General features: G+C 60.6%; 53 protein-coding genes and 1 riboswitch (1 of these 54 running past the window's edge). Of the genes, 24 read left to right on the top strand and 29 right to left on the bottom strand.

What is annotated here, in order from left to right; all coding sequences use genetic code 11:
- Positions 1-104: 104 nt before the first annotated feature.
- The 3 genes from ATY78_RS11525 to ATY78_RS11515 form a co-directional block, all read right to left on the bottom strand.
- The gene (locus ATY78_RS11525) at positions 105-1250 is read right to left on the bottom strand and encodes an FAD-dependent monooxygenase (protein ID WP_245313548.1); all 1146 of its coding nucleotides are present in this window, start codon (positions 1248-1250) and stop codon (positions 105-107) included.
- A 109-nt stretch (positions 1251-1359) separates the two neighbouring features.
- The gene (locus tag ATY78_RS11520) at positions 1360-4770 is read right to left on the bottom strand and encodes a molybdopterin cofactor-binding domain-containing protein (RefSeq protein WP_088682461.1); all 3411 of its coding nucleotides are present in this window, start codon (positions 4768-4770) and stop codon (positions 1360-1362) included.
- Complete coding sequence (locus ATY78_RS11515) at positions 4763-5251, bottom strand: (2Fe-2S)-binding protein (protein WP_088682460.1); 489 nt, start codon at positions 5249-5251, stop codon at positions 4763-4765. Before ATY78_RS11515 ends, ATY78_RS11520 begins: the two co-directional genes overlap by 8 nt.
- A gap of 268 nt (positions 5252-5519) precedes the next feature.
- Here ATY78_RS11515 and ATY78_RS11510 point away from each other — a divergent pair, with 268 nt between their 5' ends.
- From ATY78_RS11510 to ATY78_RS11475, 8 genes are all read left to right on the top strand, one after another.
- Positions 5520-5948: a MarR family winged helix-turn-helix transcriptional regulator gene (locus tag ATY78_RS11510; RefSeq protein WP_088682459.1), complete on the top strand. Its 429-nt coding sequence runs from the start codon at positions 5520-5522 to the stop codon at positions 5946-5948.
- Positions 5949-6104: 156 nt separating this feature from the next.
- Positions 6105-6713, top strand: a complete 609-nt coding sequence (locus tag ATY78_RS11505) for a TetR/AcrR family transcriptional regulator (protein WP_280950439.1) — start codon at positions 6105-6107, stop codon at positions 6711-6713.
- A 161-nt stretch (positions 6714-6874) separates the two neighbouring features.
- Entirely contained in the window at positions 6875-7576 is a 702-nt protein-coding gene (ndpH, locus tag ATY78_RS11500) for a maleate isomerase (RefSeq protein WP_141105639.1), read from the top strand.
- A 13-nt stretch (positions 7577-7589) separates the two neighbouring features.
- Positions 7590-8387 carry an alpha/beta hydrolase gene (locus tag ATY78_RS11495; RefSeq protein ID WP_088682457.1) on the top strand — a complete coding sequence of 266 codons (798 nt, stop codon included), beginning with the start codon at positions 7590-7592 and terminating at the stop codon, positions 8385-8387.
- Positions 8388-8400: 13 nt separating this feature from the next.
- Positions 8401-9432: a leucyl aminopeptidase gene (locus ATY78_RS11490; protein WP_088682456.1), complete on the top strand. Its 1032-nt coding sequence runs from the start codon at positions 8401-8403 to the stop codon at positions 9430-9432.
- Between the two features lie 31 nt (positions 9433-9463).
- A complete protein-coding gene (locus ATY78_RS11485; protein ID WP_088682455.1) occupies positions 9464-10084 on the top strand; it encodes an isochorismatase family protein in 621 nt (206 codons plus the stop codon).
- Positions 10085-10441: 357 nt separating this feature from the next.
- The gene (locus ATY78_RS11480; protein WP_088682454.1) at positions 10442-11371 is read left to right on the top strand and encodes an XdhC family protein; all 930 of its coding nucleotides are present in this window, start codon (positions 10442-10444) and stop codon (positions 11369-11371) included.
- Complete coding sequence (locus ATY78_RS11475; protein ID WP_088682453.1) at positions 11364-11978, top strand: nucleotidyltransferase family protein; 615 nt, start codon at positions 11364-11366, stop codon at positions 11976-11978. The genes ATY78_RS11480 and ATY78_RS11475 overlap by 8 nt, the downstream gene beginning before the upstream one ends.
- Before the next feature lie 330 nt (positions 11979-12308).
- On the opposite strand, the gene ATY78_RS11465 is transcribed toward ATY78_RS11475, so the two are convergent.
- The 3 genes from ATY78_RS11465 to ATY78_RS11455 all read right to left on the bottom strand — a co-directional run bounded on the left by ATY78_RS11465 (position 12309) and on the right by ATY78_RS11455 (position 13597).
- Positions 12309-12665, bottom strand: coding sequence for a type II toxin-antitoxin system HicB family antitoxin (locus ATY78_RS11465; RefSeq protein ID WP_088682451.1), 357 nt, complete (start codon positions 12663-12665; stop codon positions 12309-12311).
- Positions 12662-12916 (bottom strand): type II toxin-antitoxin system HicA family toxin, encoded by a 255-nt coding sequence (locus ATY78_RS11460; protein WP_003572077.1) that lies wholly within the window; start codon positions 12914-12916, stop codon positions 12662-12664. Before ATY78_RS11460 ends, ATY78_RS11465 begins: the two co-directional genes overlap by 4 nt.
- A 219-nt stretch (positions 12917-13135) precedes the next feature.
- Positions 13136-13597, bottom strand: a complete 462-nt coding sequence (locus ATY78_RS11455; protein WP_088682450.1) for a cupin domain-containing protein — start codon at positions 13595-13597, stop codon at positions 13136-13138.
- 108 nt (positions 13598-13705) lie between these two features.
- On the opposite strand from ATY78_RS11455, the gene ATY78_RS11450 reads away from it, so the two are divergent.
- Positions 13706-15265, top strand: coding sequence for a winged helix-turn-helix domain-containing protein (locus tag ATY78_RS11450; protein ID WP_088682449.1), 1560 nt, complete (start codon positions 13706-13708; stop codon positions 15263-15265).
- 44 nt (positions 15266-15309) lie between these two features.
- On the opposite strand, the gene ATY78_RS11445 is transcribed toward ATY78_RS11450, so the two are convergent.
- The gene (locus tag ATY78_RS11445) at positions 15310-15759 is read right to left on the bottom strand and encodes a cupin domain-containing protein (RefSeq protein WP_088682448.1); all 450 of its coding nucleotides are present in this window, start codon (positions 15757-15759) and stop codon (positions 15310-15312) included.
- 108 nt (positions 15760-15867) lie between these two features.
- Between ATY78_RS11445 and ATY78_RS11440 the strand changes: the two genes are divergently transcribed.
- Positions 15868-16827: a LysR family transcriptional regulator gene (locus ATY78_RS11440; RefSeq protein ID WP_088682447.1), complete on the top strand. Its 960-nt coding sequence runs from the start codon at positions 15868-15870 to the stop codon at positions 16825-16827.
- A gap of 417 nt (positions 16828-17244) precedes the next feature.
- A complete protein-coding gene (locus ATY78_RS11435; protein WP_088682704.1) occupies positions 17245-17850 on the top strand; it encodes a LysE family translocator in 606 nt (201 codons plus the stop codon).
- Positions 17851-17874: 24 nt separating this feature from the next.
- Here ATY78_RS11435 and ATY78_RS11430 read toward each other — a convergent pair whose 3' ends face one another.
- The 7 genes from ATY78_RS11430 to ATY78_RS11400 all read right to left on the bottom strand — a co-directional run bounded on the left by ATY78_RS11430 (position 17875) and on the right by ATY78_RS11400 (position 24412).
- Positions 17875-18225, bottom strand: coding sequence for a cupin domain-containing protein (locus ATY78_RS11430; protein WP_088682446.1), 351 nt, complete (start codon positions 18223-18225; stop codon positions 17875-17877).
- Complete coding sequence (locus ATY78_RS11425) at positions 18218-18886, bottom strand: cysteine hydrolase (RefSeq protein WP_088682445.1); 669 nt, start codon at positions 18884-18886, stop codon at positions 18218-18220. Before ATY78_RS11425 ends, ATY78_RS11430 begins: the two co-directional genes overlap by 8 nt.
- Positions 18886-20436 (bottom strand): ABC transporter ATP-binding protein, encoded by a 1551-nt coding sequence (locus tag ATY78_RS11420; protein ID WP_088682444.1) that lies wholly within the window; start codon positions 20434-20436, stop codon positions 18886-18888. Before ATY78_RS11420 ends, ATY78_RS11425 begins: the two co-directional genes overlap by 1 nt.
- Positions 20433-21134, bottom strand: a complete 702-nt coding sequence (locus tag ATY78_RS11415; protein WP_088682443.1) for an isochorismatase family cysteine hydrolase — start codon at positions 21132-21134, stop codon at positions 20433-20435. The genes ATY78_RS11420 and ATY78_RS11415 overlap by 4 nt, the downstream gene beginning before the upstream one ends.
- Positions 21135-21206: 72 nt before the next feature.
- The gene (locus ATY78_RS11410; protein WP_088682442.1) at positions 21207-22133 is read right to left on the bottom strand and encodes an ABC transporter permease; all 927 of its coding nucleotides are present in this window, start codon (positions 22131-22133) and stop codon (positions 21207-21209) included.
- The gene (locus tag ATY78_RS11405) at positions 22133-23263 is read right to left on the bottom strand and encodes an ABC transporter permease (protein ID WP_088682441.1); all 1131 of its coding nucleotides are present in this window, start codon (positions 23261-23263) and stop codon (positions 22133-22135) included. The genes ATY78_RS11410 and ATY78_RS11405 overlap by 1 nt, the downstream gene beginning before the upstream one ends.
- 21 nt (positions 23264-23284) lie before the next feature.
- Entirely contained in the window at positions 23285-24412 is a 1128-nt protein-coding gene (locus tag ATY78_RS11400) for a BMP family ABC transporter substrate-binding protein (RefSeq protein ID WP_088682440.1), read from the bottom strand.
- Between the two features lie 337 nt (positions 24413-24749).
- Between ATY78_RS11400 and ATY78_RS11395 the strand changes: the two genes are divergently transcribed.
- Positions 24750-25442, top strand: a complete 693-nt coding sequence (locus ATY78_RS11395) for a GntR family transcriptional regulator (protein WP_088682439.1) — start codon at positions 24750-24752, stop codon at positions 25440-25442.
- An 80-nt stretch (positions 25443-25522) separates the two neighbouring features.
- A complete protein-coding gene (locus ATY78_RS11390; RefSeq protein WP_088682438.1) occupies positions 25523-25912 on the top strand; it encodes a RidA family protein in 390 nt (129 codons plus the stop codon).
- A 21-nt stretch (positions 25913-25933) separates the two neighbouring features.
- Here ATY78_RS11390 and ATY78_RS11385 read toward each other — a convergent pair whose 3' ends face one another.
- The 6 genes from ATY78_RS11385 to ATY78_RS11360 all read right to left on the bottom strand — a co-directional run bounded on the left by ATY78_RS11385 (position 25934) and on the right by ATY78_RS11360 (position 31993).
- Positions 25934-26515 (bottom strand): NAD(P)H-dependent oxidoreductase, encoded by a 582-nt coding sequence (locus ATY78_RS11385; protein ID WP_088682437.1) that lies wholly within the window; start codon positions 26513-26515, stop codon positions 25934-25936.
- Positions 26512-27921, bottom strand: coding sequence for an FAD-binding oxidoreductase (locus ATY78_RS11380; RefSeq protein ID WP_088682436.1), 1410 nt, complete (start codon positions 27919-27921; stop codon positions 26512-26514). The genes ATY78_RS11385 and ATY78_RS11380 overlap by 4 nt, the downstream gene beginning before the upstream one ends.
- Before the next feature lies 1 nt (position 27922).
- On the bottom strand, positions 27923-29236 hold the full coding sequence (locus ATY78_RS11375; protein ID WP_088682435.1) for a cytosine deaminase: 1314 nt from the start codon (positions 29234-29236) through the stop codon (positions 27923-27925).
- Entirely contained in the window at positions 29236-30078 is an 843-nt protein-coding gene (locus ATY78_RS11370) for an ABC transporter permease (RefSeq protein WP_088682434.1), read from the bottom strand. Before ATY78_RS11370 ends, ATY78_RS11375 begins: the two co-directional genes overlap by 1 nt.
- Complete coding sequence (locus tag ATY78_RS11365) at positions 30075-30902, bottom strand: ABC transporter ATP-binding protein (protein WP_088682433.1); 828 nt, start codon at positions 30900-30902, stop codon at positions 30075-30077. The genes ATY78_RS11370 and ATY78_RS11365 overlap by 4 nt, the downstream gene beginning before the upstream one ends.
- A gap of 74 nt (positions 30903-30976) precedes the next feature.
- Entirely contained in the window at positions 30977-31993 is a 1017-nt protein-coding gene (locus ATY78_RS11360; RefSeq protein WP_088682432.1) for an ABC transporter substrate-binding protein, read from the bottom strand.
- A 182-nt stretch (positions 31994-32175) separates the two neighbouring features.
- On the opposite strand from ATY78_RS11360, the gene ATY78_RS11355 reads away from it, so the two are divergent.
- Positions 32176-33126 carry a LysR substrate-binding domain-containing protein gene (locus ATY78_RS11355; protein WP_025418548.1) on the top strand — a complete coding sequence of 317 codons (951 nt, stop codon included), beginning with the start codon at positions 32176-32178 and terminating at the stop codon, positions 33124-33126.
- 18 nt (positions 33127-33144) lie between these two features.
- On the opposite strand, the gene ATY78_RS11350 is transcribed toward ATY78_RS11355, so the two are convergent.
- From ATY78_RS11350 to ATY78_RS11315, 8 genes are all read right to left on the bottom strand, one after another.
- Positions 33145-33942, bottom strand: coding sequence for a creatininase family protein (locus tag ATY78_RS11350; protein ID WP_088682431.1), 798 nt, complete (start codon positions 33940-33942; stop codon positions 33145-33147).
- A 261-nt stretch (positions 33943-34203) separates the two neighbouring features.
- Entirely contained in the window at positions 34204-36015 is a 1812-nt protein-coding gene (gene atzF, locus ATY78_RS11345) for an allophanate hydrolase (RefSeq protein ID WP_088682430.1), read from the bottom strand.
- A gap of 3 nt (positions 36016-36018) precedes the next feature.
- On the bottom strand, positions 36019-39558 hold the full coding sequence (gene uca, locus ATY78_RS11340; RefSeq protein WP_088682429.1) for an urea carboxylase: 3540 nt from the start codon (positions 39556-39558) through the stop codon (positions 36019-36021).
- A gap of 2 nt (positions 39559-39560) precedes the next feature.
- Complete coding sequence (locus tag ATY78_RS11335) at positions 39561-40211, bottom strand: urea amidolyase associated protein UAAP2 (protein ID WP_088682428.1); 651 nt, start codon at positions 40209-40211, stop codon at positions 39561-39563.
- A gap of 10 nt (positions 40212-40221) precedes the next feature.
- Positions 40222-41043 carry an urea amidolyase associated protein UAAP1 gene (locus tag ATY78_RS11330; protein WP_088682427.1) on the bottom strand — a complete coding sequence of 274 codons (822 nt, stop codon included), beginning with the start codon at positions 41041-41043 and terminating at the stop codon, positions 40222-40224.
- Complete coding sequence (locus tag ATY78_RS11325; protein ID WP_088682426.1) at positions 41040-41864, bottom strand: ABC transporter ATP-binding protein; 825 nt, start codon at positions 41862-41864, stop codon at positions 41040-41042. Before ATY78_RS11325 ends, ATY78_RS11330 begins: the two co-directional genes overlap by 4 nt.
- Complete coding sequence (locus ATY78_RS11320) at positions 41861-42679, bottom strand: ABC transporter permease (RefSeq protein ID WP_088682425.1); 819 nt, start codon at positions 42677-42679, stop codon at positions 41861-41863. Before ATY78_RS11320 ends, ATY78_RS11325 begins: the two co-directional genes overlap by 4 nt.
- Before the next feature lie 57 nt (positions 42680-42736).
- Entirely contained in the window at positions 42737-43810 is a 1074-nt protein-coding gene (locus tag ATY78_RS11315; protein ID WP_088682424.1) for a putative urea ABC transporter substrate-binding protein, read from the bottom strand.
- 74 nt (positions 43811-43884) lie between these two features.
- Positions 43885-43996: riboswitch (guanidine-I (ykkC/yxkD leader) on the bottom strand.
- A 732-nt stretch (positions 43997-44728) separates the two neighbouring features.
- Between ATY78_RS11315 and ATY78_RS11310 the strand changes: the two genes are divergently transcribed.
- From ATY78_RS11310 to ATY78_RS11300, 3 genes are all read left to right on the top strand, one after another.
- A complete protein-coding gene (locus ATY78_RS11310; RefSeq protein ID WP_088682423.1) occupies positions 44729-45952 on the top strand; it encodes an ATP-binding protein in 1224 nt (407 codons plus the stop codon).
- 459 nt (positions 45953-46411) lie between these two features.
- Positions 46412-47185: a fumarylacetoacetate hydrolase family protein gene (locus ATY78_RS11305; protein WP_088682422.1), complete on the top strand. Its 774-nt coding sequence runs from the start codon at positions 46412-46414 to the stop codon at positions 47183-47185.
- A 164-nt stretch (positions 47186-47349) separates the two neighbouring features.
- On the top strand, positions 47350-47883 hold the full coding sequence (locus ATY78_RS11300; protein ID WP_088682421.1) for a carboxymuconolactone decarboxylase family protein: 534 nt from the start codon (positions 47350-47352) through the stop codon (positions 47881-47883).
- A gap of 203 nt (positions 47884-48086) precedes the next feature.
- On the opposite strand, the gene ATY78_RS11295 is transcribed toward ATY78_RS11300, so the two are convergent.
- Positions 48087-49310 (bottom strand): LacI family DNA-binding transcriptional regulator, encoded by a 1224-nt coding sequence (locus ATY78_RS11295; RefSeq protein ID WP_245313544.1) that lies wholly within the window; start codon positions 49308-49310, stop codon positions 48087-48089.
- 148 nt (positions 49311-49458) lie between these two features.
- Here ATY78_RS11295 and ATY78_RS11290 point away from each other — a divergent pair, with 148 nt between their 5' ends.
- The 7 genes from ATY78_RS11290 to ATY78_RS11260 form a co-directional block, all read left to right on the top strand.
- On the top strand, positions 49459-50304 hold the full coding sequence (locus ATY78_RS11290; RefSeq protein WP_190237440.1) for a branched-chain amino acid ABC transporter permease: 846 nt from the start codon (positions 49459-49461) through the stop codon (positions 50302-50304).
- 2 nt (positions 50305-50306) lie between these two features.
- The gene (locus ATY78_RS11285) at positions 50307-52049 is read left to right on the top strand and encodes a branched-chain amino acid ABC transporter ATP-binding protein/permease (RefSeq protein ID WP_088682419.1); all 1743 of its coding nucleotides are present in this window, start codon (positions 50307-50309) and stop codon (positions 52047-52049) included.
- Complete coding sequence (locus ATY78_RS11280) at positions 52039-52746, top strand: ABC transporter ATP-binding protein (protein WP_088682418.1); 708 nt, start codon at positions 52039-52041, stop codon at positions 52744-52746. Before ATY78_RS11285 ends, ATY78_RS11280 begins: the two co-directional genes overlap by 11 nt.
- A complete protein-coding gene (locus tag ATY78_RS11275; RefSeq protein ID WP_088682417.1) occupies positions 52736-53314 on the top strand; it encodes a cupin domain-containing protein in 579 nt (192 codons plus the stop codon). The genes ATY78_RS11280 and ATY78_RS11275 overlap by 11 nt, the downstream gene beginning before the upstream one ends.
- 60 nt (positions 53315-53374) lie before the next feature.
- A complete protein-coding gene (gene eno / locus ATY78_RS11270) occupies positions 53375-54691 on the top strand; it encodes a phosphopyruvate hydratase (protein WP_088682416.1) in 1317 nt (438 codons plus the stop codon).
- Between the two features lie 65 nt (positions 54692-54756).
- Entirely contained in the window at positions 54757-55791 is a 1035-nt protein-coding gene (locus ATY78_RS11265) for a VOC family protein (RefSeq protein WP_348626690.1), read from the top strand.
- 59 nt (positions 55792-55850) lie between these two features.
- Positions 55851-56767, top strand: partial view of an amino acid ABC transporter substrate-binding protein gene (locus ATY78_RS11260; RefSeq protein WP_190237439.1) — the 5' portion only. It continues 298 nt past the right edge of the window; 917 of the gene's 1215 nt are visible here — the first part of the coding sequence; its start codon is at positions 55851-55853; the stop codon falls past the right edge of the window.

Raw genomic sequence — 56767 nt, 5'->3', positions numbered from 1 at the left:
TCGTGCCATCGCTGCGAATAACAACACAGCCGCGCGGCCCGCCGGGTTATTTCCGGCAGGCCGATGCTGAGCCCTTTTCTGCTGAACTTCGATCGGACAATGGTTCAGCCGAGGGCAGCGGTCAGCGGGTCGTAGGCATAGACCCAAGCGGGATCTTCCGGTTGCTTCAGCCACGTGTTGGCGTTGGATATGGTCTGGACCGTGGTGGCCCGTTCACGCCGTGTAGCCTCATAAAGCGAGAAGGCGTCCCTATAGTCAGCCATGCCGCTTTCTTCGAGGCATCGCACCAAGATCGCTGCGTCCTCGATGGCCATACAGGCGCCCTGCGCCATATGTGGACGCATGGGGTGGCATGCGTCGCCCAGCATGACAAGACGACCACGGCTCCAAAGGTTTAAGGGGTCGCGGTTCCAGAAAGGCCATTTTGTGACGGTTTCGGTGGCGTCGACCAGTGCCTGCACCATCGGATGGGAACCTCCGAATATCGCTTCCATCTCCTCTCGGGAACTGTCGACGAAACTGGTTTCATGCTCCCAGCTGTCCACCGGCACACCGGTGACATAATAATATTCGCTGCCATTGCCTTTGGTGGCATAGGCCATCATGTGGCGGGAGGCTTCCCACCACCACTTGACGCAGGCTTCGAACTCGAGACCGGAACCACGCAGCTTATCCATGTTGACGAGAGCGCGATGGCCAATCCAGCCGGAGAAGCGGGGTTTTTCCGGCCCGAGCAGCATGTCGCGGATCATAGAATTGATACCGTCGGCACCGACGACAAGACCGGCGGCAACTTGCCGGCCATTCTCGAATGTGAGCAGCACGTCGGTCTCCCGCTCTTCGATGCCTGTCAGGCGGTGGCCGAAATGGACCCGGTCCTGCGGCAGCGCGTCTATCTGTACGGCATGCATGTCGCCGCGGTGGATGGTGATGTAGGAGGCGCCGTATTCCTTGCGGCCATAATCGCCGAGAGGAATGCGCGAGAGATAGTCGCCAGTTACGCCATCCCGAGAGAACCAGAAATCCGGATGTGAGCCGATCTCCTCCAGCTTCTTTTCAATGCCGATGCGGCGGAAGATTTTCATCACGTTCGGGCCAATGTGAATGCCGGCGCCGAGACGCGTGAAGGCCGGGGCCTGTTCGAAGCTATGCACGGAGAACCCGGCGCCGGCGAGCAGAGCTGCTGCCGCAGCGCCGCCAAGGCCCGCTCCAATAACTGCGATCTCGACCTTCTCAATGTTCATGCTCATGGGTTGATCCTTCTTCTCTCAGGCATATTGTTGGTCAACAATCAAGTGAATGCGAACCGGTCGTTGTCGTCGCCGGAAGTAGACCCTGCGTAATCACGGGCCTCCGGCATTACCAGGGTGGCAAGTCGGGGGCGAAGCGCTGCCGCAGATAGCGAGCGAGGGCTTGCCGTTCCACGTCTGTGAATTCACCGTGGAAGGACGGCATGTCACGCAGATCCAGCCCGTCCGGCGCCTTCAGGCCTTCGTCCAGAACAGAGAAGAGGGCATCGGGCACGGGCGCGCGCAGTGCAGCCGACCGGCTAATCGGCGCAAGAGCCGCCGTGACTGTCCCGGCAAGCGCGGGCTCATGGCAGACGCCGCAGGCGCTTTCGTAGATCCGGCTGGCTCGTGAGGGTGCAAGTTTGGCTTCAGGAGCGGACACGGCGGTCGCGATATCAACGCCAGTCAATGAGGCCAGATACGTGGCCATTGCGCGGATATCACTATCGGGCAGGGCGGTAAGGCTGGCGGCGACTTCCGCCATCGGGCCTGATGCAGTCGCTGCCTCGGAATGCCCGCGGCGTAGATAGGAAAAGAACGTCTCCTCGTTCCAGCCGCGGGTGGCGACTTGCGGACCGGCAAGGGCAGGGGCGTACCAGCCTTTGATCATGGCTCCGGTCAGCTCGGGCAATTCCGCCCCGGCAATATTACGGGGGGCATGGCAGGCGGAACAGTGGCCCGCCGCCTCGACCAGATACTTGCCACGGTTCCATATCTCGCTGCGGTCCGGATCGGGTGTGAAGGGCGCGGCGTCATGATAGAGCCAGTTCCAGGCGGCGAGGGCCGGGCGCAGGTTAGTCGGCGCGATCATCCGTGACGGTGGTGGTTCCTGGTGTACGGGCGTCAGCGTCTGGATGTAGGCGTAAAGCGAGAGCATGTCCTCGCTGCCGATCTTGGCAAAGGAGGTATAGGGAAAGGCCGGGTAGAGGTTATGGCCATCGCGGCTGATCCCATGTCGCATCGCACGCTCGAATGCCTCGAAACTCCAGCGGCCAAGACCTGTTTCCGGCTCGGGGGTAATATTGGTGGAATAGATCGTGCCGAAGGGGGTGACCATTGGATGTCCACCCGCATTGGGCAACCCACCGTCAGCGGTGTGACATGTGGCGCAGTTACCAAGGGCAAACACCTGCCGGCCACGTTCGAGTGTCTCCTTCGAGAACATGCCGGACGCAGGCGCAGCCGAAGGGGCAACGGACCGATTGAGCGGTAGGGCAATAGTACCCATCGTAAGCATGCCGCCGATGACGGCGCCAAGCCCGAGCAGTTTCTTGCGCAGTGGGCTACGGCTTTTGGGCGAGCGAGCCTCCGCGGCGGCGAGGGCGGGCATGGTCCCCGTAGCTGTCAGCGCCGCGCGAATTTTCTCCGGCGTGAACGGCACTTCCCGCATGCGCACGCCCGTCGCGTCAAAAATAGCATTGGCGATGGCCGCCGCACTTGGCACCGCCGCGCTTTCGCCAACGCCGAGCGGAGGATCGTCCGGCCGCTCGATCAGCATGGTCTCGATCTCGGGCACGGCAGGAAAAGTCTGAATCGGATAGGCCGCCCAGCTTCGCGGTGTGGGAGAAATTTCGTTGAAGGTGACTTCCTCGATCAGCACCCGGCTTGCCGTCTGAATGGCGTTGCCATGGATCTGCTGGCGCACGCCGTCCGGATTGATGACGAGGCCCTGATCCTGGCCGATGAAGATACGAGTGAGCGTGACGTCACCGGTTTCCGTATCCACGGCGACATCCACCACCCAGGCGGCTGAGGCCGCCGCCGTGCCGGGGAAGGTGCCATGGACATAGGTGGCGAAGGCAAAGCCCTGACCGAAGGCCATACGGCCCTCGCGACGCAGGCGCGGACCGACACGCTCCGCCCATCCGGCCTGTTCTGCCGTGCGGCAGACAAGATCAGCCTGCCGCGGGTCGTCGAGATGACGGAGCCGGAAGGCAACCGGATCCTCGCCCGCCTCGTACGCCATCTCGTCCATGAAGCTTTCATGGGCAAAGGTGTTGGGCAGGGCGGAAACACCGCGCATCCATGCAGCCCGCACGATCGGCGCCATGTCATGCACCGTGATGCGCCTATGAGGCACCCGATAAGGCGGTATAATAGTTCGGTCGCCCATGTCGGAAGGCCGCGCCTCCGAACTGATCCGGCCCGTCAGCAGCAGCGACAGGTTCGGCCCACGGTTGGATGGATACCAGGTGTCGATGGCATAGGCGTGCAGCGCGCCGGCCTTAAGTCCGCCGTGCACCTCCATGAGTTGCGCGGCTCCTTTGGGCTCCCAAAGATGCTCCTGCGCGCGGGTGAGCTGGACCCTCACTGGCCGCCCCGTGGCACGCGACAGAAGCAACGCGTCGCCGCAAACATCGTCGGCGCAATTACGGCCATAGCAGCCAGCGGCCTGATAGCGGCGAATCTCGATCTGCTCAGGCTGCACTCCGACAAGAACCGCCAGATCACCGCGCAGCATATGCGGGTTCTGAGTGCCCGACCAAACGAGAGGCGTGCCGCCGTTCCAGTCGGCGATGGCGCAGGACGGGCCGATGGAGCCGTGTTCGTGATAGGGCCAGACATAGGTGCGCTGCCGGGCCACGTCGGATTCCGCAATAGCCCGGGCAAAATTACCGGCACGATCAAGGCTGCGCGGCGTGGAGGGATGGTCCTTCAGCGTCTGGCGCAGATCGGCCATGTCAGGAATTTCGGGCGGCAGATGCCAATTCACCGGCAAAGCCTCGGCGATTGCCTGGGCCTGATCGGCACGTTGCGCCACGACGCCAAGGAAATCACCGTGGCGAACGACCGCGATAAAACCGGGAAGGTTTTGCACGGTGGCCTCGTCATAACCCATAAGGCTATGGCCGACGAAGGCTCCACTGTCGCGTCCGGCATAAGGCGGCCGGATGACATGGCCGTGCACCATACCAGCAATGTCCACATCATGAATGTAGGGATGTATCCCGCGCAGCTTGTCCGAAAGATCACGGCGTCCGGTCTTGCGGCCAACGATGCGATAGTTCGCCGGAGGCTTGACCGGAGTTGTCCGGTCGAGCTTAAGTGCGACATCCTGCCCCGCAATCAGGTCACCATAACCACAAGACTTGCCTTGCCAGCTGAGGCGGCCTGCCTCGATCACGATGCCGTCTATTGGGGCATTGAAGCGACGGGCAGCCTCCGCCACCAGGAAGAGGCGGGCCTGTGCGGCTGCCAGGCGCAACGGAATGGCGGCGATCTGGATCGTTTCGGAGGCGATCGTCGGCCCCTGGTCGGGGGTTGAAGCCGTATCGCCAAGCACCATACGCACCGCACTCAACGGTAGGTCCAGTTCCTCCGCGACGATCTGGGAGAGCGCAGTGTCGATGCCGGTGCCGAGATCCACGTGGCCGTTGTAACCGGTGGCAACACCACGCTCGTCCATTCTCAGGAAGACGGCCGGCCCGGAAGAGAAATCGTCATAGATGGACAGGCTGCCGGGGAGAAGGCTTTCAGTCATTCTGGGCTCCACGCATCAGTTCGGCGGCGCGTTCGACGGAAGCGATGATCTCCAGATGTGTTCCGCATCGACAAAGATTGTGGCGTAGAGCCACGCGAATATCGTCGCGCGTCGGCGAGGGGTTATTTCGCAGGAGAGCGACGGCGGTCATAACCATTCCGTTCAGGCAGTAGCCGCATTGCGCGCCTTCGCATTCCAGAAAGGCCTTCTGGACCGGACAAAGCGCTCCGGTCACAGGATCGGCTAGGCCTTCGAGCGTGGTAATGACGCGGCCAAAGGCACGTTTTGCCCGCAGCACGCAAGCCCGTGCCGGCGAGCCGTCGATGAGCACGGTGCAGGCGCCGCATTGCGCCTTACCGCAGCCATACTTTGCCCCCTTCAGGCCGAACTCATCCCTCAAGATCTCGAGAAGTGTTCGTTCCCCGGGGTGTTGAAGCAGGTGCGCGGTCCCGTTCACCGTCAGTTCGAAGGTATTCGTCATCGGTTCCCTCGGGCTCTATTTTTGACCCTTACCTGGAATTCAGCAGAAATATCGTTTGTATGCAAATGAATTTCTGCTACCTGCGGGCTTTTTTTGCCCAACCAGCAGGCAGTAAGAGCTTCTGACCGATATTTAAGCAGCTCCGAACGCGTCTGCTGTCGCCAATCGAGGCGCCGCATCATCAAGGCGGATGCAGAATTCCGGCTTGACGCCAGGCATTGGGATGTTGCAGTTCGACCAACTTCCTTCAGAAGGCTGGAAATCGCCGATGACCGACCCAAACGAAAGTTACGTCCTTGACGAGCAGGTCGGCTTCTTGCTGCGTCTTGCCTATCAGAGGCATATGGCCTTGTTCATGGAGCGCATGACGGGCGGATTGACGCCGACGCAATTCTCTACGCTTTACCGGCTGCGTGAGGCCTCGGAGCCGCTTTCGCAAAACGCCCTCGGTCGTCTTGTCGGGATGGACGCCGCAACCACAAAGGGCGTCGTCTCGCGCCTGCTGGCCAGAGATCTGATCCACGTGGAGAAGGACGGCGAAGATCGCAGACGCTACACACTCTTCATTACTGACACAGGCTGCCGCCTTCTCGATGCGGTACTGCCGGACGTGATAGGCAGCAGCGAGGCCACGCTTGCTCGATTGACATCGACGGAAAGGGACCAACTTCTGCAACTGCTGAAACGGCTGATTTAAAATTATACACGTGGATAATAAAAAACCTGAACATACCCAGTGAAATGGGCGCAAGCCCCTGACGAGGACGATCGCGTGGTCGAGCAAAAGCTCAAAACAAAAAACCGCAGTCCGGGGCGCCCTTCGAGAACCGGCGCCTTCGGCAACGTCTCGGATCTGCGCGACAGCATTTTGGATCATGCCGAATTGGCGTTCGCGGAAGCAGGCTTCGAAGGTGCCAACCTGCGGGAAATCGCTTCTCTTGCGGGCGTCAACCAGGCGCTGATCCGGTATTATTTCGGCTCGAAGGCCGACCTCTTCGATGAATGCTTCAGGCGGCGCGGCGGACTTCTGGCAGGACATAGACACGTCAACCTCGATCGGCTTTTGGAGATCAGCGAAAACCCATCCGTCGAGGATCTTGTTTATGCCTACCTCAAACCACAATGGGACATGAAGTATTCGAGCCCCAATGGCGCCGCCTTCGTCGCGATGCAGGCACGACTGCATGCTGAGCCCGAGGAGCATGCGCTGCGCCTTCGAAGGGAAATCTACGACGCTTCGGTCAAACGCTATATATCAGCACTTTCACAGGTTCTGCCGCAGGTGCCGAAAGACATCATCAGCGTGCGCATGGCGTTTCTTGTCGGAGCATATCTTTTCATGCTCAACGACTTGGGGCGCATCGGCGATCTAACCGAAGGCCATCTGACGTCCTTCGGCAAGGACGAAATGCTCGATCAACTTGTCCGCTTCCTTGCCGCAGGGCTGCGGGCGCCTGCCTAGATGACATAGGAATATGCCAGTCTCTGCTCAATTTCTGAGCCGGCCGAAAATTTGTGCTTGTTATTATTCAAATGAATAATTAACATCCCTCCATCAGATCGAGGGAGCCGCGCATGAGAACCTATCGGATCGGACAGATCGTCCCGAGCTCGAACGTTACGATGGAGACGGAAATACCGGCGCTGCTGCGCGCACGCGAGATGGTCGCTCCCGAACGCTTCACCTTTCATTCCTCCCGCATGCGGATGAAGCACGTGACGAAGGAAGAGCTGGCCGCCATGGATGCGGACAGCGACCGCTGCGCGCTGGAACTTTCCGATGCCCGGGTCGAGGTGATGGGTTATGCCTGTCTGGTCGCAATCATGGCGATGGGGCTCGGATATCATCGCCAAAGCCAAGCACGCCTGCATGACATCACGGTCTCCAACGGCAATCCGGCGCCTGTGGTGACGTCTGCCGGAGCGCTCGTAGACGGTCTAAAGGCGATCGGCGCCAAGCGCATCGCGCTGGTCGCACCCTACATGAAACCACTCACGGAATTGGTCGTTTCCTACATTCGCAATGAAGGAATCGAAGTCTCGGACTGGCGCGCGCTGGAAATTCCGGACAATCTGGCTGTGGCCGCCCACGACCCGATGAACCTGCCGGAGATCGTAAAGGGCATGAAGACTGACGACGTGGATGTCGTGGTACTTTCGGCCTGTGTCCAGATGCCATCACTGCCGGCCGTTTCCATGGCCGAAGCGATCACGGGCAAGCCGGTCCTGACGGCGGCCATCGCCACCACCTGGCAGATGCTGCGAGCTCTCGATCTCAATACGCGGGTACCGGGCGGCGGCACACTGCTGTCCGGCGCCTATTGAAGAGGGCGCGCACATGGCAAAGGGATATCATGTTCGGGCAAATGGAATCCGCCAGCATCTCCTCCATTTCCCGGGGCAGGGGCCGACCATGTTGCTGGTTCCAGGCATTACGTCGCCCGCCATCACCTGGGGTTTTGTGGCCGAGAGATTGGCGGCGGTCTTCGATGTGCATGTCCTTGACGTGCGCGGTCGCGGACTGAGTGAGGCGGGCAATCTTGATTATTCGCTGGATGCCATGGCAGCAGACGTCGTGGCATTGGCGACGACGGCAGGGATCGGCAGCCCGATCGTCCTTGGTCATTCCATGGGCGCGCGCACGGCCATCCGCGCGGCCCGACAGGCTCCAGATGCATTTTCGGGGCTGATACTCGTCGATCCTCCGGTCTCGGGCCCGGGGCGGCGTGCCTATCCCTCAGCCTGGAGCTGGTATGAGGATTCCATCCTGATGGCGCAGAAAGGCTGTTCGGGACAAGACATGCGCAGTTTTTGCCCGAGCTGGACGGATGAGCAGAATGCTCTGCGTGCCGAATGGCTGCATACTTGTCAGGTCGATGCGATCCGCACCGCCTATGATGGCTTCCACACCGACAACATTCATGCCGACCTTCCCGAGATCACCGCACCGGCCCGGCTGGTCGTTGCCGGTGGCGCCACCGTGATCGGCGCGGCCGACATCGACGAAATCCGGCAACTAAAGCCCGGCATCGACGTGCGCATCGTCGAAAAGGCCGGTCATATGATCCCCTGGGACGACCTCGAGGGGTTTCTCTCCGCCGTTCTCGACTTCCAGCCCAGCCGCACGATGAATTGAAAAGGACCCAGCCATGGACCATGCGAGCTTCACCGAAATCTGCCTGCACCAGTTGAAGATGTCTGGTGTTCGCGAGGGCGAAAAACTGATCGTGCTCACCCAGGGCAGTGATCGCCTGGACTATGCCGACGCCTTCATGGCGGCGGGCCAGCGCCTCGGCGCAAGCATGTATCACATGCGTCTGCCCGCCCCCCTGCCGGTCGGCGGCTGGAATGTCGGCGTCACCGGCCTTGCCGCCATGCCCGATGCGGTCGAGGCGCTGAAGGCCTGCGATATGCTTATCGACTGCATCTTCCTGTTGTTTTCGCCGGAGCAGATGGCAATTCAGGCGGCCGGAACGCGCATCCTGACCGCCGTGGAGCCACCGGAACTGCTGGCTCGCATGTTGCCGACGAAAGAGATCCGCGAGAAGGTTGAAATCGCCGGTGAAATGCTCGCCAAGGCCAAGGTCATGCGCATCACCTCGCCGCACGGAACCGACGTCAGCTACAAGCTCAACACCTATCCGACGGTAACCGAATATGCCTACACCGACGAGCCGGGACGCTGGGACCACTGGCCGTCCGGCTTCGTCTTCACTGGAGGCGACGACGATGGCGTCGACGGTCAGATCGTGGTGGCAACCGGTGACATCCTGCTGCCCCAAAACATATATGTGCGCGAACCGATCATCTATACCATCGAAAAGGGCTGGGTGACCGACATCCGCGGCGGGCTCGATGCGGAACTGGTGAAATCTTACATGGCGGCGTTCAACGATCCGCGCGGCATGGGCATGAGCCATGTCGGCTGGGGTATGAACCCGCATGCGAAATGGCACAACCTGGTGCCGGGCGCGTTCCCGGGCGGCATGGGTATGGAACCGCGCAGCTTTTATGGCAACGTCATGTTCTCCACCGGCCCCAACAACGAACTCGGCGGCCCCAACGATACGGCCTGCCACCTCGATATTCCCATGCGCGGGTGCTCGCTGTTTCTCGACGACGAACCAGTCGTCATCGATGGCGACATTGTCGTGAAGGAAATTCAGATGGAGCGCGCCTGATAGCACTCTTTCCAGCGTGAGGGGACGGCGCATGTCGCAGCAGGAAATCTACAAGACCGCCGGGTTCGGGCAGCCCGTCCCGCGGGGCATTCGCCCAGGAATCGTCGTCGTTGATTTCACCTACGGGTTCACCGACACGATCTACCCTACAGCGGCAGACATGAAGGCCGAGATCGCCGCAACGCGGCGTCTCACCGATCTTGCCAGGGCGAAAGACATTCTGGTGGTATACACCACCATAGCCTATCATCGAGGCGAGGTGACGATGTTGCCATGGCTTCGTAAGGCAACCGGCATGGCGGCCCTGATCGAGGGGAGCCGGCTTGTGGAGATCGATGCGGCCACCGGTATTCAGCCCGGTGACCCTGTGATCACCAAGAAGGGCGCATCCGCATTCCATGGGACGCCTTTAGCCGCGCTTCTCACCGGTGCCGGCGTCGATACGCTGGTGGTCGCCGGCGCGACGACTTCCGGATGCGTGCGAGCAACCGTCGTCGATGCGGTCCAGTCAGGCTTCAATGTTCTGGTGCCAGCCGACTGCTGCGCGGACCGCGCCCGGGCGCCGCATGAAGCCAATCTTTACGATATGCATCAGAAGTATGCAGACGTCACGGACGCTGACGATATAGAGCGTTGGTTGGTCTCCCTCTGATCACTGATGCTGCCCGTCACTGTGACCTATAAGCGGGTCCGCAGGTCAAGCTGCCCTTAAACCGGACAGTCCGGCGGCGCCTTTGGTGCCAGCAACCGTTTCGCTCCGATTATCTTGATCGACATGAGGGCATCCAATCTCGCGTCGCTTAGCCGCTGCGGCCGCTTCGAGCGAGACTTACGCGGACGTTGGAAGCGACAGGATTGGGATGGAGGCTAAGAAGGCGATTGCGGTGATCTAAGCTTGTTGCTCTGGAAAGGCAGCGAAGGGGCGGCATTGCGCTTCCGTTGAACTAAAACACCTTGTATTACGGGCAGTCTTAAAGCCGGACCGCCGTTGCTTTCCCAAGGATGTCTCATGGATCAGACACTCGCGACCATCGCGGCGCCAATTCCCTTCAGAGTGTCAGCCACCGACGACCCTGCGGAACTGCTTCGTTTCGCGCTAGACGCCCACGGTCGCGGAGCGGCGGCGCTCGCCACCCTCGTCGACATCCGCGGCGGGGCGGCTCGCACGCTCGGCTCCCACGTGGTTGTCGCTGCCGATGGACGTTTCTGCGGTTATGTCTCCGGTGGATGCGTCGAAGCTGCCGTCGCTTCCGAAGCGCTTCTGGCGATAACGGAAGGACGCGACCGCATGGTGAAGTTCGGCGACGGCTCTCCCTTCTTTGACATCGTCCTTCCCTGTGGCGGCGGAATCACCGTCGCAATCCATGTACTGAAAGATGCCGGAGCTATTCAGGATGTTCTGGATTGTCTCGGACAGAGGCAGGAAGCCGGCTTGGCCTATTCACCAGAGCGGCAGACGCTGGAACCGTCAGACCCGCCGCCACGGGCCAGTTGGCTGGAGCGAGATTTCGTCAGCGTCTACCGTCCCCGCACCCGCGTCGTCATTTCCGGACAGACGATCGAAGTGCAGGCCGTCGCACGACTGGCCGAGGTTTCCGGCTACGACGTGGTCATCCGCGGGCAGGGCGAGGAGGGCAGGGCAGCGGCCGGTGCCATCGATCCCTTCACGGCCGTTGTGCTCCTGCATCATGATCTCGAAGCCGAGGCCGCCATTCTCGAGACCGCGCTTGCCTCGCCAGGGTTTTATATCGGCGCGCTCGGCAGCACCCGGACGCATCGCCGACGTGTCGAGCGGTTGGCAGCCATGGGTTTCAGACGCGACGAGATCGATCGTATTAAGGCGCCCATCGGGATTTTCGGTCCGACCCGGGATTCAACCTCGCTCGCCCTGTCGGTTCTGGCGGAGGTCGCTGCGGCAAGACCGATGGCTTATGCTTAAAGCGTCAGTCGCGATCGTCATTCTCGCTGCCGGCAAGGCAAGCCGGATGGGTGAGGGCGGCAGGCACAAGCTGCTGGCCGAGTTCGATGGCGTGCCGCTGGTGCGGCGCTGTGCACTGACCGCGCTGGGGTCGGATGCAGCCTGCGTTATTGTGGTTACAGGCCATCGCAGGCCTGAGATCGAGGCCGCACTCGCTGGGCTTCCACTCACTCTCGTCGACAATCCCGACTACGCAGACGGCATGGCGAGTTCGCTGATAGCAGGACTGTCATCAAAGCGCGCCGACGACGCCGACGGCATTCTCGTCATGCTGGCCGATATGCCCGGCATTTCCATCGCGCATCTGAATGCCCTGATTTCCGCATTTCGCAACTCGGGCGGCAAAGCCATCGTCCGCGCCGTCTCATGGGGCAAACCCGGCAACCCCGTCATCCTGCCACGCTCTCTCAATCACGTGATCCTCAGGCTTGAAGGCGATGTCGGCGCGCGCGATATCATCACGACGTCGGGCCTGCCGGTGCTCGGCGTTGATGTTGGCGATGCAGCTAGCCTCGACGTCGATACGACCGAGGATATATCGGCCGCCGGCGGCGAGATGAAGAATTAGGCAGATCCTGTGATCGAGGAATCAATCTTGATGTGACCAGGCGAAGGTCGATGTTTGTGGGATGCGGTAGGCCTCGCCGCCTCACGCCAGCCCAATGCGCAAGCGACTTCAAAGCTGCAGGATATGACTTGAAAAGTGAAGTTCCATAAATACCTTTTACGCCGCCGACACTGAAATAGTGGGGCAACGGTTCTGGCACGGCGAGAGCTTTCCTGGCCAGCGTCCAGCTTGTTGCCGTTGTGTTCACGTTCTGGGCGAAGAAGATCGCATAATGTACCGAAGGGAACACCAATTCATCGGACACGCCGATGGCCGGTATGGTGAAGGGAACTACGCCGGCAAGCGCGCCTCGGCATAATGGTCGGCGGCCTCTTCCAGCACCTCTTCTGCCCACTGGTTCAGACTCTTTCCCGAAAGCTCAGCAGCAAGAGCTGCTCGGCGATGGACTTCGGGAGCGACACGAAACATCATCTTCCCAGAATAGGGTCGCTGAGGCTCTTTGCCGATTTTCCTACACGTCTCCAGGTAGTCATCGACTGCCTCATGGAAGGCTTTCTTGAGTCCAGCAACACTGTCACCGTGAAAGCCGATTACATCCGAGATACCTGCAATCCTGCCGAAAAACACATCGTCCTCAGCGTCGAATTCGATGCGAGCGTGATATCCGTTGTAGGTCATGATGTTCATGGCGTTACTCCAATCTGCATCAGGAACTCGCGAGCATCGCGCACCTGATAACGCTTTGCTTCCTTGTCCGGATGTGGTCTATGGAAGCTCGCAATGATCCCGTCTTTTTCAAACTTAACGCGGGAACCGTTCCCCTCAATGAGGTCGGCTCCGGCAGCCACAAGCAGATTCTCTATAGCGGCCCATTCAATGGTTCCCGAGACCGGGTCTTTGAAGACCGCCGCGAGAGTCTTTCTCTGCTTGCTGTTCATGCTAGCAAATATAGAGACGCTTGCTGATTATGCAAGCATAAACTCAACAGCCTCTTGAATTCATCCCAAAGGTCGAACGGGAGGCGTGGTGGGGCAATAGTCACGGGTCGGCAGTTCGATCCTTTCAACTGCTATTCCATCGCTAATGTGCTCGGGGCCCTAACCTGGTCATTGGGGAGCTTCACACCCCACCTATGTCATTACGACTAACACTTAAGCTCACGTGCGTGTGGTTAAGGTCGAGAGCTGATCGGTGTCGTAGCGGTTTCGCAGATCGGCGAGGACTTCTGAGTCGGGCACGCCCTGCGCGGCAAGCTTTGCGAGCTCTTCGAAATAGTGCTCATGGCCGGGCGGTGAGACTGTCATCAACACGCGGGCTGGTTTCTCACTGACATTGGTAATGTTGTGCGGCACGCCGGGCGGGATGAACAGGTAAGTTCCCGGCGTCGCGAGGACAACTCTGTCGCCCACATGCCACTCACATTCGCCCTCGAGCAAGTAGAAGGTTTCCTCTTGCACCCGATGAACGTGGCGCCCAGTAGCGAATCCTGGGGGAATCGTCCAGTCGAACATGCTCGTGTGCCTAGTGTTTTCGCCGGTGACGAGAAAGTGCATCGGATGACCGCGCAGTATTACTCCGTTCTTCTCGTCGGGCATGCGGATGATGGGTTCGGCGCTCATTTTGACCTCCATTGACAAGGTGTTTGCATTGCAAACATCGATCCCAAGATCGGCGCCCAGCGCCGGAAAGTCGTGAATCCGTTCCTAAAAATCTGCTAAAAGTGCGGAATGATGAGTGGGAACGATATCTACCAGTTTGGCCCGTTCCGCCTCGATCCGGCGGCAGGTATTTTGTATCGAGGCAACGAGCCCACTATGCTTGGGCGTCGCGCCGTCGTGCTGATGCGCAGGCTGCTCGATAATGCCGGGACGCCGGTGTCGAAAGACGCGCTGGTCGAAGCCGGTTGGGGCGAATTGGCGGTCGCTGACAACAACTTAACGGTCCAAATCGCAGCCTTGCGCAGGGTGCTGGCGAAAGAGGATGCCGAGAAGTGGGTTGAGACGATACCGCGGCATGGCTATCGATATGTCGGACCGGCGGTTGTTGCGAACGTTCGGAATGCGTCAATTGCCGACCGCGCCGCACCAGCACTGGCACTTCCCGAGAAGCCCTCGATTGCTGTTCTGCCTTTTTCGAACCTGAGCGGGGATCCGGAGCAGGAGTATTTCGCTGATGGGATGGTCGACGACATTATCACGGGCCTTGCACGCATTAAGTGGCTGTTCGTCATCGCGCGAAATTCTAGCTTCGCCTACAAGGGGCGAATTGCGGACGTAAAGCAGATCGGCCGGGAGCTTGGGGTGCGTTATGTGCTGGAAGGCAGCGTGCGCAGATCTGGCGGCAGCGTGCGGGTGATCGGCCAGATGATCGATGCGTCGACCGGATCCCATGTATGGGCCGAACGCTATGACCGCAATTCCGCAGATATTTTTGCGCTTCAGGACGAGATTGCGCTTTCCGTGGTGGGTGCGATCGCGCCCAGCGTACGAAAAGCAGAGATTGAACGTGTGAGGCGGAAACGGCCCGAAAGCCTTGATGCCTACGATCTCGTGCTCCAGGCCCAGCCTGACGTTGATTCAGGGATGCCGGAGCAAGTGACAAGAGCGCTGACGCTTCTTGAGCGCGCCATCGCACTTGAGCCTGCGTACGCATTGGCGCACGGCAATGCCGCGATGTGTCATCATTGTTTGTTTCTCCGCGCCGGCCTGCAAGAGGTCAATCGCGCCGCTTCAATTCACCATGCTCGATTGGCTATTGCCTATGGCCAAGACGATGCACTGGCTCTGACATGGGCGGGGTTTTCGATCGGTATGGATGCGCACGATCGCGCCGCTGCATTCGCAGCGTTGGAGGCAGCGCTGGCGATCAGCCCGTCGTCGGCGCTGACCTATATTCTCGGCAGCGTCATTCTCGGCTGGAGCGGCGAGGCCGAGCGCGCGATAGAATGGAGTGAACGAGGCGTGCGGCTAAGCCCGTTTGATTCCTGGGTGTGGGCGGCGTTTGACGCGCAGGCAATGAGTCATTTGTTGCGCGGCCGCTATGAGGATGGCTGTCGCGCGGCCTACAAGTCCGTCCAAGCCAATCCCGCGCACAGCATTACTTATGTGCAGCTAGCTGCCGCGCTAGCCAAACTTGGCCGCTTGGACGAAGCAAGGGCGGCGGCCGCGCGCGTGCTTGAGCTTCAGCCGTTGTTTCGCTACGGTCGGCAGTTTGCTGGCGTAAACTGTTCGCCAGAGCTCGCATCAACACTCGGCGACGCCCTGCGTGACGCCGGATTGCCGGAATAGCGCCGCGTTTAGCAATCGAGGAGGCGATCGAGGCACCATGGTGATTAGGCCACGCCCAGCGGCGGTCCAGTGAAGCGGAGGCGGTGCCTGCCCGCAGACTCTGCGATCCGTTCCATATCCTGCGGGATTTGGAACTGGCCTGCAGCCATATCGGCGAAGAAGCCTTCGAAGCCGCCCGGTGTCAGGATAACCAGATGCCGCGACGGCATGTCGCCGGTTACCCTGAAGGTATGCTCCATTCCCCGCGGTACGAAGACGGTCTCGCCCGCCTTCTTTGTAAAGGTCTCACCCTTCATCCAAAATTCGCAGGAGCCGGAAAGAAGAACGAAGGTCTCGTCCTCTCTTTCATGGATGTGTCGTGGCGGCCCGCTGCCAACGGGTGAGAGGCTGTCGACGATGGACACTGCCCCGCCAGTTGCTGCGCTTGCAAGAATAGTTCGGTAATGAACCCCGAGCCAATTAATCGTATCGGGGCATCCAAGTAGGTCCATCATCGTTTCCTCCTGTTGTCAGAATGAAACGAAAGCGCTTTCGTCTTGCAGTTCTTAGCATTTTGACCATTATTAGAAAAATCGTTTGATGACATAGAAGCTATCGGCGAAATGAATTTCGCGACCTTTGATCTCAATCTTCTACGCGTGCTCGACGCGCTGTTGCGGGAAGGCTCGACCGTGAAGGCCGGCGAAAAGCTGGGAATGTCGCAATCGGCAGTGTCCGGCGCACTTTCGAGACTGCGTTATGCGCTCGATGATCAGTTGTTCGTCCGTCATGGCCAAGGTCTGCGCCCGACGGATTATACGAGAGGTCTGGCGGTGCCTCTGCGCGAGACGCTCGACAGGGTGGAGGCGATGTTGAGTAGCGCGTCCTTCGATCCCAGGAGGGCCAGCATCACTTTCAAGCTGGCGGGTAGCGATTTTTTTGCGGAGATGCTGATGCCGCGGCTGGCGCGAGAGATTCACGAACGCGCACCGGGTATTCGGGTGCAATTGGTCGATCTGGTCCCAAACAGCTACATCGACTCCCTTGAGCGGTATGAAGCCGACATGGCTCTCATTCCTGATGCAGAATTCCCAGACTGGATCGACCGACGTCCGCTATTCCGATCGTCCTTCACGACTATCGCCCGCAGAGGAAACGCCGCAATCGAAGCCGCCGGAATAACGCTTGGCGAAACCTTGCCGATTGATCTGTTCTGCGAGCTCGGACACATCCTTTTCTCGCCCGAAGGAAAAACGAAAGCCATGGGTGATGCTGCACTGGCCAAGATCGGGCGCTCCCGGAAGGTGGTCATGACGGTACCCGTGTTCTTCGGTGTCTGCCGAGCTGTGAGCGGGAGCGATCATATTGCACTCGTCCCTCGCCAACTGGCGGAGCGCTTAGCGGATCTTTTCGGCCTCGCCATTTATACACCGCCCATGCCGCTTCCGCCGGCACTCATCGTCGGCGTGTGGCACAAGCGCTCGACCGGAAATCCCGCTCATCGCTGGATCCGCAACCTGATTGCCCAAATATTGCTGCCGCTCAATGTCGGCGAGCACCCCCTTCTTAACGAAACGCGCTGAGTTTCCACTCCAATCTGCACCGAACATCCCACGTAACGGAGGCGGTTTCGGCTTAAAAATTCATCGCAAGTTTGGTTCTAGCAGTTGGAAGGTATCCGTAAGCGATTGCGAGTTCGCCACCGGTGTCGGCCACTCACACAGCCGCTCATGCCATAAGCGTCATCGGCGCTCGAATTAGCGGGATCGACGGTTCTGATCTCTTCAACTGCTAAAACGCACACGTCGAGTGACCGGGTTCGGGTTCCCATAAAGGGCTGGATAGACGGTTCGGCATCTTCTTCGAAATAGCGCATCGCAATTCCGGCCAAGATCCGTATTGAGGCGAACGGCCGGCACTACCGCCGCACCGATCAAGCGATCTGCTATTGAGAATTTCTTCCAGACTGGATTAGAGTTAACGGAGCAAAGGAGCGCATGATGGACCTGCAAACAGCTTTGACGTTTAGCCTGGCCTTCTTCGTATTCGCGGCAAGTCCCGGCCCCGACAATCTGACCATCTTGTCGAAGACCGTGTCCAGCGGTCCGGCGCATGGTGTTGCCTACGGGATCGGCGTCGTTTGCAGCATCTTCCTTTTCGTGATCTTTGCGGCCATCGGCTTCAACGCCATTGCCCAATACATGAACGAAAATCTGCGCTTCATTCAATATGCCGGTGCTCTCTACCTGATCTACACGGGCGTCATGATGTGGCGTTCGAAACCGAACATCAAACCTCGCGTGATGCGGGGCGGCCTGATCCGCCTTTTCCTCACGGGCTTCCTTCTCAACATCTCCAATCCCAAGATGCCGATTTTCTATCTGGCGCTTCTGCCGGGCGTGCTCGGCATCCGGCCGCTCACGGTCTCCGATACCGTGGAACTGCTGGTGATCATTGCGCTGATAGAAGTGATCGTGGTCGGAGGGCATGTGTTCCTCGGCCATAAGGCAAAAACGGCTTTGGCCGATCCGAACAAGATCAGCATCCTCAATCGCGGAGCCGGAGCTCTGATGGTCGGGGCAGGGGTTCTTGTCGCCAGCCGTTAACGCCGTTGGGACGCCGGGCAGGCGTTACCCACGCTCTTCCAATATTGTCACGGGCCGGTCCCATTGGATGAGCACGACGCAGCCGGTGTCGCTCCAGACCGAGTGCTCGGTACCGGGTGCGTTGACGATGTAGCTGCCGCGGCCGTAATCGCCGGCTTCATCCGATTGCACTCCATCGAGCACGAGAATGGTTTCCAGCCCCTCATGCCGATGGCGGGGAACGCCGGCGCCGGCTTCGTATTTCAGCAGCGCCACGCCGGGCTGGTCGCCCTCGAAGGGCCGGATCCAGTGGATCGTCACCTGATCGCGGAAGGGGCCGAATTGCAGATCCCTCCAGCCGCCTGATGTGAGCAATTCGCGAGTGGTTTCAGGCATGGGCGATGCTTTCCAATATGTCGTCGACATGGGCTGTCCAGCCGACGATCGCGCCTTGGGCGCGGATCATGGCGATTGCGGCGGCCTTGAACTCCGGAAAATAGCTTTCCGTCGCCTCCACGGCGAGCAGGCATTCGTAGCCGCGGTCGTTTGCCTCACGCATTGTCGTCTGCACGCAGACCTCCGTCGTCACGCCGGCAAAAACGAGCTGCTTGATGCCCTTCTGCTGCAGCACCTCGCCGAGCTCGGTTGCGTAAAAGGCGCCTTTGCCGGGCTTTTCAATCACGACTTCACCTTTGACCGGAGCAAGCTCCGGCAAGATCGCGGTGCCGGGCTCGCCCGAAATCAGGATCCGCCCCATCGGGCCTTCGTCGCCGATCCGGAGCGTGGGATTGCCGCGGTCGCGTTTTGCCGGCGGCAGATCCGAAAGATCGGACTTGTGGCATTCCATCGTGTGGATGACCGGCAGCCCGGCATAACGGAAGCCCTGGATCAGGCGTTTGACATCGGGCACGATCCTGGTGATGCGGCTGACATCATTGCCGAGGCTGGCGCCAAAACCGCCGGGCTCGGCGAAATCACGCTGCATGTCGATGACGATAAGCGCGAGCTGGTCAAGCTTCACCGGAAAGGCGAAGGGTTCTGCCTTGATCTCGGCCATCAGTGATGCCCCGCCATATGGGCGCCGATCACGCCGATGTCGGCAGATCGTGCCGGTGTCTCGTAGACCAGCTTGCCTTCGGAGATGACCATGATGCGGTCGGACATTTCGAGCAGCTCGTCGAGGTCCTCGGAAAGCAACAAGACCGCGGTGCCCGAATTGCGCGCCTTCATGATACGGGCGCGGATTTCGGCGACGGCCGAGAAATCGAGACCGAAGCAGGGGTTGGAAACGATCAGCAGGTCCACCGCGCCGGTGAGCTCGCGGGCGAGCACGGCGCGCTGCACATTGCCGCCCGAAAGTGCCGCGATCGGCGATGAGGAGGAAGCGGTCTTCACCTTGAAGTCGGAAATCAGCGCCGTGGCGCGCTTCTTCATCTTGCCCTTGTTCAGCCAGATCGCGTTCTTGCCGCCCGTTTTCAGGTCGAAAGTGCGGAAGGCGAGGTTTTCGCTGACACTCATCCTCGGAGCGCAGGCATTCTGCAGCGGCTCCTCGGGGATGAAGCGGACATTGTTCTTGCGCGTCTCGCGACGTGTTGCGCTATAAACCTCGCCTTTGACGCTGACACGGCCGGTATTGGTCGGTCGCTGGCCGGCAAGGATTTCCGTCAGTTCCTTCTGGCCATTGCCCGATATTCCGGCGATGCCGACGATCTCGCCAGCGCGCACCATGAGATTATCGATCTCGATGGTTTTGAGGCCGGAACGATCCGGCGCTTTGACCTGCGCCACTTCGAGGACCGGCTTTGCGGTTTCCGGGACGGGGACGCGGGTGTCAAGTTCGGCGAGTTTGACGTCCCCAATCATCATCGCCGCCATCTCGGCTGTGGAAACTTCGCCGACTTTTCCAGTGCCGACGAGCTTGCCGCGCCGCAGGATCGAGACGGCATCGGCAAATTTCGTCACCTCATGGAACTTGTGGGAAATCATCAGCACGGTCAGTTCGCCGCGCTCCGTCATCCCGCGCACGAGGCCGAGCATTTCATCGGCTTCTGCGGGCGTCAGCACCGAGGTCGGCTCGTCGAGGACCAGGAAGGAGCGGCCGAGATAGAGCTGCTTGAGGATTTCGAGCTTCTGCTTCTCGCCGGCGGCAAGCTCGCTCACCGGCCGGTCGAGCGGGATCTTGAAGGGCATCCGCTCCATGAAGGCCGCAAGATCCTTCCGCTCCTTCGCCCAGTTGATGATGGCGGGGACTTCCGCCCGGCTGATGACGAGGTTTTCGGCACCCGTCAGCGAAGGAACCAGCGTAAAATGTTGATAGACCATGCCCAGGCCGTAGGCCGCAGCGTCCCTGGGCGAGGCGATCGCCACTTCGCGACCGTCGACGGAGAGCGAGCCCGACGTCGCGTGATAGAAACCCATGATGCATTTGACGAGCGTCGACTTGCCGGCGCCGTTTTCGCCGAGCAGGGCATGGAAGCTGCCGGCTGGCACCTTGATCGAGACATGGTCAAGCGCGATGAAGCTGCCGAAGCGCATCGTCATATCCATCGTATCGATGCCGACGGCCTTGCCGGCCTGCGGAAGTGGCGTGTCGCGGATCGTGCTCATGGCAGTTGGCTCACGAGCGTTGCGGAATTGGAGACGGAGCCGAAGACGCCGCCCTGCATCTTCACCATCTTAATGGCGGCGAGATGATTGCCGTAATCGGTCGCGCCGCAGCAGTCCTCCAGCAGCAGGCATTCGAAGCCGCGGTCGTTGGCCTCGCGCATGGTGGTGGAAACGCAGACATCGGTGGTGATGCCGGTCAGAATGATGTTCTCGATGCGCTTCTGATTGAGGATCAGTTCCAGATCGGTGGCGCAGAAAGAACCCTTGCCGGGCTTGTCGATGATCGTCTCGCCTTCGATCGGGTAGAGTTCCGGAATGATGTCCCAGCCGGGCTCGCCGCGTGTGAGGATGCGCCCGCACGGGCCTGGATCGCCGATGCCTGCGCCGATGCGCTGTGAACGCCAGCGTTTATTGGCCGGCAAGTCGGCGAGATCGGGTCGATGACCCTCGCGGGTATGGATGATGTGGTAGCCCTTGGCGCGCATGGCGGCCAGCACGCGTTTGATCGGCTCGATCGGCGCCTGAACCAGCGACAGGTCGTAACCCATATGATCGACATAGCCGCCCTTGCCACAGAAATCGGTCTGCATGTCGATGATGATGAGGGCCGTATTGTCCGGACGCAGGGCGCCGTTATAAGGCCAGGGATAGGGATCGGCGTCGATATAATGTCCTTTGGTCTCGACCATGGCGTCCATCGTCTTCTTCTCCTATTCACCTGCAAGTTTGAATGTTTTGCTTGCCGCGGCTGGATATCAGCGGCTCCGTCTTCATTTCGTCAGCGACAACGCGCCCGGCGCACCGGCAAGCGAACGTGTCGGCGAGGAGGTCGCGATCATGATGACGAGGGTGAGCACGTAGGGCGCGGCATAGAAGAGATAGTAGCCCTGGGTCACGCCGATCGATTGCAGCGCCGGCCCGAGCGCACCGGCGCCGCCGAAGAGCAGGGCGGCGAGGAAGCAGCCGATCGGGTTCCAGCGGGCGAAGATGACGAGCGCCACGGCCATCAGGCCCTGGCCTGAGGAAATACCCTCGTTCCAGGAGCCGGGATAATAGAGCGAGAGATATGCGCCGCCGATCGCCGCCAGCGACCCGCCGGCGGCGGTGGCCAGCAGACGCACGCGATCCGGGTTGATGCCCATCGCGCGGGCGGCATCCGTGCTGTCGCCGACGACGCGCAGGATGAGACCCACCCGCGTATTCCTGAAGCCCCACCAGAGGGCGAAGGCAAGCAAGGCGCCCAGGATGAAGAGCACATTGATGTTCAGGGCGGCCTGGATCTGCGGCAGGCTCGACCAGAGGCCGAGCGGGATGGACGGCAGATGCGGCGCCACTGGCTGGATGAAGGATTTGCCGAGGAAGAAGGCGAGGCCCAGGCCGAACTGCATCATGGCGATGCCGATCGCAATGTCGTTCACCTTCGGCCATTTGCAGATCCAGCCGTGAACCAGACCGAAGGCGGCGCCGGTCGCCATCGCGGCGAGCACGCCGAGCCAGGGCGAGTTGGTCATGACGGCGACGGCGTAGGCCGTCATCGCGCCGAAGACGAGCGTGCCTTCCAGGCCGAGATTGATGCGGCCGGAGCGCTCGGTGATCGTCTCGCCGAGGCTGACGAAGATGAACGGGGTGGAAACGCGAATGGCGCCCGCCAGGATCGCGAGTGGCACGCCCCAGATGCCGATGCCCGTCTCTTCCATCAGAGGCTCCTTTTCCAGAGGTCGGGATTGAAGATCTTGAAGCGCCCGTAGAAGGTCTCGCAGAAGAGGATGACGATGAAGAGCGTGCCCTGCAGCACCAGCACGGTGGCATCGGGCAGGCCCATGCGGCGCTGGATGAGGCCGCCCGAGGCATCGATGCCGCCGAGCAGGATCGCAACGGGGATGATCGCCAGCGGATTGTGCCGGGCGAGGAAGGCGACGAGGATGCCGGTATAGCCGTAACCGGCGGCGAGCGAGGCATTGGCGCTGCCCTGGACGGCGGCGACCTCGATCATGCCGGCAAGACCTGCGAAACTACCGGCGATCGCTGTGAAACCGGCGATCAGCCTGCCGACCGGCAAGCCCTGGATCTGGGCGGCGTGCACGTTGCCGCCAGCGATGCGCGCGGCAAAACCGTAGCTCGTCACCTCGATCAGAACCCAGGATAGGATGCAGGCGAGGATGCCGATCACGAGGCCCCAATGCACATCCATGCCGGGAATGTTGCCGAGCATGTAGTCTGCCGGCAACGGCTTGGTCGATGGCTTGTTCAGACTGGCGGCATCGCGCAGCGGCCCTTCCACGAACTGGTTCATCAGCGCGATGGCGATATAGGAAAGCAGCAAGGAGGAGATGGTCTCGTTGACGCCGCGGTAATGGCGCAGGAAGCCGGCAAAGCCGATCCAGATGCCGCCGACGACCATGGCGGCGATCGCCATCAGAATGAGAGTGGGAAACACAGGAGCCGCTCCCACAAGCGGCATGGCCATGGCGGCGGCGGCAACGCCGCCCAGCACGACCGCTCCTTCCCCGCCAATAATGACGAGGCCGAGGCGGGCAGGCAGGGCGACGCAGAGTGCCGTCAGGAGAAGGGGTGCGGCACGGCTTAAGCTGTTCTGCACCGAAAACCAGCTACCGAAGCCGCCGGTGTACATAAGCTGGAAGAGCGTTACCGGCGATTTGCCGATCGCCAGGATGAAGAGAGAAAAGAGCCCGATCCCGATCAGGATGGCGGCAAGGCCGATGACCACCGGTTCGGCCCTGCGTGCCGTCCATTCGAGCAGCGGACGCAGCGAGGCCGGGTTGTCGGAGGCGACTGATATTGCGGGATCATTGGCCTGAACGGTCATGGCGCTTCTCCCTCTCGCGGTTTACGCCGTGGACCCGACGACGCCCTCGACTAGGTAGTTCATGCTTTCGAGCTCGATCGCATCTTCCGCATAGGCCTTGTCGGCCGTGACGACAGCGTTGCCCTTGTTGTCCTTCAGCGGCCCCTTGAAGACCGAGAAGCCGCCCTTCATCATGTCGGCATGCGTCGCTTCGAATGCCTTGCGGCCCGCCTCGGAAACGCCGGGGCCGAGCGCGCTCATCTTCACGAAACCGTCCTTCAGGCCGCCGCGCACGAAGTTGCCGAGCTTCTCGCCGGCCTGCGCCTTCTTGACGAAGTCGCCATAGACATTGCCCCAGGCCCATTCGGCGCCTGTGAGATATTTCTCGGGCGCAAGCGGGCTCTGATTGGCGTGGTAGCCGCAGACGAAGGCACCGCGGCCGGCGGCCGTTTCGACGACCACCTTCGGGCTGTCGACATGGCAGGTGATGACGTCGGCGCCCTGGTCGACCAGCGCGTTGGTGGCTTCCGCCTCCTTGACGGCGAGCGACCACTCGCCGGTGAAAATCACCTGGCAGGTAATGGTCGGGTCGATTGCGCGTGCGCCAAGGAGGAATGCGTTGATATTCTGCAGCACCTGCGGGATCGGCTTGGCGGCGACGAAGCCGATCTTCTTGCTCTTCGTCGCATGGCCGGCGGCGATGCCGTTCAGATATTGCCCCTGGAAAATATAACCGAAATAGGAGCCGGTATTGGCCGGGTGCTTGCCCTCCTGCCACATCCCGCCGCAGTGACGAAACTGGATATCGGGATATTTGGCGGCCATGGCCAGCATATGCGGATCGAAATAGCCGAAGGAAGTCGGGAACAACAGGGTGGCGCCATCGAGATTGATCATCGATTCCATCGTCTTCTGCACGTCGACCGTTTCGGGCACGTTCTCTTCTTCGACGACGGTGATGCCAGGCATCGCCTTGATGGCAGCGGCCCCCTCGGCATGCGCCTGGTTGTAGCCATAGTCATCCTTGGGGCCGACATAGATGAAGCCGACGGTGAGAGCCGTCTGTGCGAACGCACGCGAGGAGAGGAGGCCGGGTGCCGCGCCGACGAGAGTGGCGGCGGCGGAAGCCTGAAGGAAATGGCGTCTGTTCATGGAAAGGAGTCTGGTCATCGGAATGCTCCCCTGACGGCGATTATGCCGTTTTCAATTGGTTACAGAAAAGTGTATGCAATGGTCGTGCCAGATTTTATTGTATTGATTTTATAAATGAAATTCTCTTCTCTTTGGCGGACGCCTAAGAAGTGCATGCAATTTCATCTTGAAATTAGATGAAAAAATATGCACAGCCTATAAAATTGCCCGATATCCATGTCGTTGGGCTCGAAGCGCCGACCAAGCGGTAGTGCAAAATACATTTTTGCTAGCGACATCAATAATATATACTGGCGTTTGACTTTGCCGGCCTGAGCGGGCATGTGTATGCAACCCAACAATGTAGAATCATTCCTTGAAGCAAGTCAGGCGCAGAGAAATCATCAGGGCAGGAACGACCGTCGAGCAGATGGTGCGGGCGATCGCCGACATGATCGTCACCGGGCAGATGCTGCCGGGCGAGAAGCTCGATGAAGTTTCGCTGGCTGGTCGTTTTGAAGTGTCGCGCACACCGGTGCGCGAAGCGCTTCGTGAACTCGGTGCGATGGGGCTTGTCGACCGGGAGCCGAACCGCAGCGCCGTCGTCACCACCGTGACCGAAACCTATCTGCATTCCATGTTCGAGGCGATGGCGGAACTCGAAGCCATCTGCGCCAGGCTCTCGGCCGAACGCATGACGGTGGATGAGCGGCGCACGTTGGAGCTGGAGCACAAGGCGTCGATGAAGCTGGTGCATACCGGCGCGGAAGAGGACTATGCGGCTCACAACACCGAGTTCCACACCCGCCTTTATCGCGGCGCGTATAACGATCATATCTTCGAGATGGTGACGCAGACGCGGGCACGGCTCGCCCCATTTCGACGGGCGCAGTTTCGGCTGCCCGGCCGCTTGGCAAAATCCTACGAGGAACATGGCCGGATCGTGATCGCGATCATGCGAGCGGACGGCACTGCTGCCTCACAGGCAGCCTATTCCCATGTGGAGATGGTCAGCGATGCGAGCGCGGTGTTTGCCGCAACCGGCGAGCCGAGCGCGCGAAGCACCTGAGGTCGTGCACGCTCATTCGCGCTCTCCTGATCCAACAAATGGAATGACGCGCCGTCTTCCGCTTAGCCGAGGAAATGCCGATGAAGAAGATTTTCAATCCGCCCTCGGTCCGCCGTCCGTTCGGAAACTATAATCACGGGTTGCTTGTGCCGCCGGGCGCTTCGCTGCTCGTCACCTCAGGTCAGCTCGGCATCGGTCTCGACGACGAGGTGCCTGAAGACATCGGCAAACAGGCCGAGCTATGCTTCGAAGCGATCAAGGCCATTCTTGCCGATGCGGAGATGAGTTTTGCGGACGTCATCCGCATTTCCGGGTTCGTGACGAAACGGGAGGATTTCCCAGCCTATATGGCGGTGCGCGATCGTTACACGCTCGACCCGAAGCCTGTCTCGACATTGATCATCGTCGGCGGCTTCACCCGGCCGGATTTCCTCGTCGAAGTCGAGGTCACGGCCGCCAAAGTCTTATGACGCCCGGTGGCGCGATACGCTTCAGAACCGTTCCATCGACGTCTTCACCTTCGCCAGAAATCTTGCTCGCGTTTCGGGCGTGCAGTTGTTCATGTCGTAATGAGCAAGGAAGGTGACAGGCCGCAGCGGGTTGATCTGTGCTCTCAGCACGCGCCTGACGATTTTCTTCGGCGGATTGCCGGCGACGAAGGCGCGCAATGGCGTTGCTCCATACGTCAGCACGGCGGCGAGCTTGCGGATATGGCGCAGCCGCGATTCCACCTTGCCGTCGACGAGTTCGAAGGAGACGCCGGGAAGCCAGACGCGGTCGAAATAGCCCTTGAGGATCGCCGGGAAACCAAAATTCCAGACCGGCGTCACCAGCACCAACCCTTCGGCCTGCTTCAGCCGCTCGACATAGGATTTCACCAGCTCGGTATTGCCGGGATAGTCGTGGTAGGTCAGCCGATCATGCCGGGAAAGGACGGGATCGAAATTCTCGGCATAAAGATCGCATCCATCCACCTCGTGGCCGCCCTTGCGCAGGCTTTCCAGCGTCTGTTGGTAGAGCGCCTTGCCGTAGCTTTCCTCGACCGGGTGCGAATGCAGCACGAGAACCCTCATGAAGCCTCCATGACACTCGCAAGGCCGGGGAAGAGATAGTTCTTGCCGGCATCAAAATCGAAGTCCGGGTTTTCCCAGGCGATCATCTTGCCGGGGTTCAGAAGCCCCTTGGGGTCGGTTTCGTGCTTGAAGGCGAGTTGCACCTTGTCGGTGCGCTTCATGCCGCCTTCCTCCAGCGTATAGCGGTGCGGATTGAAGATCGGGCAGCCGTGATCCTGGTGGATCTTGATAATCTCCTCGAGCCGCTCCTCGGTGGTGTAGCGCACCAGCGGCAGACCCGAGCACTGGATCTGCCCGTCGAAGCGGATGAATTCGAGATGACCGGGAACCTCGTCGCCGAAGATCTCCACCATCCTGGCGACCTTGGCCACGTGATCCGGGCCCGGGTACTGGACCTGCAGATAGGTGAATCCGGGATCGACCTTCAGCGCCCGCAGCGTCGTATGGTTCCAGGCAAGCTCATAGGCATGCGGAATGCCCTTCATGCTCTCGACCTTATCGGAGCGGAAGATGACCTCGCCTTTGTGGGCCGAGGTGAAGGCAAGGAAGGCATCCATCGCATGCGGCGCGATCATCAGCACCACCAGCGATTGCCCCTTGCGGATATAGGGCTTGTGGCGGGTGAAATAGTCGTGCGGGATGGGTGCGGCGATCGGGGCGATTTCCTTGACGAGGATGCCGTTGCATTTGGCAAGCGCATCCGAGAAGCGCACGCACGCCATGAAGTCGTCGTAACCGACGAGAACGTCGACCCAGTCATAGGCGGGCGCCAGCGGCATTTCGATCTCGGTGATGACGCCGTTGGTGCCGTATGCATGGCTGACCTTCTGCAGATCCCAACCGGTGAGATCAAGCACGCGCGGCTCGGCTTCCATGGTGACGACGCGCAGGCGCAGAATATTGCCGAGATCGCGCAACCCGCCCCACGTGATCGAGCCGACGCCGCCGGAGCCGCCGGCGATGAAACCGCCGATGGTCGCCATCTGCGCCGTCGAGGGATGGAACCGCAGTTCCTGGCCGGAATGGGCCTTGGTCTGCCTGTCGAGCTGGGCCATGATGATGCCGGGCTCGCAGATCACCCGGCCGGGATGGATTTCCTTGATCTTGTCCATGGCCGCAAGGTTCAGCACGATCCCGCCGGAGAGCGGCATCGCCTGGCCGTAATTGCCGGTGCCGCCACCGCGGGGGGTGACTGGCGCGCCGTGGGCGAAGGCGACCTTCAGCGTCCGGATGACCTCGTCTTCGTTTTTCGGCGTGACGACGAGATCGGCCGTCACATTGTCGAGCTGCGCTTTCAGGATCGGCGAATACCAGTAGAAATCGCGGCTCTTCTGGCGCACCAGCGCCGGATTGTCTTCGATGGCGATGCCTTCGAGTTCCTTTTTGATCGTCTGATAATCCGGCATGTCAGGCTCCCACGACGCTGTCGAGTTCACGATAGTCCGGCAGGCTGCGGTCGATCACCTTGCCACGGCGAAGGACGACGCGATCGGACTGCGGACGGGAAAGAAATTCGCTCCAGCGCCTGGCGCTGAAGAGCACGAGGTCGGCAGCAGTGCCGATGGCGATGCGTCCCATATCGGGCCGGCCGAGAATGTCGGCGGGCGAGGTGGTGATGACGCGCGCGGCCATATCCAGCGGATGGTCGAGATGCAGGATGCGGACCGCCTCACGGAACACTTCCACCGGGTCGAGATCGCCATAGGCGTAGAAGGGATCGCGGGTATTGTCGGAGGCGACGGCGGTTGCAACGCCCGCCGCCGCCAGTTCGTGGAAAAGTGTGACGCCGCGCCAGCGCGGTGTGCGACCGGGATAGCGGTCCTGCAGATAGGTGTTGCACATCGGCAGCGAGACGATGGCGAGACGGGCCTCTGCGACGAGATCGACCGTGCGTTTTGCCGTCTCCTCGTCCTGGCGGGCGAGCGAGCAGCAATGGCCTGATGTGACCTTGCCGCCGAAGCGGTTGCGCAGCACGGCTTGCGCGATCGCCTTCAGGGTCTCTGCCGCCGGATCGTCGGTCTCGTCGACATGAAGATCGACATCGAGGCCGTTATCGGCCGCGGCTCTGAACAGCGTGTCGAGTTGGCTGTCGAGATCGGCGCTCATCCGGGTGACGCCGCCGATCAGCCCGCCCTTTTCGCGGATCAGGGTGACGAGATCGGCAAAATAAGCCGTGTCCGCCATGTTCTCCAACGGAAAGAGCGCCACCGCCTGCAAAGCGATCCTGTCCTTCCAGACATCGCGCATCTCGGCAAAGACCTCGAAGGAGATGCGGTGCTGCGGCGCAAGAGAATCCAGATGGGTCCGGATCAGGCTGGTGCCGTGCGCGTAGGCGCAGCGCAGGGAAAACTCCATGCGCTTCTTCACGTCGGCAGCCGACCAGTTCGCCTCTCTGTCTGTGCGCACGGCCTCCAGCGCTCCCGGGAAAGTGCCGTCCGGATTGGCATTGCGCGGCCAGATGTGGCCCTTGTCGAGATGCGTATGCATGTCGGCGAAGCAGGGCCAGACCATGCCCTCCTTCAGATCGGACTTCGCCAGTTCGACGGGCGCTTCGCCCGGCGGCAGCAGGGCTGAAATCATACCGTCGGCGATGACGATATCGGCCCTGACGAGCCCCTCGACAACCGGCGCTTCATAATCGGCAACGGCGGCGGCAGGCAGCGTCGCATTGCTCAGCACGAAGCGGCCGGCATTGGGCGGCGAAATGAAGGAATAGCTCATCAGTTTTCCCGTTTCAGGCTGCTCTCGTGCCAGCGGTACAGGGCAAGCCACGAAATGAACGAGGTGACGGCGAAGATCGCGACGCCGAGCAGGGAGAGCATCAACAGCGCCGCAAAAAGGCGCGGAATGTTGAGCCGGTACTGGGCTTCGAGCAGCCGGAAGGCGAGCCCGGAGCCGGCGCCCGCCGAACCCGCGGCAAATTCCGCGACGACGGCGGCAATCAGGGCAAGGCCGCCGCCGATCCTGAGTCCGGTCATGAAATAGGGCTGCGCGGCCGGCAGCTTGAGAAAGAACAGCGTCTGCCAGCGGGAGGCACCGTAGAGTTCGAACAGGTTGATGAGGTTGTGGTCGACGCTTTTCAGCCCTTGGACCATATTCGATAGGATCGGAAAGAAGGCGACGAGGAAAGCGCAGATCAGCAGCGCCACCTGGGTCGACGGCGCATAGATCAGGATCAGCGGCGAGATCGCCACGACCGGCGTTACCTGCAGGATGACCGCGAGCGGATAGAAGGCGAGTTCGATCCAGCGCGACTGCGCGAGGAAGATCGCAAAACCGACGCCGCCTGCAAGCGCCAGCATCAGCGACAGGAAGGTGATCTTGGTGGTGACCCAGAGGGCGGGGGCGAGCGTGCCCCAGTCGGTCACCAGGGCATTGGCGACGGCGGCCGGCCCGGGCAGGATGTAGGGCGGTACGCCTGACAGTTTGACATAGATGTACCAGACCAGGATCAGCAGGGCGATGACGAGGATGGGGATGGAAATGCGCAGCGCCAGATCACGGCGCCCGGCGTTTGCCGTGCCTTTCAGAAGCAGCGGTGGTGCATCGGTTTCGTCGCTCATCCCTGATCTCCTGCCGCGTTGATGGCGCCGATCAGCGAATGCGACACCGTTTCGCAGGCTTTGCGATATTCTTCCGAGGTGCGGTAATGGGCGTCGCGTTCGCGGCTGGTGGCCAGCGGAACGTCGGCATGCACGCGGCCGGGCCTTGCCTTCATCACGACGATACGGCTCGAGAGATAGGCGGACTCAAAGACCGAATGGGTGACGAAGATGACGGTAATGCCGGTCCTCTGCCAAAGCCGCAGCACGTCGTCGTTGAGCTTCTGCCGGCTGATTTCGTCGAGCGCCGCGAAGGGCTCATCCATCAGCAGCAGCTTCGGTTTCGTCACCAGCGCGCGGGCAATCGAGACGCGCATCTTCATGCCGCCGGACAGTTCGCGCGGATAGGCCTTGGCGAAATCCTGAAGGCCGACGGTGGTCAGCACCTCCATGATCTGGTCATGCGCCGCAGCCTTCGAAACGCGCCTCAGCCTCAGCGGCAGATGGACATTGTCGAACACGTTCTTCCACGGCATCAGCGTCGGCTCCTGGAAGACGAAGCCGATATCGCCGTCCGGCAGGCCGCTGGCATTGATGCGCGAGCTCGGCCAATCGATTGCACCCGAGGTAACGTCGCCGAGGCCGGCGATGATGCGCAGCGCCGTCGACTTGCCGCAGCCGGACGGGCCGAGCAGGCTGACGAATTCGCCGCTGTCGACGGTGAGCGACATGTCTGAAAGCGCCACCGTTCCGCTGGAAAAGACTTTCGAGACCGAGCGCATGACGACCAACGGCCGCGTGCGCGTCTCCTTCGGGGATAGGGCCTGGGCTTCTGCTAAAGGCATTGCCTGTCTCATTCACTGGGGAGAGGATGCGATCCGCCGCATCTGCGGCGGACGCTCGCCGGCGTTCGGCCAGCCTATTTCTTCAGCGCCACGCCGGTGTTCTTGCAGACGAATTTCGTCGTGAACGCCTTGGTGTAATCCGTCTCCGGCTTGAACACCTTGATATCGACCATTTCGGTGAAGAACGCCTTGTAATGCGCATCGGTGATGCATCCGATGCCCTTGTCGAGGCTGTCGCCGGATTCGATGATCCCGTATTCCTTCATCTTGGCGATGGAATAGGCGATCTGGCCATCCGTCATTTCGGGATTGTCCTTCTTGATCAGCGCGTTCGCCTTGCTGTTGTCGCCGTAGAGATAATTGTACCAGCCCTCGATCGAGGCATCGACGAAGCGCTGGACGACATCGGGCTTGCTGTCGATCATCGTCTGGGTGGTGGTGATCATCGTCGAATAGGGGGAATAGCCGTTATCGGCGAGCAGGAAGACTTTCGGCTCGAAGCCGGCCTGCTTCTGGATCTCGTAGGGCTCGGACGTGAGGTAGCCTTGCTGCGCGGAATCCTTGTCGGCGAGGAATGGCGCCGGGCTGAAATTGTAGGGCTTGTACTGCTCGTCCCTGAAGCCCTTGAAGTTCGCCTTCATCCATTCGAAATAGGTGAGATAGCCGTCCTTGCCGAGAAACAGGGTCTTGAGCTTGGCGAGATCTTCGAATTTGTCGATGCCGGCATCGGGATGCGCGATCAGCACCTGCGGATCCTTCTGGAAGATCGCCGCGACGTCGACCAGCGGAATGCCCTGTTCGACCGCCGAGATTTCGCCCTGCGGACCGCCCATGTAGAAATCGATCTTGCCGGAGATGAGCAGGGCGCTGTTGGCGGCATTCGGGCCGCCCTGGACGATGGTGACGTCGAGGCCGTGTTTGGCATAGGTGCCGTCGGCGACCGCCTGGTAGAAGCCGCCATGCTCGGCCTGCGCCAGCCAGTTCGTGCCATAGCTCACCTTGTCGGCCGCCTGCGCCTGGAGGGCAGCGCCAAGCGCGCCGCCAAGGCCGACGAGTGCGGAAAAGACCGTATTCTTCTGTGCAATGCGCATGATCAACGTTCCCCTTCTGAGTTCGCAACGCCCGTGGCGACGTCGGATTTTCTTCATAGGAGCGATTGCTTTGCTCTTTGAAAAGCATCAAATTTCGTGCGCAATGATGCCTTTTCGGCATCTCGCTGAAAGCCTGTGCCTAATTTGTGCGGTCTGCTCTATTTTTATGCAAGGAGGTTGCGGTGCTGCATTCCAGAAAGCTTCTCTACATCAACGAGATCGCCCGAGCTGGCTCGATCCGCAAGGCGGCAGCGCGGCTGAATGTGGCGTCTTCGGCGATCAACCGGCAAATCCTGGCGCTGGAGGAGGAAATCGGCGCGCCCCTCTTCGAACGCCTGCCGCGCGGCCTGCGCCTGACGGCGGCAGGCGAACTCTGCATCGAGCATATTCGCGAGGTCTTGAAGAATTACGAGCGGCTGGAGAGCCGCATTCGCAGCCTCAGGACGCAACAAGCTGGCAAGATCCGGCTGGTGACGACGGTGGGCCTGGCCGCCGGCCCGCTGCCCGAGATCATCGCCCGGTTCCAGTCGGAGCATCCGCGCGTCTTCATGCAGTTGCGCAATGATGCGGGAACGATGACGGTCAACCCGGTGCTGTCGGGCGAGGTGGATATCGGCCTGGGCTTCAACATTCCGGCGACGCCCGGCATCCGCACGCTCGGCAATTTCGACATCCCGATCGGCGTTGTGCTGCCTCCCGGCCATCCGCTGATCGCTTCGGGTCCGATCAACCTTGCCGATATCGTCCAGGAGCGCCTGGTCTTGGCGCAACAGGGCACCAGCCTGCGTGACGTGATCAATCTGGCGATGGCCCGCCTCGACGTGCACATAGAGCCCGTGCTGGAAACGAATGCGTCGGAGATGCTGAAGAAGCTGGTCAAATCAGGGGCCGGGGTGACGATGCTGAACCCGCTCGACGTCATCACCGAATGCCGACAGGGCGAACTCGTCTTCCGGCCGATCGCCGAACCGCATGCGCGTCACCAGACGATGAAACTTTTCGCCCGCGCCCGCACTCCGCTCGATTCCGCCACCAGCCTGTTCGTCGAATATCTCCTGGCCGAACTCGCCGGCCTGGTGCAGGAACTGCAGGCCAAGGGGCATATCGCGATGGAAAGGTCCGTCGCGATCTGAGGCCATCTGCGGACGGGCCTATTGCGAATAAAGATTGGAAAGCGGATAGCGCTTCAGGTCGCAGAGCAATTCGATGAAGCCCTTGATCTGATGGCGGCAGATCGCTTCGCCCTTTTCGGCTGTCCCGAGCGAAGCGTCGCCGACGACGCCGTTGGGATTGAGGTCGTGCGCGATCCAGGCGAGCGAATGCGGTGGCAATGGCTGTATGTATTTCGATTGGCCGCGCATCCATTCCGCCTTGGAGGTGAAATTCTCCGCCTTCTCCATCCGCACCAGATCAGGCCGGAAATGCAGCATGAGCGACGTTTCCACTTCGCCGCCATGGATGCCGTATTTCAGCTCGTGGTCGCTGATCATCCCCTCGGGATGGCCGAAGCGGCCCCATTGCGTGGCGACGACGGCCATCGCGTGGCGCACGCGCAGCTCTCGCGCCACGATGCTCATGATATCGACATTGCCGCCATGTGAATTGACGATCACCATCTTGCGGATGCCGGCTTCGGCAACCTTGGTGCCGATCGCGGTCCAGACCGGAATGAGCAGCTCCGCGGAGAGCGAGAGCGTCCCCGGCCCATAGATATGTTCATTCGCCTTGCCGATCTCCTGCGTCGGCAGGACCAGGAAATCGAGGTCGTCCGGCTTCTGCTTTTTCAGTTCGGCCAGCATGCCGCTGGCGATCGCCACGTCGGTGGCGATCGGTAGATGCGGGCCGTGCTGTTCCGTCGAGGCGATCGGCAGGATGGCGATGGTTGTTTCGGGTGAAAGTCCGGCGAAGTCGGAGCTATTCAGTTCGTTCCAGTAGAATGGCATTGCCATCGCCGCGCCTCTCGTTGCTTTTCAAGCAGGAGTAGGGAAAATCATTGCGCGCGAAAAGCATCAATTTGCGCCCATCCCGATGCCTTTTAGATGCCGGTGAAGCAGCTGGCGCTCCCTGAAGAGTGGAGCTCATGGCAAGCGTGGCACATCTGTCGATTTATCACGATCGCTTGCCCGCCCATATCGCGCCGGTCCTGGCAATGAGGCCCCTGAGAACGAACTGCGCTGCCTTTGATAGAAGTTTTTGCATCCCATCTCCTTTCAGGACGCCGGACTGGTTGCGCTGACATAGTTGCGCCAGCCGCCGAATTCGGTGATCTCTCGTCCACCGGCGACGGCATGACCCTCGCAGAGAAATCCGGTCAGGCAACTTCCATCGTCGAGGGTGATCTTGCCCACACCCAGCGGAGCCGGAATGTTCTGCACGAAACGGGCGAATGCCGACGGTGGCAGGGCCCAGACTTCGATCTCGACGCCATTGCCCGCAAAGCTGGGATCACGAACCAGCCCCGGCTTGGGTGGGATTGTGCCATGGAGCGCAAACAGCCGGTAGCTGCCATCCGTGCGTCCTGTCTTCAACCTGTAACCGCTCGCCCGCGTCAGCTCATGGTTCAACGGCATATCCGTCAGATGCGCGCCGACGACCACGATCGGAACGAAGTCATCGGCCGGAGCCGCCACCCGGCTTGCCTCCGGCAAGGCGGCCTTGCGATCCTGCCCCATGCCGGCCTTCGCCGCCCGGTGCATGGCGTCGGCGAAGGAGGCAAGCGCGTCATCGGTGAAGGCGGGGCCGATCAGGGTCACGCCGGCCGGGAGATGACCGTTGGCGTCGAAGCCGGCTGGAACGGCGATCGCCGCACAATCGAGCAGATTGGCGAAGTTGGTGTACCGGCCGAATTGGCCGTTCTTCATGATCGGATCCGCCATCATTTCTTCGACCGTATAGGTGGTCGGCGAGGTCGGCAGCATCAGGATGTCGGCTTTTTCCCATTCCTTTTCGGTCTTTTGGCGCAGCGCTTCGAGCTTGTAGCGGCCTTCGAAAGCGGCGACCGCGTCATAGGCTCTCGCGCCCTCGATGATGGTGCGAACCGTCGGGTCGAAGTCGGCGGCATTCGTGGCAATAAAATCCTTCACAGCCGCCAGCCGTTCGGCGACCCAGGGCCCGTTGTAGAGCAGCTCTGCCGCCTGCCGGAACGGTGCGTAGTCGAAAGGCACGACCGTTGCGCCGAGGGCGCGCGCCCTTTCGATTGCGGCATCATAGAGAGCCTCGACATGGCTGTTGCCGAAGAATTCCCGTTCTGCTCCGTCGAGCACACCGATCCGCAAGCCAGCGGTGGGCAGGCTGGACGGAACGGCCCTGCGCGAGAACGGATCGGCGGCATCGTAGCCCTCCATCACCTTGCGGATCGCAACGCCGTCGCCAACCGTTGCAGCAAAGACGGTGACGACATCGACGCTGCGGCAGGCAGGCACGACACCGACATTCGGCACCAGTCCCGGTGTCGGCTTGATGCCGACGAGATTGTTGAAGGCCGCCGGCACGCGTCCGGAACCGGCCGTGTCGGTGCCGAGCGCGAAGCTTGCCAGGCCGGAGGCGACGGCAACCGCCGAGCCGGAGCTCGAGCCGCCCGACACATAGTTCTTGTCGAAGACGGAACGCGGGGCACCGTGAGGCGAGCGCGTGCCGTTGAGGCCGGTGGCAAACTGATCGAGGTTGGTCTTGCCGATCACGATTGCGCCTGCAGCCCGCAGTCTTGCAACGACGGTTGCGTCGCGCTCGGGATCATAGGCGAAAGCGGGGCACGCGGCCGTGGTCGGCAGACCCTCCACATCGATATTGTCCTTGACCGCGAACGGAATGCCCCAGAGCGGCAGGCTGTTCGGCTCAGGTGCCCGTTCCATGAGGGCGCGTGCTTCGGCCCGCAACGCTTCATCCGGCGTCGGCGTGATAAAGATTGCGGGATCCTCCGAGGCTGCGCGACGGACAATGATGGTCTCGACAACGTCGAGCGGGCTTTGGCCGGCTTCATAGGCTGCGCGAAGGCTGGTCAGATCGAGAATGGTCGGCAGCATGGTTCAGCATTCCTCCAGTACAACAATGATATCGCCCGCTTTGACATTGCGGCCGGGGCCGGCACGCAGGTCGCGGACGCGGCCCGGCGCATGTGCGGTGACGTTGATTTCCATCTTCATGGATTCGATAATGGCAAGCGTGTCGCCGGCCGCAACCGGTGCGCCCGGCTCCACCAGCAGTTTCCAGATATTGCCGGGCACGGCGCTGGCAACACCGAAGCAGCCTTCCGGGATATCTCCATCGGGGCTTTCGCCGGTGCCCTCGTCGGTGACGAAGCTGTCGAGCCCGGCCTCCTTCCAACGCTGGCGTTCGGCCTCGAAGGCGGCCTGCTGGCGGGCCTTGAAGGTCGCGATGGAGGCGGCATTTGCCTGCAATTCCCGCTCATAGGCGGCGTAGGAGAACTCCGTCTCCTCGATCCGGACAGGATAGCCGCCATGCGGGAAGGCGCTGCGGACTTCCGCCAATTCCTGATGGCTGACCGGGAAGAAGCGGATCTGATCGAAGAAATCGAGCAGCCACGGTTTGTCCTTGGCGAAGACCGGCGTCTGCCGCCAGCTGTTCCATACCTGAATAGTGCGGCCGAAGAGCTGGTAGCCGCCGGGGCCTTCCATGCCATAGATGCACATATAGGCACCGCCGATGCCGACGGCATTTTCAGGCGTCCATGTTCGGGCCGGATTGTACTTCGTCGTCACCAGTCGTTGGCGCGGATCGACGGGGGTCGCCACCGGTGCGCCGAGATAGACGTCGCCGAGGCCGAGCACGAGGTAGCTCGCATCGAAGACGACGTCACGCACGGCCTGTTCGTCTGCCAGCCCGTTGATGCGGCGGATGAACTCGATGTTGTCAGGGCACCAGGGCGCATTCGGACGCACGAGTTCCTGATATTTGCGCATCGCAAGTGCCGCATCCGGATCGTTCCAGGAAAGCGGCAGATGGACGATGCGGCTCGGCACCTTGACGTCCTGGGCCGCAGGCAGGCTCGCCTCGATTTCGGCCAGCAGGCCGAGCAGGCGGTTGCGGGTCAGCGTCGTGCCGTCATAGTGGATCTGCAGCGAGCGGATGCCGGGCGTGAGATCGATGATGCCGGGCAGACGTGCCTGCGAGACGGCCTGCATGAGCAGGTGCACCCTCAGCCGCAGGGCGATATCGAGCGTCATCGGCCCGTATTCGACCAACAGATTGTCATCGCCCTGGCGGCGGTAGACGACAGAGACAGGCCCGTCGTCGCTTTTACCGACGATAGGCGAGCCGGCGTGCTGTTTCGCCCGATGCACCACCGGACCGGCGATGGGATCTTCGGGCCGCGCAACGGGATGAAAGCGAATGCGGTCGCCGGGCTTGAACTGGCCCATTTTCCACTGCTCTTCGCGGGCGATAACCGCCGGGCAGACGAAACCGCCGAGGCTCGGCCCGTCCGGTCCGAGGATGATCGGCATGTCGCCGGTAAAATCGATCGCGCCGATCGCATAGGCATTGTCATGCAGGTTGGAGGGATGAAGGCCGGCCTCGCCGCCATCGCTGCGCGCCCATTTCGGGGCTGGGCCGATCAGGCGAACGCCGGTGCGGGCGCTGTTGAAATGCACCTCGTAACTCGTCGAAAACAGCGTCTGGATATCGACATCCTGGAAGAAATCAGGCGCGCCATGCGGACCGTAGACAACGCCGACCTCCCATTCGCGCGTCAGTTCCGCAGGCTCGGTTGCCGGCTTCGGCGCATCGGCGGCCGCCTGACGGGCAAGATGCAGCACATGGCCGGTCTTCAGCGTGCCGGTGGCGTTGCCGCCGAACTGGCCGAGCCCGAAGGTGGCGCGCGAGCCGAGCACGACGGGCGCGGCAAAGCCGCCTGACACGGCGAGGTAAGCCCGCTGTCCCGGTCCCTCGATGCTGCCGACTGTGAGGATCTGACCGGCGCGGATGGTCACGGCCTTGCCATGCCGCAGTTTCACGCCGTCGACGCTCATTGCCATCCCGGCGCCGGCAAGTGCGACCACCGTGTCGGTATGGAATTTCAGCACCGGGCCGGAAACCGTCAGCTCCAGTGCTGCGACCATGTCGCCATTGCCGACGAGACGGTTGGCGTGACGGAAGGAACGCTCGTCCATCGGGCCGCTCGGCGGCACGCCGACATGCCAGAGGCCAAGCCGGCCCGGCAGTTCCTGGAGGCTCGATTGTGCGCCCGGCGCGATCACCTCGATGACATCGGGCACGAAGGAAAAATCGCGTAGCGCGGTCGTCGCCACCTTGCCGCTCGCTAGAAGTTCGGAGCTCGCGATGGCCCTGAGATAGTCGAGATTGGTTTCGATGCCCGATATCGATGTTTCCGCAAGTGCCGCCTTCAGCTTTTCGATCGCAGCCGGGCGATCCTCGGCCGACACGATCACCTTGGCGAGCATCGGATCGTAGAAGGGCGTGACATCAGTGCCGGTCTCGATCCAGCCGTCGATGCGTGCGTCCCTGGGGAACGCCACCTCGGTCAGCAGGCCCGCACTCGGGCGGAAATCGGCATGCGGCATCTCGGCATAGACGCGCACTTCGATCGCGGCCCCTTTCGGCTGCAGAGCCTCCGCACCGGACAGCACATCCTCGCCTGCGGCCTGGCGGATCATCCACTCGACCAGGTCGATCCCGAACACGGCTTCGGTGACGGGATGTTCGACCTGCAGGCGGGTATTGACCTCGAGGAAATAGAATTCCTCGCGCAGGGGATCATAGATGAACTCCACGGTGCCGGCGGATTCGTAGGAGACCGCAGAACCAAGATCGACAGCCGCCTTATGCAGGCGGGCGCGGGTTGCGGCGGAAAGGCCGGGAGCGGGTGTCTCCTCGACCACCTTCTGGTTTCGCCGCTGCAGCGAGCAATCACGCTCGCCAAGCGCCATCACCTTGCCTTTGCCGTCACCGAAAAGCTGGACTTCCACATGACGGGCTGCAGCGACGAACCGCTCGATATAGACGCGCGCATCGCCGAAGCTTGCCCGCGCCGTGCGCTGCACGCTTTCGAAGGACGCCTTCAGGCTTTCGGGATCGGCACAAAGCTGCATGCCGATGCCGCCGCCGCCGGCCGTGCTTTTCAGCATGACGGGGTAGCCGATCGTCTCTGCCGCCGAAAGCGCTTCATCGGCGCTCGACAGCAGGCCGGTGCCGGGCAGCAGCGGCACGCCGCTTGCCTTGGCGAGTTCGCGGGCCGTATGCTTCAGGCCGAAGGCCGAGAGGTGTTCGGGCCGCGGGCCGATGAAGGTGATGCCTTCGGCAGCGAGGCGTTCGGCAAAACCGATATTTTCCGACAGGAAGCCGTATCCAGGATGCACCGCCTCTGCCCCTGTCGCCTTGCAGGCGGCAATGACGGCGTCGACATTGAGATAGCTTTCGCCGGCAGGCGCCGGCCCGAGACGGATCGCCTCATCCGCCATCATTGCGGGCTTGGCGAAGCGGTCGGCATCGGAATAGACGGCGACGGAGGCTATGCCCATCCGTCGCAGCGTCTTGATAACCCGGATGGCGATTTCGCCCCGGTTGGCGATCAGGACTTTCTTGAACATGCTCAGTCCTCGCCGTCCCAGATCAGCACCCGGATCGGCGTCGGATCGAAGCCGTTGCAAGGGTTGTTGATCTGCGGGCAGTTGGAGATGACGCAAAGCACGTCCATCTCCGCGACGAGTTCGACATAGTCGCCCGGTGCCGAAATGCCGTCGACGATCGTCATTTCGCCATTCGGCCTGATCGGCACGTTCATGAAGAAATTGATGTTGGGCACGATGTCGCGTTTGCCCATTCCGTGTTTGCTGACCTCGAGGACGAAGTTGTCGCGGCAGGCATGCAGGTATTTCGTGCCATGGCCGAAGCGCACCGTATTGCTCTCGCAGGAGCAGGCGCCGGCAGACGTGTCATGGCGGCCGCAACTGTCGGCCGTCATGGTCAGCATGACATTGCCTTCGTTCGACATGATCTTCGTGCCGATGCCGATATAGGCAGCACCCTGCATGCGCATCGTATCCTGACTGGAATAGCGCTCGGAGAAATCATCGGCACGGTAGAAGAGCGTGTCGATCGCCTGCTGGCCAAGACTGTCTTCGATGCGGATCGTCTGGCCCTTGCGCACAAGGCCGGACCATGGAGCTTCGGCCGGAATGAAATGATCCTGCGCGGCATTCTGCAGGTTGCGGGCAGGGGAGGTCTGAATGAAATCGGACATCGTCATCTCCTCAGGCCAGCATCAGGGCGTTGTTTTCGAAACCGCGCGCTGCTTCGGCCGTTGCCGTGCGGCAGAGATCGTCAGCAGCCGGGATTGCCGCCTTGTAGCGGGTGATGACGACAGGCTTCGGCTGATAGGTGGGATCGGGATCGAGCGGATGCGGGCAAGTGGAAAAGCCGACCAGCATGTCCATCTCGGCACGCAGTTCGACATAGTTGCCGCTGTTGGAGCGTTTGCCTTGCCAGCCGAACCCACCGCCCTCGGCCAGGCGGACGGGCGCGAAAACATTGAGGATGCCGGGAATATCGCGCCTGTCGAGGCCGAGCTTGACGGCGACGAGGATCAGATTGTCGCGGGTATTGCGTATCTTCTCGCCCGGATATTTCGCGGCATTCGAGGCAGCCGTCGAACCGCCCATCAGGCAGTCATGGGCGCCGGAGCTATCTTCGATCATCGAGAACATGACGCGGCCCATATCGGAGAAGATCACCCGCCCCTTGCCAAGTGCGGTCGTCCACTGGACCTTGGCGGTATCGACGAGATTGATCCGCTCGCTCGTATCGCCGGCATTCCAGGCAACGAGCGCCACGGTGGAATTGCCCTCGACCTGATCGATGCGGATCGCCTCGCCGCGCAAGAGTTTCGTCGACCAGTACCAGCCGCCGGGAATGGTCTCCTGGTGGATGACGGCAGCAGCATCGATGGCCGGCGCCGGCAGCGGGCTTGGGCCGGGAAGCGCCTTGGGCGCGAATTCCAGACCCTTCTTCTGGTGCTCCTCGTAGCGCGCGCGATTGGCGGCGATCTCTTCCGGCGAGCGTCTCACATGCATCATAGCGTCTCTCCTGATGATGCCAGGTCGTCCCAGCTGTGCCCCAAGGAAGAGACCGGGCCGTCCCGGTCAGGGCTGAAGATCGATGACTGGCCGGCAAGGCGTGGCGGCCAGATGGAAATATCCTTGGTGATGGTGGCGCCGTAGCGCTCCTTCTCTTCCGGCCGGTCGCGGCGGCGTTCGAAGGCGACGACGCGGTTGGCCAGCGTGAAAGCCTCGCGCATATCATGCGTGACCATGACGACGGTCATCTGCGTTTCATGCCAGAGCCGCTTCATCAGCGTGTGGATCTCGGCGCGGATGCCGGGATCGAGTGCGCCGAAGGGTTCATCGAGCAGCAGCACCTTCGGCTTCATGATGAGCGCCTGAGCGAGCGCCAGGCGCTGCTGCATGCCGCCGGAAAGCTGGGCTGGATATTTGCCCTCCGAACCGGCGAGCCCGACCTCGGCAATCAGCGCACGTGCTTCCTCGATGGCGTTGCGGCGTGCCGCGCCGAAAAGCTTGGCTTTGTAGCGCGCGGCGGAAAATTCCTTGCCGAGCAGGACATTGCCGAGCACCGTCAGGTGCGGAAAGACGGAATAGCGCTGGAATACGACGCCGCGATCCGGTCCCGGCTCCGGCGGCAGAGCTTCACAGTCGAGCAGGATCCTGCCCTTCGTCGGTTGCTCCTGGCCGAGCAGCATGCGCAGGAATGTGGTCTTGCCGCAGCCGGAGGGGCCGACAAGCGCGACGAAGGCACGCGAGGCGACGGTCAAGGATACGTTTTCGAGCACGATCTGGTCGCCATACTCCTTCCAGACCCTTTCTATCTTCAGTTCGCTCATGCCTGCTTCTCCAGTTCGGACCAGGGGAAGACGGCGATGCGCAGGCGATCGAGCAGGGCGTTCATGACAACGGCAAGCAGGGTGATCCAGACGACATAGGGAAAGATGATATCCATCGAGAGATAGCGGCGGACGAGGAAGATGCGGTAGCCGAGGCCGGAATCCGACGAGATCGCCTCGGCCGCGATCAGGAACAGCCAGGCCGGACCGAGCTGCAGTCTGAGACAGGTGATCAGCCGCGGCAGGATCTGCGGCAGCACGACACGCAGGCCGATCTGCCAGGAGGAGCCGCCGAGCGTCTCGGCCTTGACGATCTGTTCGCGGGGCAATTCCAGCGCCTTCAGCGCGAGGTCGCGGATCATCGTCGGTGCGACGCCGATGACGATGAGGGCAATTTTCGATGTTTCGCCGAGCCCCATGACGATGAACAGGATCGGCAGCAGCGCCAGTGGCGGCACCATGGAGATCACGGCGACGGAGGGGGAAAGCAGTGCTCTGAGATAGGGCAGCATGCCGATTAGCATGCCCAAGGCGAGCGCGATCGCCGTCGAGATGCCGAGGCCGGCAAGCAGGCGGACCAGGCTCGCGCCCGTGTCCGACCAGAGCAGAAACTCGCCGGTACGCGGGTCGGCGACGAAGGCCAGGCGGTTGATCGCATCGGCAAAGCCGGCAAGGCTCGGCAGAAGCTTGTCATTGGCGTTATCCGCCAGTCGCGCGGCCGAGCCGAAGGCATAGGCAAGGGCGAGAAGCACGAAGGGCAGCATCGTCAAGGCGAATTGCGCGCCCCGGCTCGGCCTCGTGTTGATCCAACGCATGGGAATGCTCCGCTGATGAAGGGAAGGGGCGCGAGCCAAGCCGCGCCTCCGTTGCGATCAGAGCGAACCGTCGGCGGCTGCCTTCATATAGGTCTCGGTGAAGCGCAGCTTCACATTGCCGGCGTCGCCCAGCACCTTGCCATCGGGCATTTCGATGCCAATAACGTCAGCCGACGGCGCTCCATTGCCGAGCAAGCCTTTCTCGAAGAGGAAGTTGCGCACCAGATCCATGGTCTTCGGCAGATTCGGCGAAGCGGTGAAGGCAACGGCATCGGCCGGCTTGTCAAAGAGCTTGGTGGCGGCGAGCTGCGCTTCGAAGCCGGCGAGATCGGTGCCCGACGCCGAGCCCATGGCCTCGCGGGCTGCCTTACCCTCGCCGGTATCCGCTCGCAGCAATGCGGCCGTCTCATACCAGATGCCGGCAAGCGCCTTGCCGAAGTTCGGATTGTCTTTCAGCACACCGCTATTGGCGACCATCAGGTCGATGATTTCGCCCGGCACCTGCGAACTGTCGAAAACCTTCTTGGCGGAGGGATCTTCGAGAATGGTGGAGACCAGCGGGTTCCAGGTGACGACGGCGGTGACATCGGGCGTCTTGTAGGCAGCGACCATGTCGGCATCAGATGTGTTGACCACCTTTACGTCGCGCTCCGTCAGCTTGATGCTTTCGAGCGCACGGGCGAGCAGATAGTGCGACACGGAGAATTCGACGAGATTGACGCTCTGCCCCTTGATATCGGCAAGGCTCGCCTTGTCCTTCAGGATCACGGCGTCATTGCCATTCGAGAAGTCGCCAACGATCACGGCCGTCGTATCGACGCCGCCGGCGGCCGGGATCGACAAACCGTCCATATTGGTCAGTGTCACGGCGTCGAAGGCGCCGGCCGTGTATTGGTTCATCGATTCCACATAGTCGTTGAACTGCGTGACCTCGATCTTGATGCCGTATTTGTCGGCCCATTTCTTGACGATGCCGTGGTCGGCCGCGTAACCCCAGGGCATCCAGCCGACATAGATCGACCAGGCCACCTTGAATTCGGACTTCTGTTCCGCCTCTGCGACGGAAGCAACCCCGAGCATCAGCGATACCGCCAGCGCCGTGGTGGAAACAATCTTCGAAAAAGTCTGCATTGAAATTCCCCTTCTGCTTTTCTTCAAAAGGGATCGGCAAAGACCATCGTGCCACCAATCCCTTGGCTTACGAGGTCTCCCGGGCTTTTGTCCCGCCGTGCACCCGCCGGGATTTCTCCCCCGTCGGTGGTGGCTCTCGGACCAGCCGCACTTCTGAAAAGCGCCGGAACCCTAGCCACCAACTCGGCACATTCCACGCAAGAGGTGTGCCAGCTTATAACGTGTTGATTTTTCTCGCCTCAGTCTCTTGGGTTGTTTGGCATTGTGTACACTTGCAGCATTTTGCTCAATATTTGAGCATTTTCCAAGGCCCAGCTGAGACGGCTCTGGGTGCGAGACAGGAGCCGGGCGGCGCTATGCTAATGTTGTCTGATCGTGCCAAGTCGAACTAACGCATACCCCGCACCACCCATTTGAATCAAAAGGTCTGCTCTCATTTCCCTGTCGGTGACGACCTTGATTTGGGTCCATTTGCCTATCTTGATATCGAGCGGCAGAGGTAAGCCTTCTCGCAGTAAGAGGGTAAGCTCAGGTGCTCTTTCCGACTTATAAATGCAAATCCTCATCGCACGGCGCCCCACTGCACAGATTTGTGACAGTTATATTGCAGTGCGCCACCAATTATTGCAATGCCGCAAACCCTTTTCCGCAAATCCGCTTCTTTTGAAGGTAACGGTCGACCACTCAGCTTCCAGCAAAGCAGCGGAAATATGTGACTCGCCAGCCCAGAGAGAAACTTTTCATAATGGCAAATCAGCGAAAGGTTCAGCAGCGCCTGCGCGGCCTCTCACCTACCTGATGCCGCAGTCTGGCATGCCACTTACTTTAAATTAGCGCTACGCCGATTTCAAATGGCCACGCCTTGACTTTCAATCGGTCATAACCATAGTTTCAAACGGTCATAAAAGGAATGAGGCTGTGGCGCTGTATCCAAGGCTGGTTGAGCAACGCGTTGCCGACGCCATGTCAGACACGAGAGTCGTTCTGATCGTAGGTCCCCGACAATCAGGAAAAACGACGTTGGCCAAGAAGATGGCCAACGAGAGGATGGAGTATCACACGCTGGATAATGCGACGACGCTCAACGCAGCGCGACAGGATCCAGTTGGCTTTGTAAGACGTATGGATCGCGCCATCATCGATGAAATTCAGCGTGCTCCCGAGCTGTTGTTGGCCATCAAGGAAAGCGTGGATGCCGACGAGCGCCCAGGACGTTTCCTCCTGACCGGTTCGGCCAATCTCATGACGCTGCCACGCGTGGCGGATTCGCTGGCAGGGCGCATGGAGGTCGTTCAATTGTTGCCGCTTGCGCAAAGCGAGATCAGGACCGCCGGCAGCAGCTTCCTGCGCGACGCCTTTCAAAACGAAGCCAAGACCGGAGAACCGATCGTCGGAGACGACCTGATGGCTGCGGTTCTGGCCGGTGGATATCCCGAGGCATTGGGCCGCAAAACCTTGAGCCGCAGACAGGACTGGTATGCGAATTATATCCAGGCGATCGTCCAACGCGACGTTCGCGATGTCGCGCAAATCGAGCAGATTGCTCAAATGCCGCGCCTGCTACGCATTCTGGCGGAACATTCGGGACAGCTGGTGAACTATTCCGGAATTGGTGCGGCCATCGGGATGAACCACGTCACAACGCAAAAATATGTCGGTATCTTCGAGAGCCTGTTCCTGGCCCGAACCGTACAACCCTGGTTTTCCAACAAGCTTAAACGTCTCACGAAGACACCGAAAATACATTTCCTCGATTCAGGTCTCCTCGCATCCCTTCGTGACCTTTCTCTCGAGAGGCTCCGGGACGACAGGGGTCAGTTCGGGCCCTTGCTGGAGACTTTCGTTTTTGGCGAGATCCTTAAACTCGCCAGCGGTGGGCAAACCCACTTCGAATTTTCGCATTTTCGTGACAAGGAGCAGAACGAAGTCGATATCGTCATCGAAGACAGAAGAGGGCGGATCGTCGGTATCGAGATCAAAGCGGCAGCATCCGTCTCGAATTCCGATTTTTCGGGATTGCGAATTTTGGCCGAAGCATCCGGAGATCGGTTTGTTTCGGGTATGGTCTTGTACGACCATGACAGGGTGATCCCTTTCGGGGAACGTTTGTCCGCTGTGCCAATATCGGCGTTGTGGAATTAGCGCCTGGGAAATTTCGTTGCAGTCTCCAGACCCGAGCATTCTTGAAACTTCGACGGCGTCGACGAATAACGGACCTCAGGTTCGATTCCTATCAACTGCAAAAAACAGGAATTTTGCTTTGCCTGAATGTGCTTCAGCGATTCCGGACGCAGTCTTGCGCCGGCGGGAACAGCTGTAAAGCGTCGTGGAACGTCCATAGCGATTAGGAAATTGACGCCAGAACGAGATTGAGCCTCTCTTAAATGGAAACGTTCTGGGGCTCAGCGAGGAACCCTGGTTACCCATCTTCAGACCAAGCTTCCAAATGTCAGGCGGTGGAGGCGCCCCTGGTATTCCTGGACGCCTGCTCATTCCTGCGCTCGATACGGGTTAGTTTCTCAGATCCGACTGGAGCAAGGTCGAAGTGCGTTGACGAAGTCCTCGGACTTGCGCTAACGTTAGCAAAAATGGAGGTCAAAAATGAAAATTGTCCGCTATCAGGCCGTCGACGGAATTTACTACGGTGTCGAAAGTGAGGGCAGGATCGAGCGGATTGCTGGTGATCCTTTCCTGGTCATCGAGCGGACGGGGCAAGTGGACCGCCTTTCCGACGTCCGCTTACTGTGCCCCGTCGAGCGGCCTCGGATATTTGGCGTCGCGTATAATTACCGGCAGCACACCGACGAATCCGGGAAGGAGCAGCCGACGCTTCCGGTGCTGTTCATGAAGCCGAGCACGGCCGCGAGCGGTGACGACGACGCCATAGAATATCCGATTGACGGCGAAATCGTCCACTACGAGGCTGAACTGGTTGCCGTTATCGGCAAGGGCGGACGCCATATCAGCAAGGAACATGCTTTGCAGCATGTTTTCGGCTACACCTGCGGCAACGACATCAGCGACCGCATCATCCAGCGGCAGGAGAGCAAATTTGGCTGCCTGCTGGCGGGCAAGGGCTACGACACTTTTGCCCCGATGGGGCCGGCGATCGTGACGGATCTCGATCCGACGAACCTCGACGTCATCCTTCGCCAGAACGGCAGCGTCAAACAGTCCGGGAATACGCGAGACCTCGTCTACCCGGTTGCCGACATCGTTGCTTACCTGAGCCGCTTCATGACGCTGCTGCCCGGCGATGTGATCATGACCGGTACGCCCGCCGGCGTCGGGCCGATCGTTCCCGGCGATGATCTCGAGGTCGAAATTCCCGGGATCGGCGTCTTGAAAAATCCTGTGGTTGCCGCACTGCACTAAGTGGGACTCGAGCGGAAATCTGGTCGGGCGGATTGGAGGTATAAATTCCGGTTGACCTTCAATCTTTGAATGCTATTAATGCTAACGTTAGCATCTGCCGGCGACAGGTTCTGCACCGGATGGCCAGGCAGGAGATTTGTGAAGACAAGGCAGAGGGTGGAGAAATGGCACGCGTAAAATATGTCTCGAACTGTGAACTCGCCGAGACGCAACCCGCATTGAATGAGCGCCTGCTGAAGGAGAGGAAGGTTCCGACCGGAAATATCTTCCTTGCGCTCGCCAATGCTCCGGCAATTCTCGACGACTTCCTGACCTATGCGAATGCGGTCCGGGCTGCCGACCTCAGCCCGAGGCTGCGCGAGATGGCAATCCTGACGGTCGGCTACTGCACGAACTCCGAATACGAGGTGAAGCACCATCATTCTCATGGCCTCAAGGCAGGCTTGACGGAGGAGCAGTTCCAAGCCATCCCGCATTTCGAAACCTCCGACCTTTTCAACGAGCAGGAAAAGGCTGTGATGGCCTTTGCCAAGGACTCCACGCTGAACGTCGATGTTTCCGATGAAGTGTGGAACGGCGTCGCGAAGTTCCTGTCGGAGAAGCAGCTTGTCGAACTGTCGATCAATGTCGCCTGGTACAATTCCGGCGTTCGTCTCATGGGTGCGCTGAAGATCGATCTTGAAGAAGGATACAGGTGAGCAAACGGGTGGCGCGGAAACTGCATCCGCCGCAGCTTGCCGCGTCGTCTTGGCGGCGGCTCATCAAATAATCCAGAGCCTTCAGCGTCCGGTCCTGGAATATGGGATGAATCACAGCCAATCAAAGAGAGGTGCGCGCCGCGGGGCGGGCGCCTCTCTTTGATCTGGTGGGCCGCGGCGCGTGTCTGCAGCCTGCCGGCGTTTCAGGGAGCGCCCGTGCTGCCGCGAATGACCAGTTGTGGCGGAGAGATGAAGCTGTAAGGCTTGCTAAGGTCACCCTTGTTTTGAAGGTGGTGCAGGAACCAGAGCCCGCAAGCCGTAGCCAGCTCCGAAACAGGCAATTGGACCGTCGTCAATCCAGGCCCCCACCACCGATACCCAAGCTCATCGCCAAATCCGACGACCGAAATATCTCGAGGGACACTCAAGGCCTGGTCCTGGATTTCGTCAATGACTCCGGAGGTGTTTTGAACTGCGCCGATCACCAGCGCCGTCGGTCGATCCTTTAGGGAAAGCAGGCGGCGCACGGCCTCCCGTCCGAATTCGGGCGAGGAGGGCGCGCCAAGCTCCTCGTGAACGGTGATGGTTCGGCCGGCGCTTTTGACGGCGTCCCGGAAACCCTGCACGCGCGCCGCGCCGGTGGGCAGTTCTTCCGTACCGCCGATATAGGCGATCCGTTTGTGACCTGCATTGATGATATGTTCGGTGCTCTCGTAAAGCGCCCGCCTGTCATCGATCCCAAACCATTGGTCGCCGAGCAGCGGCGCCTTTCGCAGTAATTGAATGTGCGGCGTCATCTTCAGGATTCGCGCGGAATCGGGATGAGGTTTTGCGCTCGGGACCAGAATGATCCCTGCGACGTTGACGCTCGTGAGTTCCCTGATGTGGCGAAGCTCGTGCATTCTGTCGTCATCGGTTTCGCACAAGGTCAGCTGGTAATTCGCCGAAAGAAGGCACTGCGAGAGAGCGTGGGCAATCGTCGAGTAAAAGTTGTTCCGGATATCTGGAACGATCAGCCCGACGAGATTGCTCTGCACTCCGCGCATCATGCGTGCAGCACGATTGGCAACATAGCCCGCTTGAGCTGCGGCTTCGTTCACCTTTCGCTTCATCTCGGCGCTGATCCGGCGATCGTCGGCCAGGGCGCGGCCCACGGTCGAGGGGGAAACTTGAAGTATCGCCGCTATGTCTTTAATTGTTACCATTGTGTGTGGCTCGGAATTGTCGATTTGGCCAACGATAGCATTGGCGTCGCGGTTGTCAAACCTTCCGTACCGTTTAAGTAGCAATCTTTTGATTTTTCGCCACCTGCACTTGGCCGACGTCGCCGATAGCGTTGTTAAATAAAAATATTTCAAATACTTAAGTCTATCGATCCCAATTGCTGCGCCGATGGCGGCGCGCTCGCACAGGCGCTTCGGAGCCAATTAACTTCTTCAGAGCCGTTGACAGGAGGCCCGTGCTGTGGGACGAATGTTTGTGCAAACGTTAGCGCAAACGGGAGGAGGCATAACGTATGGATGTTCTGGTGTTCCTGGCATCGATCATCACGTCCGCAGAGGGACGTAGATTCTGATGACCGTCGCTCTTTTCCTGCAATCCGCTGTCGGCGGCGTCCTGTTGGGCGGGATCTATGGCCTGCTGGCGATGGGTCTCAGCCTGAGCTGGGGTCTGCTGAAGCTTGTGAACCTCAGTCATTTCGCGCTGGCGTTCCTCGGCGCCTACCTGACCTACCAACTCGGCACCATTTATGGCGTTCCGGCATATTTGAGCGCTCTCATAATCGCGCCACTGTTTTTCGCGCTTGGCGTTGCGCTGCATAGCGTGTTCGTGCGCTTCAAGGTGAAGGAATTCGCATCTCTCCTGGTGACCTTCGGCGTCACGATCCTGATCGAGTCTCTGATCCAATGGATCTGGTCGGCGGACTTCCTTCGTTATGAAACACCCTATGCCCAGACCACCATCCGGCTCGGTCCGATCTTCGTGCCCGTATTGGATCTCTCAGCCTTCGTCTGCGCCGGGGTGCTGGCCGGGGCAGCCTGGTACGCGTTGAACAAGACCATGCTCGGCAAAGCGCTGCGTGCCGCTGCCCACGACGCCCCCGTCGCGTCGGCTTTCGGCATCAACTCCACCCGCGTCTCATACATTCTGGCTGGTCTTTGCTCAGCCACAGCCGGTATCGCGGGTGTCTTCATCGCCCTGATCGGAACTTTGGCGCCATCTCAGATCGAGGCCTGGATCGGGGTCGTATTTGCCGTCGCCATCATTGGAGGATTGGGCAGCCCGATCGGCGCGCTGGGCGCCGGAATGCTGATCGGCGTGGCCGAGAGCCTGACCATGTCCGTCGTGAATCCCGCGTGGGCGCCGCTTGTGGCATTCAGCGTCCTCATCGTCATCCTCCTGCGCAAACCGGTGATTTGACCATGAAAAAGCTTCTAACCACAGCGCCGGTCGTTGGGATTTTGGCCTTGCTGCCTTACCTCGGAATGGCGGATTACTACCTTTCCTACCTCTACATCATCTTCTTCTGGGTCGTGCTGGCGACGAGCTGGGGCATCCTCAGCGGTTACACGGGCTACTGGAGCTTCGGTCACGCCGCATTCTTCGGGATTGGCGTCTACACCACAGCCACGCTCACCACGCAATTGTCTTGGCCGTTCGTTGCGACAATCCCGGCCGCGGCACTGATTGCGGCCGCGATCGCTGTCCTGATCGGCTTGGTCGTGTTCCGCTCCGGAGCCTTGCGCGGGGAGTTCTTCGCGCTGCTGACGCTGTCGGTGACCTTCGTCGTCGCCGCCATCGTGTCAAACACCTCGCTGGACTCAGGTACGGGCGTGTTCCTCTCGGGGATCGAAATCCCGATGATCGGCGTGACGGCGTCCGGTTCCCTCTACATGTTCGGGCTTCTCGCGGCTCTGGCTGCGCTGGCGACGTCCTACTTCATCTTTCACAGTAAATTCGGGCAGGGCTTGCTTGCCATCCACGATGATGAAGACGTCGCGGAGGTGAAGGGCGTTCCGACCTTTCGCTATAAGCTCATCTCGTTTGCCGTCTCGTCGGCGCTTGCCGGCGCGATGGGGGCGATCCATGCGGTATATGTGGGCTACGTCACGGTTGGCGAGACGTTTGCGGTGACCGTTCCTCTTTATGTCGTGCTCATGAGCATCCTCGGCGGTGCTCGCCATTGGGCCGGTCCTGCCATCGGCGCGGTCATCATCACCGTGCTGCAGAGCGCGATCGTCAGCGGCGCGCATGCAGAATTCGGCCGCGCGGGCGTCGCTCTTGCGCTGATCGTTGTCATCCTGGTGCTGCCGTCCGGCATCGTTCCGAGCCTTATTCGCAGGTTTGCCGAAAAGCGCGGTGGAATTGCCATGCCGCAGGCGGCGGTTCAGGCTGCAACCCTGCTTGCGCCTTCAACTGCTGACGGTTCCAGCCCGGTGCTCCTCAAATGCGAGGACGTCACAAAGTCCTTTGGCGGTATCCGGGCCCTGACCGGCGTGACCCTCGACGTTTTCCGAGGTGAAATTCTGGCCCTGGTCGGGCCGAACGGTTCCGGCAAGTCCACGCTGATCAACATGATCAGCGGCCACTACACCATGACCTCCGGCAAGATCACACTGGAAGGCGAAGAGATCTCCGGTCGATCCCCGCATCTGATCGCGCAGCAGGGCGTGGCGCGGACGTACCAGATCCCGCGCCTGTTCGACAATCTGACCGTCCTCGAAAACGTTCAACTCTGCGCAAAATTCGGCAGCGCCGATGGCATGGGCGCGGCTGAGGTCGAGGCGGTCACCAGCGAGGCGCTTGCCTTCACCGGCCTGGCCGACAAGGCCAACGTGCTTCCCGAAGCCTTAAACCTGCATGACCGAAAGTTTGTCGAATTCGCCAGAGCGCTGGCCGCAAAACCGCGGCTGCTGCTGCTCGACGAGGTGCTCTGCGGCCTCAATCCGGCCGAGGTCGACCACGCGGTTGAAATGATCAAGCGGATCAAGGCCGGCGGTACGACGATCATCTTCGTCGAGCACCTGATGAGGGCGGTCGTCGCGCTGGCGGACCGTGTCGCGGTGCTGGATCAGGGCAAAGTTCTGGCGCTCGGGCATCCTGGCGAAACGATGAGAGATCCAGCCGTGATCAGCGTATATCTGGGAGGCAGTCATGCTGCTTGAGGTCGATAAGATCGAGGTCGGTTACGGAGATGCGATTGCTCTTTGGGACCTGTCCATCAGCGTAAAGCCGGGCGAGATCGTTTCCGTCGTCGGCCCGAATGGAGCCGGCAAGAGCACGCTGGTCAACGCCATCGCCGGCATTCTTCGGCCGCACAAAGGAAAGATCGTTATCGAGGGTAACGATGTTTCCAAAGTGCCCAGCCATCGGGTCTGCGACTACGGCATAGCAGTGGTGCCGGAAGGGCGCCGTCTCTTCACGGCGATGACGGTCCTGGACAATCTGTTGCTCGGTGCCTACCGCTCGATCGCTCGTGCTGAGCGTGAGGCCACGCTCGCCGAGGTGTTTCACCTGTTTCCTGTTCTGAAAGAGCGCCAGGATTCATTGGCAGGCTCCCTCTCGGGCGGGCAGCAGCAGATGGTCGCGATCGGCCGCGGCCTGATGGCCAAGCCGCGCGTGCTGCTGATGGACGAGCCGTCGCTCGGGTTGTCGCCTTTGATCGTCGGGGAAATGTTCAAGATCATCCAGATGATCAATGAGCGGGGCGTCGCCGTGCTGCTCGTCGAGCAGAACGTGAACAAGGCGCTCGAAATTGCCCATCAGGCCTACGTGATCGAGCAAGGCCGCGTGACGGCCTCCGGAGCGCCAGAAGTTCTCATCAATGATCCAAGCATCAGGGAGGCGTATCTTGGCATCTGAAAATTCGAGCGGAAGGGTTCCCGTGCATGTTCGACGCGTGGTGACGGAGCACTCCAGTCAGGGTGTCGCCGGCTTCGCTGAGGACGGCGCCGTTCCGCGCACGGACATATTCAGAACGATCCCCGGCTTGGTGTCGCGGATGATCTGGTCGACGTCGGCTTCCACGACCCTTCCATTCGACGGAACCGATCCAACTGCCTCGGTGACGAGCTTCGTTCCCGAGCTCGGCGAAACGCGATTTCTAGTGCTAACGTTCCCACCGGATGCCGTTTTCATGTCTCCGGATTTCGACGGTCCGGCAGCCATGACTGAGAATCTGGCGGTCAGCCCAGGCTTGGCCGAACGCTTCGAGCCGGATGGCAAACATCAAACACCCACCGTCGACTATGGAATCGTCCTCGACGGTGAGATCTGGATGGAGCTCGACGATGGCAATGAGACCCGCTTGGGTCCGTTCGACGCCTTCGTACAGAACGGTACGCGTCATGCCTGGCGAAACAAAAGCGACAGACCGGCAACCATCGCCGTGGTGCTGGTTGGTGCGAAACACTCCGATACGACGGATTAAGACGACGGCCTGTCGGCCTCGATGATCCAAATTTCAACCTGACTTGTGGACAAACTGAACATGATCAACACCGAAATCCGAAAAGTGCAGGGTCGTCGCGTCTGGGATTCCCGTGGCAGGCCCACTGTCGAGGTGGAGATCGAATTGGCCTCCGGTGCGACCGGCAGGGCCATCGCTCCCGCCGGCGCATCGACCGGCACCGGCGAAGCACTCGACCTTCGTGACGGCGGCAGCGCCCTTGCCGGCCTGGGTATCAACAAGGCCCTGACCGCCGTCAACGGTGAAATCGCCAGGTTGCTGATTGGCCGGGATGCCAGGGATCAAGCCGAAGTGGACCGCGCCATCATCAACCTGGACGGCACTGCGAACCGGAGCAGGCTGGGTGGAAATGCATCGGTGGCAACGTCGATGGCGCTGCTTCACGCGGCAGCGGCAGCCGCCGATCAACCGATCTGGCGGTATCTCGCGGGTTCCGACAGGGGAATTACGATGCCGCTGCCGGAAATCCAGATCTTTGGCGGCGGCGCGCACGCGGCGCGCCGGGTAGACGTTCAGGATTTCATGATCATGTGCCCTGCCGCCTCGACGTTCTCGGAGGCTTTGGAGTGGACCGCAGAGGTTTATCGCGCAGCAGGCGACATCATGAAGCGCGCCGGCAAGCTCCAGGGCGTGGCGGACGAGGGAGGCTACTGGCCTGCTTTTACCAGCAATGAAGAGGCTCTCGACGCCTTGGTTCGCTCGATCGAGGCCGCGGGCCTGAAGCCAGGCGCCGACGTCGCGATATCGCTCGATATCGCGGCTTCCGAATTCGGTCGCGAAGGTAAGTATTCGCTGGCCTTGGAAGACCGGCAGCTCGATACGGCCAAAATGATCGACATGCTTGGCGGCTGGTTGAAGGCTTACCCGATCGTCTCCATCGAGGATCCGCTTGCCGAGGACGATCCGGATGGCTTCAAGGAGTTCACCGCCCGCTACGGCTCCAGATGCCAGATCATCGGCGACGACTTCTTCGTGACGAACGCGGCGCGTGTCACCGAAGCGATCAAGGAGAAAAGCGCCAATGCGGTTCTGATCAAGCCGAACCAGGCGGGCACGATCACAGAGACATTCGAGGCGCTTTGCGTGGCCAAGAAGGCGGGTTTCCGGACGATCGTTTCGGCCAGATCCGGTGAGACGGAAGATGTGACGATCGCCCATCTGTCGGTCGGCTGGGATGCCAAGCAGCTCAAGGTTGGATCGTTCTCCCGCTCCGAACGGATGGCCAAGTGGAACGAGGTCCTCCGGATCGAGGAAGCCCTTGGAAAAGAGGCTTCGTTCGCCGGCTGGTCGGCGCTAGACTTGGCTGAAAAGCCGGCCGCGGCTGTCGCTGTCGGTTAGAATTTGGATGGGCCGGCTGCTGCTCTCGCTCGAAAACAGGCGTTGACAAAAGACTTGGCCATTTTATGCTAACGTTAGCAAAATTCCACGAGGGCAACATGCTTCCGGCCGTTAATCTGAAACCTCCGTTCAACATCACGCGCTTCAGCCATGTCGTGCTCGATGTCGATGATGTGGAGCGCAGCCGAGATTTCTACGTCAATGTCGGCGGCCTGGTCGAAACAGAATTCGCCGACGGTGTTTCCTATCTTCGCGGATTGTCCGAGGCCTGCCATCACAGCCTCGTGCTCGCACCTGCCGACGGGAAGCCGGCGTGCAAGCGGATCGGTTACCGGGTGTTCCTCGAAGAGGATCTCGAGAAGGCCAAGATCTTCTTCGATGAGAAAGGGCTGCCGACAGAATGGGTCGAAGTTCGAAACCAGGGGCGGACTCTGCTTGTCAGCGATCCGTCCGGTGCGCGTATCGAGCTTTGCTCCAGCATGAGCGTCCATCCCCGCAAGTTTCTCGAAGTGCATGAACATCGTGGCGCCCGAGCCCAGGGCCTCGACCATTGCCAGGTCATGGTTGCCAATCCGCTGGCTCTCAGCGCGTTCTATGGCGAGCTCGGTTTCCGGACTTCGGAATATATCGCGGCAGGCGACGATCTCATTGCGAACTTCATGTATCGCAAAGGTGTTTGCCTCGACCTGGCCTTGGTGCCCGGTATCGGTCCGCAGCTGCATCATTTCGCTTACACGGTTGCAGAAAGCAGCGACATCTTCGCCGTGTGCGATTTCGCCAGCCGTTATGGCTATGGCGACAGCGTTGAGCGGGGGCCTGGACGACATGGACCTTCGGGAGTCCTGTTCGTCTATCTGCGTGATCCCGATGGGCATCGGGTGGAGTTCTTCAACAATCACTACACCACGATAGACGCGGAGTTGGAGCCCATTCGCTGGGATGCGGCATCCCTCAGCACCAACGTGCATTGGGGCATGCCAGCCGTCTCGAAGTGGTTCTTCGAGGCCAGCGAATTTACGGGAGTGCCGCTGGAGCGCCCCGAAAAAATGCCGAACCCTATGACGCTGGAACGCTACGCGGAAGCGCTGGCGAAGCGCTGAGGCCTGCCGCCGGCGGCAGGGATTGATAATGACATGCCGGAAGCACTTGGGAGGATGAGATGAGTGCGAATTCCATTATACTGAAGAGACGAGCATTCCTCGGGTCTGCAGCCGCAGTAGCAGCTTTCAGCTCGATACCGAGGGTTTTTGCCCAGGAGGGGCCGATCCGCGTCGGCGGAACGCTGCCGTTGACGGGTCCGCTCGCGGGTGTGGGCGCAATCCACAAGCTCGCGGCCGAGGTGTTCGTCGAACAGATCAACGCCAAAGGCGGTATTCTCGGACGAAAGGTGGAATTCGTCCTTCTCGACGACCAATCACTTCCCGCCAATGCCCGAACGCTCTATGAGCGCCTGGTGACGGCCGATAAGGTCGACCTGCTGATGGGGCCATACGGCACGTCCTCGATCATCGCGGCAATGGGCGTTGCCGCCCGGTTCAAGAAGGTGCTTGTCCAGAGCAGTCTTGGAGACCCGAGTCTGGCGCCGTATCCCCTGCAGTTCCCGTCTCTTCCGATCGGAGCCGAGCCGCAGTTGGCCGATACCGAGGTCGTTCTCGATGCTTATGCGAGCCTGCCGACGCCTCCCAAGACGATCGCTTTCGTCACGAGCAAATTCCCCTCGGCTCTGACGATCGCCAAGGGCGGCCAGCAGGTCGCAGAGAAGCGTGGCATCAAGAGCGTGCTGGACCTCGAATACGAGTTCGGCACGAAGGATTTCGGTGCAATCGCCAACCGCATCAAGGCGGCTGATCCGGACCTGCTGTGGTCCGGCGCGATCGGCATGGAGGCCGTGCAGCTTCTCGATGCGATGAGCCGGATCGACTATCAGCCAAGAAACCAATTCTACCTGTTCCCGGCGCCCGGCCCGACCGCAGCTCACCCCAAAGCAAACAGCTTGACCTCGCTGACCTGGTTTGAAGAGCACGAGCCCTTCCTCACCTATCACGGCGCACAGGAATTCGTGAGCGCTTACGACAG

Origin of the sequence: Rhizobium sp. R635 (assembly GCF_002211285.1) — a bacterium.
Taxonomy (GTDB): Bacteria; Pseudomonadota; Alphaproteobacteria; order Rhizobiales; family Rhizobiaceae; genus Rhizobium.
Note: the sequence above shows the minus strand (reverse complement) of the source record. Positions and strands in the feature narration are given on the sequence as shown.

Bases quoted from the DNA above. Each gene is read 5' to 3' on its own strand.
- ATY78_RS11405 (WP_088682441.1), bottom strand. From the start codon at position 23,263: ATGACCGTTCAGGCCAATGATCCCGCAATATCAGTCGCCTCCGACAAC.
- ATY78_RS11385 (WP_088682437.1), bottom strand. From the start codon at position 26,515: ATGAGGGTTCTCGTGCTGCATTCGCACCCGGTCGAGGAAAGCTACGGC.
- ATY78_RS11320 (WP_088682425.1), bottom strand. From the start codon at position 42,679: ATGCGTTGGATCAACACGAGGCCGAGCCGGGGCGCGCAATTCGCCTTG.
- atzF (WP_088682430.1), bottom strand. From the start codon at position 36,015: ATGCTGCCGACCATTCTCGATCTGACCAGCCTTCGCGCAGCCTATGAA.
- ATY78_RS11300 (WP_088682421.1), top strand. From the start codon at position 47,350: ATGGCACGCGTAAAATATGTCTCGAACTGTGAACTCGCCGAGACGCAA.
- ATY78_RS11365 (WP_088682433.1), bottom strand. From the start codon at position 30,902: ATGCCTTTAGCAGAAGCCCAGGCCCTATCCCCGAAGGAGACGCGCACG.
- ATY78_RS11400 (WP_088682440.1), bottom strand. From the start codon at position 24,412: ATGACCAGACTCCTTTCCATGAACAGACGCCATTTCCTTCAGGCTTCC.
- ATY78_RS11520 (WP_088682461.1), bottom strand. From the start codon at position 4,770: ATGACTGAAAGCCTTCTCCCCGGCAGCCTGTCCATCTATGACGATTTC.
- ATY78_RS11425 (WP_088682445.1), bottom strand. From the start codon at position 18,886: ATGGCCGAGATCAAGGCAGAACCCTTCGCCTTTCCGGTGAAGCTTGAC.
- ATY78_RS11460 (WP_003572077.1), bottom strand. From the start codon at position 12,916: ATGAACAGCAAGCAGAGAAAGACTCTCGCGGCGGTCTTCAAAGACCCG.
- ATY78_RS11390 (WP_088682438.1), top strand. From the start codon at position 25,523: ATGAAGAAGATTTTCAATCCGCCCTCGGTCCGCCGTCCGTTCGGAAAC.
- ATY78_RS11450 (WP_088682449.1), top strand. From the start codon at position 13,706: ATGATGAGTGGGAACGATATCTACCAGTTTGGCCCGTTCCGCCTCGAT.
- ATY78_RS11265 (WP_348626690.1), top strand. From the start codon at position 54,757: ATGCTAACGTTAGCAAAATTCCACGAGGGCAACATGCTTCCGGCCGTT.
- ATY78_RS11455 (WP_088682450.1), bottom strand. From the start codon at position 13,597: ATGAGCGCCGAACCCATCATCCGCATGCCCGACGAGAAGAACGGAGTA.
- ATY78_RS11305 (WP_088682422.1), top strand. From the start codon at position 46,412: ATGAAAATTGTCCGCTATCAGGCCGTCGACGGAATTTACTACGGTGTC.
- ATY78_RS11480 (WP_088682454.1), top strand. From the start codon at position 10,442: ATGGATCAGACACTCGCGACCATCGCGGCGCCAATTCCCTTCAGAGTG.
- ATY78_RS11475 (WP_088682453.1), top strand. From the start codon at position 11,364: ATGCTTAAAGCGTCAGTCGCGATCGTCATTCTCGCTGCCGGCAAGGCA.
- ATY78_RS11375 (WP_088682435.1), bottom strand. From the start codon at position 29,236: ATGAGCTATTCCTTCATTTCGCCGCCCAATGCCGGCCGCTTCGTGCTG.
- ATY78_RS11495 (WP_088682457.1), top strand. From the start codon at position 7,590: ATGGCAAAGGGATATCATGTTCGGGCAAATGGAATCCGCCAGCATCTC.
- ATY78_RS11360 (WP_088682432.1), bottom strand. From the start codon at position 31,993: ATGCGCATTGCACAGAAGAATACGGTCTTTTCCGCACTCGTCGGCCTT.
- eno (WP_088682416.1), top strand. From the start codon at position 53,375: ATGATCAACACCGAAATCCGAAAAGTGCAGGGTCGTCGCGTCTGGGAT.
- uca (WP_088682429.1), bottom strand. From the start codon at position 39,558: ATGTTCAAGAAAGTCCTGATCGCCAACCGGGGCGAAATCGCCATCCGG.
- ATY78_RS11335 (WP_088682428.1), bottom strand. From the start codon at position 40,211: ATGTCCGATTTCATTCAGACCTCCCCTGCCCGCAACCTGCAGAATGCC.
- ATY78_RS11280 (WP_088682418.1), top strand. From the start codon at position 52,039: ATGCTGCTTGAGGTCGATAAGATCGAGGTCGGTTACGGAGATGCGATT.
- ATY78_RS11525 (WP_245313548.1), bottom strand. From the start codon at position 1,250: ATGAGCATGAACATTGAGAAGGTCGAGATCGCAGTTATTGGAGCGGGC.
- ATY78_RS11285 (WP_088682419.1), top strand. From the start codon at position 50,307: ATGAAAAAGCTTCTAACCACAGCGCCGGTCGTTGGGATTTTGGCCTTG.
- ndpH (WP_141105639.1), top strand. From the start codon at position 6,875: ATGGAGACGGAAATACCGGCGCTGCTGCGCGCACGCGAGATGGTCGCT.
- ATY78_RS11430 (WP_088682446.1), bottom strand. From the start codon at position 18,225: ATGCCTGAAACCACTCGCGAATTGCTCACATCAGGCGGCTGGAGGGAT.
- ATY78_RS11465 (WP_088682451.1), bottom strand. From the start codon at position 12,665: ATGAACATCATGACCTACAACGGATATCACGCTCGCATCGAATTCGAC.
- ATY78_RS11350 (WP_088682431.1), bottom strand. From the start codon at position 33,942: ATGGCAATGCCATTCTACTGGAACGAACTGAATAGCTCCGACTTCGCC.
- ATY78_RS11315 (WP_088682424.1), bottom strand. From the start codon at position 43,810: ATGCAGACTTTTTCGAAGATTGTTTCCACCACGGCGCTGGCGGTATCG.
- ATY78_RS11380 (WP_088682436.1), bottom strand. From the start codon at position 27,921: ATGCCGGATTATCAGACGATCAAAAAGGAACTCGAAGGCATCGCCATC.
- ATY78_RS11420 (WP_088682444.1), bottom strand. From the start codon at position 20,436: ATGAGCACGATCCGCGACACGCCACTTCCGCAGGCCGGCAAGGCCGTC.
- ATY78_RS11290 (WP_190237440.1), top strand. From the start codon at position 49,459: ATGACCGTCGCTCTTTTCCTGCAATCCGCTGTCGGCGGCGTCCTGTTG.
- ATY78_RS11440 (WP_088682447.1), top strand. From the start codon at position 15,868: ATGAATTTCGCGACCTTTGATCTCAATCTTCTACGCGTGCTCGACGCG.
- ATY78_RS11485 (WP_088682455.1), top strand. From the start codon at position 9,464: ATGTCGCAGCAGGAAATCTACAAGACCGCCGGGTTCGGGCAGCCCGTC.
- ATY78_RS11370 (WP_088682434.1), bottom strand. From the start codon at position 30,078: ATGAGCGACGAAACCGATGCACCACCGCTGCTTCTGAAAGGCACGGCA.
- ATY78_RS11445 (WP_088682448.1), bottom strand. From the start codon at position 15,759: ATGATGGACCTACTTGGATGCCCCGATACGATTAATTGGCTCGGGGTT.
- ATY78_RS11515 (WP_088682460.1), bottom strand. From the start codon at position 5,251: ATGACGAATACCTTCGAACTGACGGTGAACGGGACCGCGCACCTGCTT.
- ATY78_RS11490 (WP_088682456.1), top strand. From the start codon at position 8,401: ATGGACCATGCGAGCTTCACCGAAATCTGCCTGCACCAGTTGAAGATG.
- ATY78_RS11415 (WP_088682443.1), bottom strand. From the start codon at position 21,134: ATGGACGCCATGGTCGAGACCAAAGGACATTATATCGACGCCGATCCC.
- ATY78_RS11510 (WP_088682459.1), top strand. From the start codon at position 5,520: ATGACCGACCCAAACGAAAGTTACGTCCTTGACGAGCAGGTCGGCTTC.
- ATY78_RS11435 (WP_088682704.1), top strand. From the start codon at position 17,245: ATGGACCTGCAAACAGCTTTGACGTTTAGCCTGGCCTTCTTCGTATTC.
- ATY78_RS11410 (WP_088682442.1), bottom strand. From the start codon at position 22,133: ATGGAAGAGACGGGCATCGGCATCTGGGGCGTGCCACTCGCGATCCTG.
- ATY78_RS11325 (WP_088682426.1), bottom strand. From the start codon at position 41,864: ATGAGCGAACTGAAGATAGAAAGGGTCTGGAAGGAGTATGGCGACCAG.
- ATY78_RS11330 (WP_088682427.1), bottom strand. From the start codon at position 41,043: ATGATGCATGTGAGACGCTCGCCGGAAGAGATCGCCGCCAATCGCGCG.